The 57,671-nt window shown below is 66.0% G+C and carries 46 protein-coding genes, 3 tRNA genes and 1 pseudogene (2 of these 50 only partly in view); 17 read left to right on the top strand and 33 right to left on the bottom strand.

Translation table 11 applies throughout. The annotated features are described in order from the left end of the window. On the bottom strand, positions 1-1,951 hold the beginning of the coding sequence (locus ADBZ6K_RS09225) for a DNA-directed RNA polymerase subunit beta' (protein WP_526345714.1). 2,033 nt of this gene lie to the left of the window's left edge; the window shows 1,951 of its 3,984 coding nt (coding positions 1-1,951); its start codon is at positions 1,949-1,951; its stop codon lies off the left edge, out of view. Between the two features lie 76 nt (positions 1,952-2,027). Further along, positions 2,028-5,540, bottom strand: a complete 3,513-nt coding sequence (rpoB, locus tag ADBZ6K_RS09220; protein ID WP_526345712.1) for a DNA-directed RNA polymerase subunit beta — start codon at positions 5,538-5,540, stop codon at positions 2,028-2,030. 538 nt (positions 5,541-6,078) lie between these two features. Here rpoB and ADBZ6K_RS09215 point away from each other — a divergent pair. After that, positions 6,079-9,591 carry a protein kinase domain-containing protein gene (locus ADBZ6K_RS09215; protein WP_526345710.1) on the top strand — a complete coding sequence of 1,171 codons (3,513 nt, stop codon included), beginning with the start codon at positions 6,079-6,081 and terminating at the stop codon, positions 9,589-9,591. Here ADBZ6K_RS09215 and ADBZ6K_RS09210 read toward each other — a convergent pair. The 10 genes from ADBZ6K_RS09210 to ADBZ6K_RS09165 all read right to left on the bottom strand — a co-directional run bounded on the left by ADBZ6K_RS09210 (position 9,563) and on the right by ADBZ6K_RS09165 (position 22,414). Further along, positions 9,563-11,821 carry a molybdopterin-containing oxidoreductase family protein gene (locus ADBZ6K_RS09210; protein ID WP_526345708.1) on the bottom strand — a complete coding sequence of 753 codons (2,259 nt, stop codon included), beginning with the start codon at positions 11,819-11,821 and terminating at the stop codon, positions 9,563-9,565. The two genes, ADBZ6K_RS09215 and ADBZ6K_RS09210, sit on opposite strands and share 29 nt — an antisense overlap. A gap of 6 nt (positions 11,822-11,827) precedes the next feature. Then, complete coding sequence (locus ADBZ6K_RS09205; RefSeq protein ID WP_526345706.1) at positions 11,828-12,907, bottom strand: ABC transporter ATP-binding protein; 1,080 nt, start codon at positions 12,905-12,907, stop codon at positions 11,828-11,830. A gap of 251 nt (positions 12,908-13,158) precedes the next feature. Beyond that, on the bottom strand, positions 13,159-13,545 hold the full coding sequence (rplL, locus tag ADBZ6K_RS09200) for a 50S ribosomal protein L7/L12 (protein WP_526345704.1): 387 nt from the start codon (positions 13,543-13,545) through the stop codon (positions 13,159-13,161). Positions 13,546-13,598: 53 nt separating this feature from the next. After that, complete coding sequence (gene rplJ, locus ADBZ6K_RS09195; RefSeq protein ID WP_526345702.1) at positions 13,599-14,129, bottom strand: 50S ribosomal protein L10; 531 nt, start codon at positions 14,127-14,129, stop codon at positions 13,599-13,601. Between the two features lie 359 nt (positions 14,130-14,488). Next, positions 14,489-14,770 carry an SHOCT domain-containing protein gene (locus tag ADBZ6K_RS09190; RefSeq protein ID WP_526345700.1) on the bottom strand — a complete coding sequence of 94 codons (282 nt, stop codon included), beginning with the start codon at positions 14,768-14,770 and terminating at the stop codon, positions 14,489-14,491. Next, positions 14,767-15,189 (bottom strand): DUF6325 family protein, encoded by a 423-nt coding sequence (locus ADBZ6K_RS09185; RefSeq protein ID WP_526345698.1) that lies wholly within the window; start codon positions 15,187-15,189, stop codon positions 14,767-14,769. Before ADBZ6K_RS09185 ends, ADBZ6K_RS09190 begins: the two co-directional genes overlap by 4 nt. Positions 15,190-15,224: 35 nt before the next feature. Next, on the bottom strand, positions 15,225-16,136 hold the full coding sequence (locus ADBZ6K_RS09180; RefSeq protein WP_526345696.1) for an ROK family protein: 912 nt from the start codon (positions 16,134-16,136) through the stop codon (positions 15,225-15,227). A 6-nt stretch (positions 16,137-16,142) separates the two neighbouring features. Beyond that, positions 16,143-16,838, bottom strand: a complete 696-nt coding sequence (locus ADBZ6K_RS09175) for a DUF7158 domain-containing protein (protein ID WP_526345694.1) — start codon at positions 16,836-16,838, stop codon at positions 16,143-16,145. Then, on the bottom strand, positions 16,763-21,025 hold the full coding sequence (locus ADBZ6K_RS09170; RefSeq protein ID WP_526345692.1) for a glycoside hydrolase family 38 N-terminal domain-containing protein: 4,263 nt from the start codon (positions 21,023-21,025) through the stop codon (positions 16,763-16,765). Before ADBZ6K_RS09170 ends, ADBZ6K_RS09175 begins: the two co-directional genes overlap by 76 nt. Positions 21,026-21,442: 417 nt before the next feature. Next, positions 21,443-22,414 (bottom strand): helix-turn-helix transcriptional regulator, encoded by a 972-nt coding sequence (locus ADBZ6K_RS09165; protein WP_526345690.1) that lies wholly within the window; start codon positions 22,412-22,414, stop codon positions 21,443-21,445. Positions 22,415-22,475: 61 nt separating this feature from the next. On the opposite strand from ADBZ6K_RS09165, the gene ADBZ6K_RS09160 reads away from it, so the two are divergent. The 6 genes from ADBZ6K_RS09160 (at position 22,476) to ADBZ6K_RS09135 (ending at position 28,124) form a co-directional block, all read left to right on the top strand. Continuing rightward, positions 22,476-23,021, top strand: a complete 546-nt coding sequence (locus ADBZ6K_RS09160) for a DinB family protein (protein ID WP_526345688.1) — start codon at positions 22,476-22,478, stop codon at positions 23,019-23,021. A 2-nt stretch (positions 23,022-23,023) separates the two neighbouring features. Then, the gene (locus ADBZ6K_RS09155) at positions 23,024-23,626 is read left to right on the top strand and encodes a DinB family protein (RefSeq protein ID WP_526345686.1); all 603 of its coding nucleotides are present in this window, start codon (positions 23,024-23,026) and stop codon (positions 23,624-23,626) included. A 117-nt stretch (positions 23,627-23,743) separates the two neighbouring features. After that, entirely contained in the window at positions 23,744-25,105 is a 1,362-nt protein-coding gene (locus tag ADBZ6K_RS09150) for an ABC1 kinase family protein (RefSeq protein WP_526345684.1), read from the top strand. A gap of 7 nt (positions 25,106-25,112) precedes the next feature. After that, positions 25,113-26,015 (top strand): alpha/beta fold hydrolase, encoded by a 903-nt coding sequence (locus ADBZ6K_RS09145; RefSeq protein WP_526345682.1) that lies wholly within the window; start codon positions 25,113-25,115, stop codon positions 26,013-26,015. Positions 26,016-26,142: 127 nt separating this feature from the next. Then, on the top strand, positions 26,143-27,036 hold the full coding sequence (locus ADBZ6K_RS09140; protein ID WP_526345875.1) for a cyclopropane mycolic acid synthase family methyltransferase: 894 nt from the start codon (positions 26,143-26,145) through the stop codon (positions 27,034-27,036). A gap of 191 nt (positions 27,037-27,227) precedes the next feature. Next, positions 27,228-28,124, top strand: a complete 897-nt coding sequence (locus ADBZ6K_RS09135) for a cyclopropane mycolic acid synthase family methyltransferase (RefSeq protein ID WP_526345680.1) — start codon at positions 27,228-27,230, stop codon at positions 28,122-28,124. Positions 28,125-28,175: 51 nt separating this feature from the next. Here ADBZ6K_RS09135 and ADBZ6K_RS09130 read toward each other — a convergent pair whose 3' ends face one another. Then, positions 28,176-28,916 carry a glycoside hydrolase family 16 protein gene (locus ADBZ6K_RS09130; protein WP_526345678.1) on the bottom strand — a complete coding sequence of 247 codons (741 nt, stop codon included), beginning with the start codon at positions 28,914-28,916 and terminating at the stop codon, positions 28,176-28,178. A gap of 147 nt (positions 28,917-29,063) precedes the next feature. Here ADBZ6K_RS09130 and ADBZ6K_RS09125 point away from each other — a divergent pair, with 147 nt between their 5' ends. Further along, a complete protein-coding gene (locus ADBZ6K_RS09125) occupies positions 29,064-30,053 on the top strand; it encodes an endonuclease/exonuclease/phosphatase family protein (protein WP_526345676.1) in 990 nt (329 codons plus the stop codon). Here ADBZ6K_RS09125 and ADBZ6K_RS09120 read toward each other — a convergent pair. From ADBZ6K_RS09120 to ADBZ6K_RS09080, 9 genes and pseudogenes are all read right to left on the bottom strand, one after another. Then, positions 30,022-31,245 (bottom strand): glycosyltransferase, encoded by a 1,224-nt coding sequence (locus ADBZ6K_RS09120; RefSeq protein ID WP_526345674.1) that lies wholly within the window; start codon positions 31,243-31,245, stop codon positions 30,022-30,024. The two genes, ADBZ6K_RS09125 and ADBZ6K_RS09120, sit on opposite strands and share 32 nt — an antisense overlap. Continuing rightward, the gene (locus ADBZ6K_RS09115; RefSeq protein ID WP_526345672.1) at positions 31,218-31,940 is read right to left on the bottom strand and encodes an alpha/beta fold hydrolase; all 723 of its coding nucleotides are present in this window, start codon (positions 31,938-31,940) and stop codon (positions 31,218-31,220) included. Before ADBZ6K_RS09115 ends, ADBZ6K_RS09120 begins: the two co-directional genes overlap by 28 nt. Before the next feature lie 50 nt (positions 31,941-31,990). Next, entirely contained in the window at positions 31,991-32,167 is a 177-nt protein-coding gene (locus tag ADBZ6K_RS09110) for a glycosyltransferase (protein WP_526345883.1), read from the bottom strand. An 86-nt stretch (positions 32,168-32,253) separates the two neighbouring features. After that, positions 32,254-32,889, bottom strand: a pseudogene (locus ADBZ6K_RS09105) (glycosyltransferase family 4 protein); the annotation flags it as partial. Between the two features lie 632 nt (positions 32,890-33,521). Then, the gene (locus tag ADBZ6K_RS09100; RefSeq protein ID WP_526345670.1) at positions 33,522-34,082 is read right to left on the bottom strand and encodes a hypothetical protein; all 561 of its coding nucleotides are present in this window, start codon (positions 34,080-34,082) and stop codon (positions 33,522-33,524) included. Positions 34,083-34,430: 348 nt separating this feature from the next. Further along, positions 34,431-36,137 carry a hypothetical protein gene (locus ADBZ6K_RS09095; protein ID WP_526345668.1) on the bottom strand — a complete coding sequence of 569 codons (1,707 nt, stop codon included), beginning with the start codon at positions 36,135-36,137 and terminating at the stop codon, positions 34,431-34,433. Between the two features lie 41 nt (positions 36,138-36,178). After that, positions 36,179-37,873: a glycosyltransferase family 2 protein gene (locus ADBZ6K_RS09090; RefSeq protein ID WP_526345666.1), complete on the bottom strand. Its 1,695-nt coding sequence runs from the start codon at positions 37,871-37,873 to the stop codon at positions 36,179-36,181. Next, on the bottom strand, positions 37,860-39,170 hold the full coding sequence (locus ADBZ6K_RS09085; protein WP_526345664.1) for a lipopolysaccharide biosynthesis protein: 1,311 nt from the start codon (positions 39,168-39,170) through the stop codon (positions 37,860-37,862). The genes ADBZ6K_RS09090 and ADBZ6K_RS09085 overlap by 14 nt, the downstream gene beginning before the upstream one ends. Positions 39,171-39,240: 70 nt before the next feature. Next, the gene (locus tag ADBZ6K_RS09080) at positions 39,241-40,083 is read right to left on the bottom strand and encodes a glycosyltransferase family 2 protein (protein ID WP_526345873.1); all 843 of its coding nucleotides are present in this window, start codon (positions 40,081-40,083) and stop codon (positions 39,241-39,243) included. 2,086 nt (positions 40,084-42,169) lie between these two features. Between ADBZ6K_RS09080 and manB the strand changes: the two genes are divergently transcribed. Genes manB through manA form a run of 3 tightly spaced genes read left to right on the top strand, consistent with a single transcriptional unit; the run spans position 42,170 to position 45,441 of the window. Next, positions 42,170-43,270 carry a mannose-1-phosphate guanylyltransferase ManB gene (gene manB, locus ADBZ6K_RS09075; RefSeq protein ID WP_526345662.1) on the top strand — a complete coding sequence of 367 codons (1,101 nt, stop codon included), beginning with the start codon at positions 42,170-42,172 and terminating at the stop codon, positions 43,268-43,270. Positions 43,271-43,301: 31 nt separating this feature from the next. Next, complete coding sequence (locus tag ADBZ6K_RS09070) at positions 43,302-44,216, top strand: UTP--glucose-1-phosphate uridylyltransferase (protein WP_526345660.1); 915 nt, start codon at positions 43,302-43,304, stop codon at positions 44,214-44,216. 1 nt (position 44,217) lies between these two features. Next, positions 44,218-45,441 (top strand): mannose-6-phosphate isomerase, class I, encoded by a 1,224-nt coding sequence (gene manA, locus ADBZ6K_RS09065; RefSeq protein WP_526345871.1) that lies wholly within the window; start codon positions 44,218-44,220, stop codon positions 45,439-45,441. A 183-nt stretch (positions 45,442-45,624) separates the two neighbouring features. On the opposite strand, the gene rplA is transcribed toward manA, so the two are convergent. The 11 genes from rplA to ADBZ6K_RS09010 form a co-directional block, all read right to left on the bottom strand. Continuing rightward, positions 45,625-46,332 (bottom strand): 50S ribosomal protein L1, encoded by a 708-nt coding sequence (rplA, locus tag ADBZ6K_RS09060; protein ID WP_526345658.1) that lies wholly within the window; start codon positions 46,330-46,332, stop codon positions 45,625-45,627. Between the two features lie 198 nt (positions 46,333-46,530). Beyond that, positions 46,531-46,962: a 50S ribosomal protein L11 gene (gene rplK, locus ADBZ6K_RS09055; RefSeq protein ID WP_526345656.1), complete on the bottom strand. Its 432-nt coding sequence runs from the start codon at positions 46,960-46,962 to the stop codon at positions 46,531-46,533. A gap of 43 nt (positions 46,963-47,005) precedes the next feature. Further along, positions 47,006-47,698, bottom strand: coding sequence for a transcription termination/antitermination protein NusG (gene nusG / locus ADBZ6K_RS09050; protein ID WP_526345869.1), 693 nt, complete (start codon positions 47,696-47,698; stop codon positions 47,006-47,008). 149 nt (positions 47,699-47,847) lie between these two features. Continuing rightward, positions 47,848-48,291 (bottom strand): preprotein translocase subunit SecE, encoded by a 444-nt coding sequence (gene secE / locus ADBZ6K_RS09045; protein ID WP_526345654.1) that lies wholly within the window; start codon positions 48,289-48,291, stop codon positions 47,848-47,850. Positions 48,292-48,369: 78 nt separating this feature from the next. After that, positions 48,370-48,442 (bottom strand) — tRNA-Trp (locus ADBZ6K_RS09040). Positions 48,443-48,669: 227 nt separating this feature from the next. Further along, a complete protein-coding gene (gene hadC, locus ADBZ6K_RS09035; RefSeq protein WP_526345652.1) occupies positions 48,670-49,179 on the bottom strand; it encodes a (3R)-hydroxyacyl-ACP dehydratase subunit HadC in 510 nt (169 codons plus the stop codon). A 3-nt stretch (positions 49,180-49,182) separates the two neighbouring features. Then, positions 49,183-49,611 (bottom strand): (3R)-hydroxyacyl-ACP dehydratase subunit HadB, encoded by a 429-nt coding sequence (gene hadB / locus ADBZ6K_RS09030; RefSeq protein ID WP_526345650.1) that lies wholly within the window; start codon positions 49,609-49,611, stop codon positions 49,183-49,185. Beyond that, positions 49,598-50,074, bottom strand: a complete 477-nt coding sequence (gene hadA, locus ADBZ6K_RS09025; RefSeq protein ID WP_526345648.1) for a (3R)-hydroxyacyl-ACP dehydratase subunit HadA — start codon at positions 50,072-50,074, stop codon at positions 49,598-49,600. The genes hadB and hadA overlap by 14 nt, the downstream gene beginning before the upstream one ends. Before the next feature lie 52 nt (positions 50,075-50,126). Beyond that, positions 50,127-50,297 carry a 50S ribosomal protein L33 gene (gene rpmG / locus ADBZ6K_RS09020; protein WP_526345646.1) on the bottom strand — a complete coding sequence of 57 codons (171 nt, stop codon included), beginning with the start codon at positions 50,295-50,297 and terminating at the stop codon, positions 50,127-50,129. Between the two features lie 37 nt (positions 50,298-50,334). After that, positions 50,335-50,408 (bottom strand) — tRNA-Met (locus ADBZ6K_RS09015). A 62-nt stretch (positions 50,409-50,470) separates the two neighbouring features. Further along, positions 50,471-50,543, bottom strand: a tRNA-Thr gene (locus ADBZ6K_RS09010). A gap of 203 nt (positions 50,544-50,746) precedes the next feature. Between ADBZ6K_RS09010 and ADBZ6K_RS09005 the strand changes: the two genes are divergently transcribed. From ADBZ6K_RS09005 to ADBZ6K_RS08980, 6 genes are all read left to right on the top strand, one after another. Then, entirely contained in the window at positions 50,747-51,466 is a 720-nt protein-coding gene (locus tag ADBZ6K_RS09005; protein WP_526345644.1) for an MBL fold metallo-hydrolase, read from the top strand. 237 nt (positions 51,467-51,703) lie between these two features. Further along, the gene (locus ADBZ6K_RS09000; protein ID WP_526345642.1) at positions 51,704-52,762 is read left to right on the top strand and encodes a phospholipase effector Tle1 domain-containing protein; all 1,059 of its coding nucleotides are present in this window, start codon (positions 51,704-51,706) and stop codon (positions 52,760-52,762) included. 205 nt (positions 52,763-52,967) lie between these two features. Then, entirely contained in the window at positions 52,968-55,571 is a 2,604-nt protein-coding gene (locus ADBZ6K_RS08995) for a LuxR C-terminal-related transcriptional regulator (protein WP_526345640.1), read from the top strand. A gap of 76 nt (positions 55,572-55,647) precedes the next feature. Further along, complete coding sequence (locus ADBZ6K_RS08990; RefSeq protein WP_526345638.1) at positions 55,648-56,370, top strand: crotonase/enoyl-CoA hydratase family protein; 723 nt, start codon at positions 55,648-55,650, stop codon at positions 56,368-56,370. An 11-nt stretch (positions 56,371-56,381) separates the two neighbouring features. Then, positions 56,382-56,969, top strand: a complete 588-nt coding sequence (locus ADBZ6K_RS08985) for a TetR/AcrR family transcriptional regulator (RefSeq protein ID WP_526345636.1) — start codon at positions 56,382-56,384, stop codon at positions 56,967-56,969. A 189-nt stretch (positions 56,970-57,158) separates the two neighbouring features. Then, positions 57,159-57,671: the 5' portion of an MSMEG_0572/Sll0783 family nitrogen starvation response protein gene (locus ADBZ6K_RS08980; protein ID WP_526345634.1), read on the top strand. Its footprint extends 9 nt past the window's final position; the window shows 513 of its 522 coding nt (coding positions 1-513); the start codon lies at positions 57,159-57,161; the stop codon falls past the right edge of the window.

Raw genomic sequence — 57,671 nt, 5'->3', positions numbered from 1 at the left:
ACAGCTCGGCCTCGATCTCGGCCGGCGGGCGAAGGCCCGTCAGCCGCACCTTGATCTGCGACCGCACCGACAGCGCGCCGCGGTCCATCGCCATGATGGCCTCGGCCGGCGAGCTGTACACACCCGTCTCCGGGGTGTCATTGCCGGCGGGCGTGTACTCGCCGACATCCCCGGGAACCATCGTGGTCAGGAAGTACAGCCCGGTGACCATGTCCAGACGCGGCATGGCCAGCGGCTTACCCGACGCCGGCGACAGGATGTTGTTCGAGGACAGCATCAGGATGCGCGCCTCGGCCTGCGCCTCCGCCGACAGCGGAAGGTGCACGGCCATCTGGTCACCGTCGAAGTCCGCGTTGAACGCTTCGCAGACCAGCGGGTGCAGCTGGATCGCCTTGCCCTCCACCAGCTGCGGCTCGAAGGCCTGGATGCCGAGACGGTGCAGCGTGGGGGCACGGTTCAGCAGCACCGGGTGCTCGGCGATGACCTCTTCGAGGACGTCCCACACCTGGGGACGCTGGCGCTCCACCATGCGCTTGGCCGACTTGATGTTCTGCGCGTGGTTGAGGTCGACCAGCCGCTTCATCACGAAAGGCTTGAACAGCTCCAGCGCCATCAGCTTGGGCAGACCGCACTGGTGCAACTTGAGCTGCGGGCCGACCACGATGACGGAGCGGCCCGAGTAGTCGACACGCTTACCGAGCAGGTTCTGGCGGAACCGGCCCTGCTTACCCTTGAGCAGATCGGACAGCGACTTCAGCGGACGGTTACCCGGCCCGGTGACGGGGCGGCCGCGGCGGCCGTTGTCGAACAGCGCGTCGACGGACTCCTGCAGCATCCGCTTCTCGTTGTTGACGATGATCTCGGGCGCGCCGAGGTCGATCAGTCGCTTCAACCGGTTGTTGCGGTTGATCACGCGCCGGTACAGGTCGTTGAGGTCGGAGGTGGCGAACCGACCGCCGTCGAGCTGCACCATCGGGCGCAGTTCCGGCGGGATCACCGGAACGGCGTCGAGGACCATGCCCATCGGCGAGTTGCTGTTGGTCTGGAACGCCGCGACGACCTTGAGCCGCTTGAGGGCGCGCAGCTTCTTCTGCCCCTTGCCGCTGCGGATCGTCTCGCGCAGGTTCTCGGCCTCGGCGTCGATGTCGAAGTTCTCGATGAGCTTCTTGATCGACTCCGCGCCCATGGCACCGGTGAAGTACTCGCCGTAGCGGTCCTGCAGCTCGCGGTAGAGCACCTCGTCCACGATGAGCTGCTTGGGGGCCAGCTTGGTGAAGGTGTTCCAGATCTCCTCAAGCCGGTCCAGCTCACGCTGGGCCCGGTCGCGCAGCTGGCGCATCTCGCGCTCGCCGCCATCGCGCACCTTGCGGCGCACGTCGGACTTGGCACCCTCGGCCTCCAACTCCGCCATGTCTGCCTCGAGCTTCTGGGCCCGGGCCTCCAGATCGGAATCGCGCTGGTCCTCCACCGCCTTGCGCTCGACGGCCATCTCCGCCTCGAGCGTCGACAGCTCGTTGTGCCGCATCTCGTCGTCGACCGCGGTGATGACGTAGGCCGCGAAGTAGATGATCTTCTCGAGATCCTTCGGCGCCAGGTCGAGCAGGTAACCCAGACGCGACGGAACACCCTTGAAGTACCAGATGTGGGTGACCGGCGCGGCCAGTTCGATATGGCCCATCCGCTCGCGACGCACCTTGGCGCGGGTCACCTCGACACCGCAGCGTTCGCAGATGATGCCCTTGAACCGGACGCGCTTGTACTTGCCGCAATAGCACTCCCAGTCGCGAGTCGGTCCGAAGATCTTCTCGCAGAACAGGCCGTCCTTCTCCGGCTTCAGCGTGCGGTAGTTGATGGTCTCCGGCTTCTTGACCTCGCCGAAGGACCACTGACGGATGTCGTCGGCGGTGGCAAGGCCGATGCGGAGTTCATCGAAGAAGTTGACGTCGAGCACGTAACTCCCTTTCCCCTTTCGGGATTAGAAACACTGTGTTCAATAGCGGCTCGCGCAAGCGCTCGCCGCAAACCGATTAGGCCAAGTCCTCGACGGACGCGGATTCGTTGCGGGACAGGTTGATTCCGAGGTTCGCGGCTGCACGCTCCAGGTCCTCGTCGTCGCCGTCGCGCATCTCGATGGCGGCGCCGTCGGACGACAGCACCTCCACGTTGAGGCACAGCGACTGCAGTTCCTTGAGCAGCACCTTGAACGACTCCGGGATGCCCGGCTCGGGGATGTTCTCGCCCTTGACGATCGCCTCGTACACCTTGACCCGGCCGACGGTGTCGTCGGACTTGATGGTCAACAGCTCCTGCAGCGTGTATGCCGCGCCGTAGGCCTGCATGGCCCAGCACTCCATCTCGCCGAACCGCTGACCGCCGAACTGCGCCTTACCGCCCAGCGGCTGCTGGGTGATCATCGAGTACGGGCCGGTGGAACGGGCGTGGATCTTGTCGTCCACCAGGTGGTGCAGCTTGAGGATGTACATATAGCCGACCGTGACCGGGTACGGGAACGGTTCGCCGCTGCGGCCGTCGTAGAGCACCGCCTTGCCGTCGCCGTCGACCATGACCTCACCGTCGCGGTTGGGCAGCGTCGAGCTCAGCAAGCCCTGGAGCTCGGCCTCGCGGGCACCGTCGAACACCGGGGTGCTCACTATGCTGTTCGGCGGCGCATCGAGCAGATCCACGGGCAGGCTGGCCGCCCAGTCGGGCACTTCACCGGTTCCGTCCGCAACCTGGATGTTCCAGCCGGCCTTGGCCACCCACCCGAGGTGGGTCTCCAGGATCTGGCCGATGTTCATACGACGCGGCACACCGTGGGTGTTGAGGATGATGTCGACCGGCGTGCCGTCCGGCAGGAACGGCATGTCCTCGACGGGCAGGATCTTGCCGATGACGCCCTTGTTTCCGTGCCGTCCGGCGAGCTTGTCGCCGTCGGAGATCTTGCGCTTCTGGGCCACGTAGACGCGGACCAGTTCGTTGACGCCGGCGGGGAGCTCGTCGTCGTCCTCGCGGCTGAACACGCGGATGCCGATGACCTTGCCGGACTCACCGTGGGGCACCTTGAGCGACGTGTCGCGGACCTCGCGGGCCTTCTCGCCGAAGATGGCGCGCAGCAGGCGCTCCTCGGGGGTCAGCTCGGTCTCACCCTTCGGGGTGACCTTGCCGACCAGGACGTCGCCGTCGCGGACCTCGGCGCCGATGCGGATGATGCCGCGCTCGTCGAGGTCGGCCAGTACCTCATCGGAGACGTTCGGGATGTCCCGGGTGATCTCCTCGGCGCCCAGCTTGGTGTCGCGGGCGTCGATCTCGTGCTCCTCGATGTGGATCGAGGTGAGCACGTCCTCTTCCACCAGACGGTTGGAGAGAATGATCGCGTCTTCGTAGTTGTGCCCTTCCCACGGCATGATCGCCACGAGCAGGTTCTTGCCGAGCGCCATCTCACCGTTCTCGGTGCACGGCCCGTCGGCGAGCACCTGGCCGGCCTCCACCCGTTCGCCGGCATCGACGATCGGGCGCTGGTTGGCGCAGGTGCCGTGGTTGGACCGGGCGAACTTGCGCATCCGGTACGTGTGCCGGGTGCCGTCGTCGGCCATCACGGTGACGTAGTCCGCCGAGACCTCCTCGATGACGCCGGTCTTGTCGGCGACCACCACGTCACCCGCGTCGATCGCGGCGCGCAGTTCCATACCGGTGCCGACCAGCGGGGCCTCGCTGCGCACCAGCGGAACCGCCTGGCGCTGCATGTTGGCACCCATCAGGGCGCGGTTGGCGTCGTCGTGCTCCAGGAACGGGATCATCGCCGTCGCGACCGACACCATCTGGCGCGGCGAGACGTCCATGTAGTCGACCTCGGTCGCCGAGACGAACTCGACCTCGCCGCCCTTGCGGCGAACCAGGACGCGCTCCTCAGCGAACTTGTAGCCGGCCTCCGTTTCGACCGTCGGCGAGTTGGCCTGCGCCACGACGTGGCGGTCCTCCTCGTCGGCGGTCAGGTAGTCGATCTGGTCAGTAACGACACCCGCCGACACCTTCCGATAAGGCGTCTCGATGAAGCCGAACGGGTTGACCCGCGCGTACACCGAGAGCGATCCGATCAGGCCGATGTTCGGGCCTTCCGGGGTCTCGATCGGGCACATGCGGCCGTAGTGCGACGAGTGCACGTCGCGGACCTCGAGGCCGGCGCGCTCACGGGACAGGCCGCCTGGGCCAAGCGCCGACAGGCGGCGCTTGTGGGTCAGACCCGACAGCGGGTTGTTCTGGTCCATGAACTGCGACAGCTGCGACGTGCCGAAGAACTCCTTGATCGCCGCCACCACGGGGCGGATGTTGATCAGGGTCTGCGGCGTGATCGCCTCGACGTCCTGGGTGGTCATGCGCTCGCGTACGACGCGCTCCATGCGCGACAGGCCGACCCGGATCTGGTTCTGGATCAGCTCACCGACGGTGCGCAGGCGGCGGTTGCCGAAGTGGTCGATGTCATCAACTTCAACGGGAACCTCGACTCCTCCAGGAGCCGTCATAACCGTCTGCCCGTCGTGCAGGCGCACCAGATACTCGATGGTGGCGACGACGTCCTCTTCGGTCAGCGTCGAGCTGGTGATCGGCTGCCCGGCGTTGAGGCCGAGCTTCTTGTTGACCTTGTAGCGGCCCACCCGCGCCAGGTCGTAGCGCTTCTCCTTGAAGAACAGGTTCTCCAGCAGGGTTTGTGCGGACTCCTTGGTCGGCGGTTCGCCCGGGCGCAGCTTGCGGTAGATGTCCAGCAGCGCCTCGTCGGTTCCGGCGGTGTTGTCCTTCTCCAGCGTGCCCATCATGATCTCGGAGAAGCCGAACCGCTCGACGATCTGCTCGTTGGTCCAGCCCAGCGCCTTGAGTAGCACGGTCACCGGCTGGCGGCGCTTGCGGTCGATGCGCACCCCGACGGTGTCGCGCTTGTCGACGTCGAACTCCAGCCACGCACCGCGACCGGGGATGACCTTCACGCTGTGCAGGGTCTTCTCGGTGGACTTGTCGATGGTCTCGTCGAAGTACACACCCGGCGAGCGAACCAGCTGGGACACCACGACACGCTCGGTGCCGTTGATGATGAAGGTGCCCTTCTCGGTCATCATCGGGAAATCACCCATGAAGACCGTCTGGCTCTTGATCTCACCGGTGTTGTTGTTGATGAACTCGGCCGTGACGAACAGCGGGGCCGCGTACGTCATGTCCTTGTCTTTACACTCGTCGACCGGCGCCTTGACCTCGTCGAAACGCGGGTCGGAGAAGCTCAGCGACATCGAGCCCGAGAAATCCTCGATCGGCGAGAGCTCAGCCAGGACTTCTTCTAGGCCACCCACCGGGTTGACATCACCGCGGGCCACGGCGTTCTTACGCCAGCGGTCCGAACCGATCAGCCACTCGAACGAATCGGTCTGCACGTCGAGAAGCCCCGGGACCTCTAGGGGTTCGCGGAGCTTGGCAAATGAAACTCGGTTTGGCGCTCCGGGTACGGAGCTATTGGTGGTAGCGTCGGCTGACTTGCTCTGGCTAGAGACTGCCAAGATGCATCCTTCCAGCACCTCATGCGAACTCCTGGTGCCGGCCTGCACCGGACCCGAGCCGCGATATCTGCGTTAGGTTCGGCTGGCTTCATCGAGCTCGCCTGTCTCCCAGACGCACGGCACACGACTAGATCACTGAGCGAAGCGGCTCAGGCTAGGTCCACTGTGTCAGGTACGGGTGAGGGGTGGGCAGGATGCAGCCAGCGCAACGTCCAACAATAGCGCAGGACGGCGCATTCCTCAACCACCACAAATCCACAGCATGCCAGAGCTGGCGGGGCGCTGGCTGGCGTCCTGAACCCTTCCACACATGCTGCCCAACAGATTGACCCGTTTGCGCCCGTCAGTCAAGGGTTCACACGCTGTTCGGTGTGGAGAATTCCACCTCGGGCGGGGTTTGCGGCGATGCTGGATGCCACTGGATGCCACTGGATGCCACTGGATGCCACTGTGGGCCACCTGTCCATTCCGCCGGTGAGACCACCGGGTTGCGGATTATGCTCGAATTCAGCCGGCCTTCGGAGTTTCGAGGCGAACGATGGTCAACAGCGGTACCCAGGGTGACCCCCGCAGTGACCCGCTGCCCACCCAACGGTGGGAGGCGGCAGCCGGCGTCCCGGCAGATCTGGCGGCGGCCGGTTTCGAGGATCCCGTTCAGATCGGTCAGGGTGGCTTCGGTGTGGTGTATCGCTGCACACAGCGGGCGCTCGACCGCACCGTCGCGGTGAAGGTCCTCACCACCAATCTCGACCCCGACTCGAAACTCTCGAACGACGGCGTCGAGCGGTTCGTCCGCGAGCAGGTGGCGATGGGCAAGCTGTCCGGCCACCCCCACATCGTCACCATCTTCCAGGTCGGCACGACGGACTCCGGTCGGCCCTACATCGTGATGCAGTATCACCCGCACGGTTCGTTGGAGGCCGCGATCCACGACAGCGGGCCGCTGGACTGGCGTGACACGCTGCGCCTCGGGATCAAGCTGGCGGGCGCGCTCGAGACGGCGCACCGCCGTGGCACCCTGCATCGCGACGTGAAACCGGCCAACATCCTGCTCACCGAGTACGGCGAGCCGCAGCTGACCGATTTCGGGATCGCCAGGATCAGCGGTGGTTTCGAGACCTCCGACGGTCTGATCACGGGGTCACCGGCGTACACGGCCCCGGAGGTGTTGCACGGCGAAGCGCCCCGCGCTGCATCCGATGTCTACAGCCTGGCCTCAACCTTGTTTTGCGCGGGCACGGGCCATGCGGTGTTCGAGCGGCGAAAGGGTGAGCAGGTGCTGGCGCAGTTCCTGCGGATCACCAAACATCCGATGCCCGACCTGCGGGACTCCGGGCTGCCCGCAGAGGTCTGCGCGGTGATCGAACGGGCGATGGCCCGTGATCCGGCCGAACGGCCCGCCAGCGCAGCCGAGTTCGGCGAGCAGTTGCGCGAGGTGCAGCGCAGGCACGGCATCGCCGTCGACGACATGCCGATCCCCCTCGACGCACCCTCGAGCCCGCCGGATGCATCCGCGCTGGTCCCGACCTCGGGTGCGCTGCGCGGCGACTACCCGGCGCGGCTGATGACACCCCCGGTGCCCGCGACCCGCTTCCGCCTGCCCACGACCAATCGGGCGCTGGTCGACCGCTCCCGGCTGATCGAGATGCTGCGCGCGGGACGCAACAAGAAGCTCACGGTCATCCACGGCCCCACCGGCTTCGGCAAGAGCACGCTGGCCGCCCAGTGGGCCACGCAGCTGACCGCGGAGGGCGCGGTGGTCGCATGGCTGACGGTCGACCACGACGACAACAATCTGGTCTGGTTCCTGTCGCACATGATCGAGGCGATCCGGGCAGTCACCCCGGCGCTGGCCACCGAACTCGGCGAGGTGCTCGAAGAACACGGCGACGAGGCCGAACGCTACGTGCTCACCTCGCTGATCAACGAGATCCACCAGAGCGGCACCCGGATGACACTGGTGGTCGACGACTGGCACCGGGTTACCGACGAGGCCACGATCGGCGCGCTGCGCTACCTGCTGGACAACGCGGGCGCGGGCCTGACGGTGATGGTGACCGGGCGCCACCAGCGCGGATTACCGATGAGCCGCATGCGCATGCAGGACGAACTCGTTGAAATCGACGCGGCCGCACTGCGTTTCGACGCTGCCGAGTCTGCTGAGTTCCTGGTCGACCTCAGCGGGCTCGACCTGGACAGCGGCGAGGTCGAGGAACTCGCCGAGAAGACCGACGGCTGGGTGGCCGCGCTGCAGCTGGCGTCGCTGTCGCTGCGCGGATCGGACGATCCGGCGCGCCTGATCGGCACGATGACCGGCAGGCACCACGCGATCAGCGAGTTCCTTGCCGACAACGTGCTCGGCACCCTCGAACCCGCGATGCTGCGGTTCCTGATGGACACGTCGGTCACCGAACGGATCAGCGGTTCGCTCGCGTCAGCGCTGTCGGGAATCGAGGACGGCCAGGCCATGCTCGATCAGGTGGTGGAACGTGATCTGTTCCTGCAGCGGCTCGACGACCAGTGGTACCGCTACCACCAGCTGTTCCGCGACTTCCTGCTGCACCGCCTCGGCCGCGACCGGCCAGAGCGGATCACCGAGCTGCACGGCATCGCGTCACACTGGTTCGCAGAGCACCGCATGGTCAGTGAGGCCGTCGACCACGCCCTGGCCGCCGGCGACGAAAGCCTCGCGGTCACGATCGTCGAACGCGACGGCGTCTGCCTGGTGGCAAGTTCGCATGCCGCCACGCTGATCGGTCTCATCGACAAGTTGCCCGCGGGTGCGGTGTCGTCCCGGCCCCGCCTCCAGCTCGCGTCGGCCTGGGCCAACACCGTGCTGCAGCGCCTGCCGGCCGCTCAACAAGCGCTGGCGCGGGCGGAATCGACGCTGCAGACCTGCGAACTGTGCGTCGATGACGTCACCGACGTGCGCACCGAAATCGGTGTGGTCCGGGGGGTCATGGCGGTGCGGTCCGATCAGCTCGCGGGCATCGACGAGCACATCGCCCCGTGCCTGGCCGATCCCGGCCGGATGACACCGTTCGTCGTCGCCACCGCCGCCAACGTGGCGACCTTCGCCGCGGCATACCGTCACAACCTCGCCGAGGTTGACCGCATTCAGACGTGGGCTGCGCCGTACTACGAGCGCAGCGGCGACGCGTTCAGCCGCGTCAACGGGGTGTGCTTCACGGGTATCGCCCACCGGCTGCAGCTGGCCATGCCCGCGGCCGAAAGGTGTTTCCGCACCGCACTGAAGATCGCCAGGCGGGCCGGTGGCAGCCACTCCTACACCGCGCGATTGGCCAGCTCGCTGCTCGGCGAACTGCTCTACGAACAGGGTCACCTCGAGGAAGCCGACCGGCTGCTCGACGAGGGCTACAAGCTCGGCCCCGAGGGCGGCTCGGTCGACTTCAAGATCGCCCGTTACGTGACCGGTGCACGGCTCAAGGCAGTCCAGGGCGACCGACGGGCAGCTGTCCGCCGCCTCGACGAGGCGGCCCGGGTCGCCCGCGCGCTGGACCTGCCCCGGCTGGCCGCCCTGGTGGACAACGAACGCCTGCGGCTGGGGCTGCCACCGCATCCCGAGTTCGGCAGGCCGACCCTGACGTCCTACCAGGCGCGCAGGCAGGCGAGACATGAGATCGACGAGATCACGCTGCAGCACGAGGAGGCCTCGGCAATCCGCAAGCTAATCACCGACGGCCACGCCGACGACCGGGATCTGGCCTGCCGGTGGGCCGAGGAATGGGTGGATCGGCTGGCCGCGGAGAACCGGCCCCGGCTGCTGCTGCAGGCGCGCCGACTGCTGGTCGGTTGCCTTGCCGCCGCCGGGCACACCGACGAGGCAAAGGCGACCGCAGCAGCCGCAGCAGCGCAATGCGCGCAGCTGGGGATGATGCGCTACCTGCTCGACGGCGGTCCGCACGTGGTCGCGACCCTGTCGGAGCTACTGGCCGATCTACAGGCCGGATGGTGGCGCTCCGACTGGCCCGAGGTGCCTATCGAATTCCTCGAACGAGCGGTCAATGCTGAGGCGACGCAACGGATTTGACCGGTTCGATGCGTACCGGTACACCCGTCAGCCGGGCCATCCCGGCCAGCTTCTCGAGATCTTCCGGTTCGCTGGACATCAGCGTGTTGACACTCGCGCCGCCCGCGGCGTTGGCCACCGACCAGCCGCCGCTGCCCCGGTGCCCCCATCCGTGCGGTACCGCGACGACGGCGGGCATGATCTTGGTGGTGAGCGTGGCGGGCACCTCGATCGCGCCGTGCTTGGACACGATCCGCACCACGTCGCCGTCGGCAATGCCCGCGGCGGCGGCGGTGCCCGCGTGCACGAGCGCCCGCTGGCTGTGCGCACCTTGCATCAGCCGCGGCGCGTTGTGCAGCCATGAGTTCTCGGACCGCAGCTCCCGCATGCCGATCAGCCGCAACGGATAGCCGTCGGCTTCGGCGCGCCGGGCCAGGGCATCGACCTCGGCAGCGATCTCGTTGTGGCGCAACCTCATCCGACCGCCGCGATACACGACGGTGTCGGCAAGGACACCCTGCCGCAGCCGGAGCGCGAGCACCGCACCGTGCGGATGCCGCACCGTAAGCCGGGCGAAAGTCAGCCCTCGCGGGCGCAGCCCGAACCGGTCGCCACCCTCACCGAGCCGGATCACCGCGTCGACGATCAGCCGGGGCGTGACCCGTATTCTCAACAGCGACAATACTTTTCGTATCGCACCCAGTAACGCGAAGACGGGCGTCCTGCGCCACAGCCTGGCGGTGAGGTCGTCGATGACATCCCATTCCGTGCGGGACTGCCCGACGGGTGCGATGACGGCCTCGGTGGCTTGGCGAAACGGGATCGGCTGCACCGCCTGGAAAACGACCGGGAAGTCGTCACGCTCGTACATCGACGTCGCGGGCAGCACATAGTCGCAATGCGCGGTGGTCTCGTTCACGTAGAGGTCGATGCCGACCATGAGCTCGAGTCCGGCCAGCGCCGCTTCGAGTTCGTCGCCGTTGGGCACGGACAACACCGGATTGCCCGCGCTGACGAACAGCGCCCTGATCTGGCGAACGCCCTCGGTGGTGATCTCCTTGGCCATGATCGCCGCAGGCTCGGTCCCGAGCACCGAGGGGAATCCGCCGACCCGGGACCGGCGCCGATATGCTGCGCGCATCAAAGCACCGGCGGCCTTCATCGCCCAGCGTTCCGCCGGGAACCCGTAAGAACCGAACATGCTGCCGCCCGCCCGGTCCAGGCTGCCGGTGACCAGATTGACAGAATCGAGCAAATACGTTGTGAGCGTGCCGCTTTGGCCGACGCTTGTGCCGACGCGGCCGTACACCGCGGAACGCGGTGTGTCGGCCAGGTCGCGGGCCAGCGAACGCAGCGTGTCCGGCGCTATCCCGGTACGCGACTCGGTTTCCTCGGGGCTGAACGGCTCGGCCAGCTGCCGCAGCCACGGCACCCCGTCGGCCTGGCGGGCGAGCGCGGCCTCGTCGGCCAGACCCTCGGCGAACAGCACGTGAAGGATCGACAGCAGGAAGAAGGCGTCGCCGTCGGGGATGATGCCGAGCCATTCGAACTTCGCGGCGGTCTCGGTCCTGCGCGGGTCGATTACCACCACCCGGCCACCGCGTTCGACGATGTCGCGCAGGCGGTCCCTGATCCGTGGCAGGGTGATCACGCTGCCGTGGGACACCAGCGGGTTGGCACCGATCACCACCAGCAGATCCGTTCGCAGGACGTCGGGCACCGGCAGCGCAAACGGCGAGCCGTAGAGGAGCTGACTGGCCACGAACCGGCTGTTGATGTCCTGCGAGCCGGCGCTGAACACATGCGGACCGCGTTGGCCGCCAAGAGCTTTCGGGTCGAGGGCAAACCCAGCCACGAAAAGCGCCACGCCGAGTAGATGCGAATAGCTGAACACGCTGGGATTTCCCAAGTACCACCCGATCGCCCCGGCCCCATGCCTGCGGTGGATCGCGGCCAGCCTGTCGGCGATGTCGGACATCGCGTCGTCCCAGCTGACCGGCTCGAACTGGGCTGCGGCCCGGGGAGAACTGCCGGGTGGCACCGTCGCGCGCCTGCGCAACGGTACCGTCACGCGGTCAGGATCGTTGACGATCTCACTGAACGCGATGCCCTTCTGGCAGGCGAAACCGCTCGACAACGGATGGTCCCGGTCCGGGCGCAGCGCCACCAGTCGCCCACTTTCGACGGTCGCGATCATTCCGCACAGCGGCTCGCAGATCCGGCAAAAGGTCGCCTTGTGCTCGCGCTCCATCGGCTCCTAACGTTCGCGACTCACCGGGATCGACGCGGTCGGCGTCTCCTCATCCTCGTTGCGGTGCGCGACGTGCTCGTCGGCGAAATGGCGCAAGGCGAATTTGTTGGTGCCCTCGAGGTCGTCGCGGATCGCTTCCTGCGCCTTGGGCGGCAGTGTGTGCATGATCTCGCGCACCCGCGCCTGCCTGCGGGCGACAGCTTTGCGTTCTGGCATGCCGGGGGTCGCGCAGACCTGCGGGGGCACCCCTTCGATCTCCTCGACACCACCGTCGTGGTGGCCGGCGTCGATGAGGGCCTGTTCCTCGGCCATGGTCGACTCGTCCTTCTCCTCCGACATTCCGATCGGGCCGATCCGGCGCCCGTTGAGGAACTGTTTGACGACGGGTTCGTCGCTGGTCAGCAGCACTTCACGGGGGCCGAACATGACGAGGTGCTTGCGGAACAGCATGCCCATGTTGTCGGGCACGGTGCGGGCGATGTTGATGTTGTGCGTGACGATCAGGATGGTGCAGTCGATCTGCGCGTTGATGTCGATGAGCAGCTGCGACAGGTAGGCGGTGCGGACGGGATCCAGACCGGAGTCCGGCTCATCGCACAGAATGATCTGCGGGTCCAGTACCAGGGAGCGGGCCAGTCCGGCACGTTTGCGCATACCGCCGGAGATCTCGCCGGGAAACTTCGTCTCGTCGCCCGCCAGACCCACCATCTCGAGCTTCTCCATGACGATCTGGCGGACTTCGCTTTCCTTCTTCTTGGTGTGCTCGCGAAGGGGGAACGCGGTGTTGTCGTAGAGGTTCATCGAGCCGAACAGGGCGCCGTCCTGGAACATGACCCCGAACAGCGTGCGGATCTCGTAGAGCTCCTTGGCCGAGCACTCGATGATGTTGGTGCCGTCGACGATGATCTTGCCGCGCTCCGGGCGCAACAGGCCGATCAACGACTTCAGAAAGACGGACTTTCCCGTGCCGGACGGGCCGAGCAGAACGCTGACCTCGCCCGCGGGCAGATCGAACGTGACATCCTCCCAGATTCGCTGCGAGCCGAAGGACTTCGTCAGCCCCTCAATCTGAATGCCGATGCCCACGTGCGATCCTTCCGCCGGTGTCCCGTCAGTGCCCGTAGCCGCCACCCGTTGCCGCCTGTGGCTTTAGTCACTCTAACTTATGGGCGGAAGCTGCAACACGTGTCTGTGAGACAGGTGTCCGGAGGCTGTGCGCGCCGTCGGCGGTGAGGCCTGTTTGCCAGAACGGGCCCGAACGGCGCCAGAACGGCCCGGAACGCGGGCGTGGGGCCGGCCCCGACGGGCCGGCCCCACGATCTGACGTTCGGCGAAAACTACTTGACGCTGACGCTTGCGCCCGCGGCCTCGAGCTTGGCCTTGGCCTCGTCGGCGGCTTCCTTGTTGACCTTCTCCAGAAGCGGCTTGGGGGCGCTGTCGACGAGATCCTTGGCTTCCTTGAGGCCCAGGCCGGACACGATCTCGCGGACGACCTTGATGACGCCGATCTTCTTTTCACCGGCGGCCTCGAGGATCACGTCGAACTCGGTCTGCTCCTCGACGGCCTCGGCGGCCGGAGCGGCGGCACCCGCGGCGGCAACGGCGACCGGCGCGGCAGCGGTGACCTCGAAGGTCTCCTCGAACTGCTTGACGAACTCCGAGAGCTCCAGCAGCGTCATTTCCTTGAAAGCGTCGAGCAGTTCCTCGGTGCTGAGCTTGGCCATGGTTGTGGTCCTTCCTGAATTTGTTCTGGGCTAGTGGGGGGTGGTCGGGACGGTCAGGCGGCCGGAGCCTCGCCGGCTTTCTTTTCCTGCAGCGCCGCGGCGAGCCGGGCGACCTGGGATGCGGGCGCATTGAACAGGCCGGCGGCCTTGCTCAGGTTGCCCTTCATGGCGCCGGCCAGCTTGGCCAGCAGCACCTCACGCGACTCCAGGTCGGCGATGCGCTCGACCTCGGCCACGGTCAGTGGACGGCCATCCATGTAGCCGCCCTTGATGATCAGCGCCTTGTGGTCCTTGGCGAACTTCTTGATCGCCTTGGCGGCGTCGACGGGCTCGCCCGTGACGAACGCGATGGCGGTGGGACCGGCGAACAACTCGTCGAGGCCGTCGACGCCTGCCTCCGACGCGGCCCGTTTGACAAGCGTGTTCTTGGCGACGGTGTAGGTCGCCGAGTCGCCAAGGGAGCGGCGCAGGTCGGCCAGATTGGCGACGGTCAGCCCGCGGTATTCGGTGACGACGGTGGCCGTCGCATCCCGAAACGCCTCGGCGATGTCGGCAACGGCGGTGGCCTTGTCAGCCTTGGCCATGCATGCCTCCTTGTGGTGGTTTAACGGGTGTCCCGTGTCAACCGCGGAGGCCGAGAAATAACGAACGCCCCGGGCACAGACGGGCCGGGGCGCAAAGATCGCCAACCATGGGTCAGCGTGTTGCCTCGTCCTCCTGCGCGGGCCGCCGGGAAATCCCGGACCTTCAACCGATTTCTCGGTGACCGACGGTCTTCGGTGGAACGCCGTCAAGGATAGCGCGGCGGCGGCCATCAGCCAAAACGCCTGCCCCCTTCCCGCCCATGCCTGCCGCCCTTTCCGGCGAACGTGCATGCCTGTACGCGACGCGCCGCGCAATGGCGTACAAATGCGCACGCCCGCAGCGAGATGGAGGATCCGCCCTAACCGAGCAGGCGGGCCTTCTGCGCGGCGAACTCCTCCTCGGTGAGCACACCGCTGGCACGCAGGTTCCCCAACCGTTCGAGCTGGCGAAGCAACTCGTCAGTGCTGGGTGCAGTCGGCGCAGGGGCCGGCGGTGGCGGCGGCGCGAACTGCGGATGGGAAGGCGGGGCCGCGCTGAGGGCCTGGTCGGCCGCGGCCCAGCGCTCCTGCTGGCGGCGCTGAATGCGGCCGTGCACAGAGCTGGCCACGGCAGTCCGGGCGGCGGTCCTGAGCAGGCTCATCGAGCCATCTCCTCTTCGGTGACGGCGGCTGCCAGATCCGCGAGATCGACGGGACCTTCGGCGGCGATGGACGCACCGCCGCTCTCCCATGCCTCCACGACGCTGAGCATCGGCAGGTCCTCGTACACCAGGACGGCGGCCGTCGTCCCATGCGGCATGTCCGCGGCGATACGGTCGAGGTCTTCCCGATCGAGCAGACCCGATGCCGCGCCCTCGAACTGCGCCAGCTCCGGGGCCACCCTGGCCGCGGGCACGGTGCTGGCCACACCGTCGATCGAGTGAACGAACTCCAGATCGAGCACGCGGATCGCGTGTTCGTCGACAAGCTGAAGCAGCCTGGCGAAACCAGCTGTCACCGTTGCCGGATCGGTGAATTCGACGACGACATAGTCCACCGGGCCGAAGCGTTCCTCTTCCACGTTCCGTTCATACCACTCCCGACCCGGTAGCAGCTTCAGTCGAGGTCGCTGAGCAACGCGCCCGCCCCGACGATGCCCGCGTCGCCGCCCAGTTCCGCGGGCACCACACGGAGGTCGGCCAGGAAGTCGAGCCCGGCGTAGCCGGCCAGCGCCGCGCGCAACGGCCCGAACAGCAGGTCGCCGGATTTCGCGACACCGCCGCCGACCACCACGAGGTCCAGGTCGCAGACAGCCGCCACCGACGCGACCATGGCCGCCACCGCGGTGGCACCGCGCCGGAACGCCTCCAGGGCGACAGGGTGCCCCGCGTCTGCGGCGTCGGCAAGTTCTCTGCCGTCGGCACCGTCGGGCGCCTCCCAGCCGTGCTCCCTCGCCCATCGCGCCATCCGTGGTCCGGCGGCGACCGTCTCGACACATCCGTGCCCACCGCACGAACAGGGGGCCCCGTCCGGGTCGACGACGACGTGCCCGACGTGGCCCGCGTTGCCGGTGCGCCCGCCGTACGGTGCACCGTCGAGCACCAGCCCGCCGCCGACCCCGGTGGACACGACCATCCCGAGCATGAACCGCGCGCCGCGGCCCGCGCCGCACCACCGCTCGCCCAGCGCCATGCAGAGGCCGTCGCCCGCGAGCCGCACCGGCAGCCCGGTCAGTTCGGCGACCCGCTCGACCACTGGAAACCGATGCCAGCCGGCGATGTTGATGGGGCTGACGGTCCCGGACGGCGCGTCGACAGGACCCGGGGCCGCGATGCCAACACCCCGCACCCGGCCACCGGCCGCGTCAAGTTCCGCCGCGACAATGCCGGCCACCACCGACCAAAGCTCCTCGGCGCCCGCCGCGGGGGTGGGAAGGGTGCTGCGGTGCACGATCGCGCCATCGGCGTCGATCAATCCGGCGGCCACTTTGGTCCCGCCGATGTCGAGGGCAAGCGTGGGATCGGTCATCTGTTCCTATGGGTGCCGATGGGCGTTGTCGGGCTGGCGCGGATCACCGGGGTGTTCGTAACCAGGTGCCAGTTCGACGAGCTCCGCGCACCTGACATCCAGCCACAGCCGAAACGCTCGACGCCGGGCCGCGCCGAGCAGATGTCTGACGATGTCGGCGCGCACCGCATCCAGCGGCGGCGGTTCCGCGGCACCGTCGCGCCATCCACCGCCTCCGCGTGTCCGGGTGGCGAAGCGCCACGGATTGCGCAGGTGGTAGGACGCGACGTCGTCATCGGAGACGCTGACCCCGGCGGTCACGCTGGCGAACACCGCCCGCACCAGCGGGTCGGTCAACACCGCGGCGGCAACGCTGCCCATCTCCATGCGCGCCGCGACGTCGGGCAGCAGGTCGACCTCGGCGGGCGCGGTGTCGGCCGACACCAGAAGCGCGGCGGCTTCGGCCGCGATCACCCGCTCGGTCACCACCAGCTGGGTCAGCCACCGGCGCAACTGCCTGCCTTCGCTCGTGTCGGGTCTCGGCAGCGCCGACACGTGGCGGGAGCCGCGCAGCCTCGCCTCGCGCGCATCGACGTCGGTGACGGGCACCGGCGCTCCGGCGACAGTCGCGACCACGAGTCCGCGGCTCACCGCACACTCACCTCGACCGCGGACGAGTAGACCAGCCTGCCTGCGCAACCGACCCGAATCAGAGCCCACCATCGCCCTGGTTGCACCCAGGGTGGCGGCGCCAGGTCGAACGCCAGCTCGAGGGTGCCGCGAGCAGTCAGAACCCCACCGACAACCGGAGGGCCCGCCCACTCCCATGTGCCCCACGGGCTGATCAGATGTGCCTCAACGGCGAGGTCCGCCCGCGCGTCAGTGCCCACGGTGATCGAAAGCCTTTCCCTCGCACCGGCATCGATCGCTACCGGTGTCGGCTCCGCAACGATCCGCAGGAGCTCCTCGGCCGGTGGCGCGTGCACCGACACGATGCAAACGTCCTCCACCACCTGGCGCCACGACGGTGGCATCGATATGGAATCGCCTCCGGTGACCGACATCTCGGCGCGCACGGGGTACAGTCCGGTCGGAGCGTCTGCAGGCACCTCCAACTCGATGTCGGCGTCCAGGTACTCGCCCGGCGGCAGTACGAACGGCAACGCGGCCGGCTCACACGCCCACCCCGGCGGGCACACCAACCGGACATTGCCGTGCAACGCCGCGTCGGTGCAGTCGCTGGCGGCCGTAAGACGCAGTACCACACGAGAATCCCGGTCAGCCGATAACGACGTCGGTCGTAGATATGCGACGGCGGGCAGCCCACCCAGCGGGGCCGGCCCCCTGTTGTGCAGCCAGTACCGCGCGTAGAGCGGCTGGGCCGTCTCGGCCTCGGGAGCGAGCAACGCACCGTCGGCATCGAGCACCTTCGGCATGTTGAGTCGGGTCAGCACGGTCGCGATCTCGTACCCGTGCAGCTGCAGTCCGTCATCTCCCTCGTCCGCTGGCGCCGGGTTGCCCTCCAGGAGGTCGGCCCTGACCGCGGCGGTGACCCGTTGCAGCCCGGAACGCAGCACGACATCTGTTGTGGCTCCAAGGGTCTCGACAAGTCGCACCGCTACGCCTGCGGCCGGGTCAACGGTATCGCAGCGGCCGCTCACCAACGGGTTACCCGCCGCCTTCAGCGCGCCGAGTTGCACACCGCGCGCGGGTTCGACCTCGAGTAGCGACCCCGAGGCCGGCAGGCCGCCCGGCGGTGCCCCGTCCGGCACGACGGGGATCAGCGGCCTTCCGAACTCGGCACCGCGGGAGGGAATCTCGGCTGTTCGCCAGTCACCCCGCCCGGATGCCAACGCGTAGTCGAAGGTGTGCGTCCAGTGCATCAGCTGGAAGTTCGAACCGTCGGGCGCGGTGCGCCGCGGCGGATCGATCCACGTCCCCGACGGCCAGCCCGTACACGAACGCATCAGCGAGCTGTGCAGGGTGCCGTTCGGGTCGATCGCGAACCCAGGTACACCACGGTTGAGCAGTGCCACCGTGTGTGAGTCGAACGGTTCCAGCCCCGCAGGTGCCTGCTGGTCGACGGTGATCTCGGCGTCGGCCAGGTCGTCGGCCAGATCCCTCACCGCATCCGGACCGGCAACCACCAGGACGGGAAGCGACCGTTCGCCGCGCAGGTCGGCGCCCGGTGTCCAGCGCTCGACGAGCGGGACCGCGGCGGGCACCCAGATCCGGCCGGCGCCGGTCTCGTACAGCTGACGTTTGAGCTCCTCGGTATAGGACGGGTCGGCAGCGGCCAGAACGGCTGCGGTGAACGGGTTTTCGTCGGGATTGCCGATCGCGATCCGCGCGTCGGGCAGATTCGAGTCGACGGCAAGGTCGCCGTAGCGGGGTTTACCCGCGGCGCTGCAGGTGGCGGTCACGCCCGCACGTACCAGGGCCACCATGAGGTCGCGGATGGCCGCACCGGCCGCCGCCTCTGTTGGCGTCACCACTTCGGCCACCGACACCGCCCGCGCACCCGCACCGACGCGAACGCGCACCGCGGATGAAAGGCCAAACCATCCGTAGGCCGGATTATCCAGCGTCCATGGGTGTTTCGCGGTGTCCACCGCCTCGGGACCGCCGTCGGCATGCATCATTCCGAACCCGCGGCCGACGACGGCGTCGCCGACCTCGCTCACCGGGAGCGCGCCCGGCACCGGGCACGGCCAGCGCAGGCGGACCAGCCGATCGGCGCCGGTGAACTCGTCGATGGTCGTCCGGCAGTCCACCCGCGCGATGCCGAACCACAACGTGATGGTCTGCTGATAGCGCAGCAGGTCGCCGATACGGCCGCGGACGTGCACCCGCTGCCCCAACGGCCCGGCATAGTGCCGAACCGACTCGGCCGCAAACGCCGACGAACTCACCACCGGTCCCCGCGGCAGCAGGTGCCATGGACCTTCGCCCGCCTGCGGATGCGCCGGGTATTCGTCGTAGACCGCGAGCTCGTTGCCGACCCGGCCGGGTGCGATCAGTTCGCGCCCCGACTCCGCCTCGATGAGCGACACCACGCCACCACCGCGGGCCGCGTCGATTCGCAGGCGGTAGCTCTCGTTGGCGATCTCGTTGCCGGGCAACGGGTCCCACCCATCGCTCGCGCGGTCCGTTGGGATCAGCCGGAACGCCCGCCAGCCCAGCGACGGGACGTCACGCGCCAGCCAGCTCACCGAGTGACCCGCGTGCTCGACGAGTGCGGGCACCTCGGTCCCGTCGGTGCCACAGCGGCGGGCCGCCAATCCAACATCGATGACACGTACACCAGCGATCGGCTCGGCGAGTCGCACCGTCACGACATCGCTACGGTTGTGGGCCAGCGAATTCCACACCACCACGGGGATGGCATCGGCCTCTTCCTGCTGTTCGGCGGCGGCGCGGGACAGCAGTGCCAGCGCGTTGTCACGTGCCGTCGTGCCGAGTTGCCACGCATCGCGCCAGCCGGTCAGTAGATCGAGGTAGACCTGATCCGATTCCGAGCCGGTGATGGCGTCGTGGTGCGCACCGTAGGCCAATTGCACCCATGCCTTGGCCAGCGCCGCCTGCGGATAGGCGGTCCCACCGAGGAGGCCGGCGAACACCGCGAAACGCTCGGCGTCGAGCACGGCGTTCTCGGCGGCGCGGTTGGCCTGCTTGGTGTCGATGTACGAAACGTCCTTGCCGGTGTAGATGGGGTTCATGTCGCGGGTCTGCGGCGACGGCGCCACCCCGCGGGCGCGCGCCTGCGCGCGCACGGCGGCGAAGAACTCCCGCGGCAGCGCGCACACGAACCGCGGCCAGGTGTAGCGCGCGTTCCAGTCCCGGTGAATCGCCGTGACCCACTTGTTCGGCGGCGTGTAATCGGTGCCGACGGGTAACAGCACGTTTCGGGTCAGCGCGACCGTCTTCAGCTTCAGGAACAGTTCGAAGGTGGCCCGTTCGGCCTGCTCCAGGGACGCCGCCGAATCCATCCACCAACCCGCCGCATAGTGAGCGGGCATGTAGTGCGTCAGCAGCCCGCGCCCAGACGGGGAGATCCACTCGAATTCGCTGCAGAACTGCATGCGCTGCGGGTCGCCGGGCTGGTCGTGCTGGGTGGACATCGGGCCCCATTGGTGATGGGGGCCGCGCGCCCACGAGCTTGAGGTCAGCCCGGCGTCGGCGGCCATGCCCGGGAACTGCGGATCGTGCCCGAACACGTCCAGCTGCCAGGCGGTGGCAGGCTCGGCACCGAGCACGCCACGCTGGAAACCGATGCCGTGCACGATATTCCGGATGGTGGTTTCCGGACTGGTGAGGTTGGTGTTCGGTTCGTTGTAGGTTCCGCCCATCACCTCGACGCGCCCGTCGGCGACGAACCGGCGCAGGTCGGCGCGATCCTCGGGGTGGGTGTCCCAATAGGGTTTGAGGTAGTCGACTTCGGCGAGCACGAACTTGTACTCCGGTTCGCGCCTTGCCATCTCGAGGTGCGCTCGGACCAGCTCGAAGCCGTTGGCTTGTCTGCACGCACCGGGGGGATCCTCGGTCCAGAGGCTGGTGTAGCCGGCCTGCGTGTTCCACCAGACCGGGTCGTAGTGGAAGTGGCTGACCAGGTACATCGTCCAGCCCGGTTCGGCGACGGTGAACGTGAATCCGTGCACGGCCCCACCGACGGTGGCGACGGCGTCGCGACGCTCCCCCGGCGAACCACCCGCGACGCGCACCGCGACCTCGACCGTGCCGTCGCCGGGTCCGATCAGAGCCTCGTCCGGCGTGGTAAGCCCGGCCCCGTCGATACGCGCCGCCAGCTGTCCCGCGACGCCGCGATACGTGACGCGCACCAGCTGAAGCGGCGCTTCGGCGGGGCCGATGAACAGCTCCGTCGAGTCAGCCGCGATCACCTCGACCGGCATGACCGCACTCTACGTTCGCGCCGGGTTCGAGGACCACAACCCGCCCCGACGTCGCACCTGCGCAGAAATGGCGCCAGGGCCAGAAAAGGCGATCTGTGCGCGGAATCAACACGGGCGGGGCACTGAACCTCGCCATGTCGGGCTGCCCCGATCGCGATCCCGTGCCACAGTGGAACCATTGTGAAGGAATCGTCCCGACGGCCCTGGAGACGGCCCAGGAGACGGCCAAGGAGTTGGCCCGACCCACTTTCACTGGGGTTCGAGGCGCATCGTGGCCTGATGCTACTGCGGCTGCGTTGGCATGCCGGACCGCCCCGATTGACCCGCCCCACGCGTAGCGCCAGACCGGTGCGGCGGGTGCGTCACACGCGTGGTGAGCGGACCGACGAATCCTGACCGCGCGGCCGGCCGGCCCAGTCATTCCCGCTCCCCGGCGCGGCGCACGGCCCGCTCCAATCGCCCCGCCACCAGGCGCGCTCCCGCGATCACCTCTATGGGCTCCAGAATCTCGAAGTCGCAGCCGACACCCGCGAAGTACAGCGCCATCCGTTGCGGGTCGTCCGCGCCTGCCGTGACGATGCAGGCCTGCGGCCCGTCGGGCTCGACGGTCGCCGCCGTCGGTGAAAAATGCTGCGCGACGACATCGGCCGCCGCCGCGTAGCGAATCCTCGCGACATACCGGTACGGCGACGCGCTGATCGAGCGCCGGACATAGTCGGCGGCATCCGGAGCCGGCCGCGGCGCGAACGTGCTGCCGAGGGCGCGGACGTCGCTCATCCGATCCAGCCGCAGGCTGCGCCAATCCTGCCGGTCACGGTCGTAAGCCAGCAGGTACCACCGGCGGCCGGTGGTGACCAGTTGATACGGTTCGACCCGCCGGCCCGTTTCCCTTCCCGCCCGGTCGACGTAGCCCGCCGCCACGTGTTCGTGGTCGCGGCAGGCCCGCGCCAATGTCATCAACACGTCGGGCGCCACCGCGGAATCGGCGGACGCGGGACTGAGCGTGACCGTCGCCTCGTGCACCGCCGACACCTGTGAGCGCAACCGGGCCGGCAGCACCTGGTCGAGCTTGCTCAGCGCCCGCAATGCCGACTCGCCGATACCGGCGACGCTGCCGCCCGCGGCAAGACGCAGGCACACCGCCATCGCCACCGCCTCATCCGGGTCGAGCAGCAGTGGCGGCAGCGCCGCACCCGCGCCCAGCTGGTAGCCGCCGCCGTGGCCCCTGCTGGCCTGGACCGGATAGCCGAGATCCCGCAGCCGCTCGATGTCACGGCGCACACAGCGGGTAGTGACGCCGAGCCGGTCGGCGAGCTCATCGCCCCGCCACACCCTCCGAGCCTGCAGCAGACCGAGCAGTTGCAGCACCCGGCTCGTCGTTTCCGGCATGGTGCCATCATTCCGCAGTTTCAGGAACGAACCTGTCCTCAATGGATGCCACGATGGTCCCATGACCAGAATCGCCTCGACAGACGGCCTGACGACGCTGTTGGCCGACCAGCTCGACTTCCATTGGCGCCACCAGCTGCGTCCGCGCCTGGACGGCCTCACCGACGACGAGTACTTCTGGGAGCCGGTCCCCGGATGCTGGACGGTCCACCGCGACGGCACCGTCGACTTCAGCTATCCCCCGCCCCAGCCCGAGCCGTTCACGACCATCGCGTGGCGGCTGGCACACGTGATCGTCGGGTGCCTTGCGGTTCGAGCGCATGCGCATTTCGACGGCCCGCCTGCCGACTACATGACCTGGAGCTACGCCACCGACGCCGCGACGGCGTTGCGCCAACTCGATGACGCCTACGGATCGTGGTTGACCGGGGTCCGCAGGCTGTCCCCGTCCGACCTGGATCGCCCGATCGGGCCGGCCGAGGGGCAGTGGGCCGAACACTCGATCTCGGAACTGGTGCTGCACATCAACCGGGAAGTCATCCACCACGGCGCCGAGATCGCTTGTATCCGAGACCTTTACGCTCACACTCAAACGAAGGGACGTTAGCCATGCCGGGAATGCCTCCGCCCGCCGCGGACGAACGCAGCTCGCTGATCGAGTTCCTGCGGTTCAACCAGAACGCGTTCATCGCGGTCGCCTATGGGCTCTCCGACGAACAGGCGCGGTCGACGCCATCGGTGAGCGCACTGTCGATCGGGGGCCTGATCAAACACGCGACCGGGGTGCAGAAGGGCTGGATGGACCGGGTGCAGCACGCACCGGATTTCCCGCCCGCCGACCCACGGCCCCTCGCCGAACAGATGGCCGCCTACCAGGACCAATACAAGATGGCTGAGGACGAAACCCTCGACCTGCTACTCGACGGCCTGCGGGCGCAGAACGCGGCGACACTGGAGCTGTTCGCCGGGAAGGACCTTGACACCCCGGTGCCGGTGCCGCACGAGGTCCCGTGGTTCCCCCACGACATCGACCACTGGACGGTGCGGTGGGTGGCGCTGCACCTGCTGGAGGAACTGACTCGCCATGCGGGCCACGCCGACATCATCCGCGAATCCATCGACGGGGCGACGATGTACGAGTTGATGGCGGGCCTGGAGGGCTGGCCGGAGACCGATTGGATCAAGCCATGGCGACCGGCCGTGGTGCGCTGAGCCCCGCGGGGCGCGCTGCCTGACCGGGGATCGGCGGGGTCCATATCGCCGCAGGACACTCGGCTGCGATTGAGTCTCAGATTTCTGGCCTGACCGCGGCTTTGAGACACTGCAGAGATGAGCACACGGCCGACCCAGAAGCACCGCGAGGTGGCCAGGCTGGACCGGGTCCCCATACCGGTGGAGGCAGCGCGCGTCGGCGCGACCGGCTGGCAGATCACCCGGACCAGCGCCAGGGTGGTCACGAAGATGCGCGGGCGTGGCTCCCTGCAGCACAAGATCCTGCGGGAGATCCCCCAGACCTTTGCCGATCTGGGACCCACCTACGTCAAGTTCGGCCAGATCATCGCGTCGAGCCCCGGAGCGTTCGGCGAACCGCTGTCGCGACAGTTCCGCGGCCTGCTCGACCGGGTGCCCCCGGCCGACAAGCGCCAGGTCCACAAGCTGTTTCGGCAGGAGCTCGGCGACGACCCGGCCAATCTGTTCGCGACGTTCGACGACGAGCCGTTCGCCTCGGCGTCAATCGCGCAGGTGCATTACGCGACGCTGCACAGCGGCGAGGAAGTCGTCGTCAAGATCCAGCGCCCAGGCATCCGTCGCCGGGTCGCCGCCGATCTGCAGATCCTCAAGCGGGGCGCCCAGGTCGTCGAGCTGGCGAAGCTGGGCAGGCGGCTGTCCGCGCAGGACGTCGTCGCCGATTTCGCCGACAACCTGGCCGAGGAGCTCGACTTCCGACTCGAGGCGCAGTCGATGGATGCGTGGGTGTCCCATCTGCATGCCTCCCCGCTGGGCCAGAACATCCGGGTGCCCCAGGTGTACTGGGATCACACCAGCGAACGGGTGCTGACCATGGAGCGGGTGCACGGCATCCGCATCGACGACGTGGAGGAGATCCGCAAGGCCGGCTTCGACGGTGTCGAGCTGGTCAAGGCGCTGTTGTTCAGCGTGTTCGAGGGCGGGCTGCGCCACGGGCTCTTTCACGGGGACCTGCACGCGGGCAACCTCTACGTCGACGCGGACGGCAAGATCGTGTTCTTCGACTTCGGGATCATGGGCCGGATCGACCCCAGAACCCGGTGGCTGCTGCGTGAACTCATCTACGCGCTACTTGTCAAGAAGGATCACGCGGCGGCCGGCAAGATCGTCGTGCTGCTCGGCGCGGTCGGCAAGGTCAAGCCGGAGGGTCAGGCGGCCAAGGATCTCGAGGCGTTCGCCACCCCGTTGACCGTGAAGACCCTCGGTGACATGTCCTACGCCGAGATCGGCAAGCAACTGTCTGCGCTGGCCGATGCCTATGACGTCAAGTTGCCACGGGAGCTGGTGCTGATCGGCAAACAGTTCCTCTATGTTGAGCGGTACATGAAACTGCTCGCGCCGCGATGGCAGATGATGTCCGACCCGCAGCTCACCGGATATTTCGCGAACTTCATGGTGGAGGTGAGCCGGGAACACACCGGTACCGACGAGGTGGAGGCCTGAGCACTCGATGGAAATCCGCACTGGAACGGCCCGGTCGGGCGACCTGGACATCCACTACGAGGACATGGGCGATCCGAACCATCCCGCCGTGCTTCTCGTGATGGGTCTGGGCGCGCAGTTGCTGCTGTGGCGTGAGGGTTTCTGCGCGAAGCTCGTCAATCAGGGCCTTCGGGTGATCCGCTTCGACAACCGTGACGTGGGTTTGTCGTCAAAGCTGAACGGGGCGCACACCGGCGCCGCCCTGACGCCGCGGCTGATCCGGTCGTTCCTGGGGCTGCGCAGCACGGCGGTCTACACGTTGGAGGACATGGCCGACGACGCCGCCACGCTGCTCGACCATCTGAAGATCCAGACGGCCCACGTCGTCGGAGCGTCGATGGGCGGCATGATCGCGCAGGTCTTCGCTGCCAGGCACGCCAGGCGCACCGACTCGCTCGCAGTGATCTTCTCCAGCAACAATCAGCCCCTGCTGCCGCCACCCGGCCCGAAACAGCTGATGGCCATCCTGCAACGGCCGAAGGAGGCGACGCGCGAAGCGATCATCGACAACGCGGTGCGCGTCAACCGGATCATCGGCAGCCCCGGTTACCCGGCACCCGAACAGAGCGTGCGCACCGATGCCGCCGAGTCATTCGAACGCTCCTACTATCCGGCGGGGGTCGGCCGGCACTTCGCGGCCATCCTGGGCAGCGGCAGCTTGAGGCGATACGACCGCAGGATCACCGCGCCGACGGTGGTCATCCACGGAAGCGCCGACAAGCTGATGCGTCCGTACGGCGGCCGCGCCATCGCCCGCGCGGTCCCTGGGGCCCGGTTGGTGTTGTTCGACGGTATGGGACACGAGCTGCCGGAGCAGCTGTGGGATGACATCATCGGAGAGTTGAAGACGAACTTCGCGGCGCGGGGCTGACCGACAGTCCTTTGACCGATGCCGGGGGTTACGCTCGGATCGGTGAGCATGCGCAATCACGCGCATGCCACCCGCACACCATCTGGCCGACGGCGGAGATGCCCGGCGAGCCAGGAAAGGCACCAATATGGCCCAATCCGAGGGCAAGCTCGAGCCGCATTTCGACGATGTCCAGGCACACTACGACCTGTCGGACGACTTCTTCCGGCTGTTCCTGGATCCGTCGCAGACGTACAGCTGCGCCTACTTCGAGCGTGACGACATGACACTGCACGAGGCGCAGCTGGCCAAGATCGACCTTGCGCTGGGCAAGCTGGGGCTGCAGCCCGGGATGACGCTGCTGGATGTCGGTTGCGGCTGGGGTTCGACGATGCTGCGTGCGATCGAGCGCTACGACGTCAATGTGATCGGCCTGACGCTCAGTGAGAATCAGAAGGCCCACGTGGAGCGGCTCTTCGCCGATCTCGATGCCAACGGCGGACCCGACGAGCAGAAGCGGTCCAAGCGGGTCCTGCTGCAGGGTTGGGAACAGTTCCACGAGCCGGTCGACCGCGTCGTGTCGATCGGCGCGTTCGAACACTTCGGCTTCGACCGGTATGACGACTTCTTCACCATGGCGTCCGAAGTGCTGCCGGACGACGGCGTGATGCTCCTGCACACCATCACCGCGCTGACCCTGCCCCAGATGGCCGAGCGCGGTATCCCGCTCACCTTCGAGGTGGCCCGCTTCGTGAAGTTCATCCTCACCGAGATCTTCCCCGGTGGGCGGCTGCCGTCGGTCGAGAAGGTCGAGGAGCACTCGGACAAGGCCGGCTTCACGCTGGCCCGCCGCCAGTCGCTTCAGCTGCATTACGCGCGCACACTGGACACCTGGGCGGAGGCGCTCGAGGCGCGCCGCGACGAGGCGATCGCGATTCAATCCGAGGAGGTCTACGACCGTTACATGCGGTACCTGACCGGCTGCGCGAAGGGTTTCCGTGTCGGCTACATCGACGTCAACCAGTTCACATTGACCAAGTGACTCATCGCGGGAGTCAGGCTCCCGCCATAACTGCACAGGGGCGGCCCGGGGATCCGGACCGCGAAGGATCGATTGACACGCTGTATGTTCGCCGATCGGCTCGCCTCCATCACAGGTAGGGTGCCGGTCACAGCAAGATAAGCGCGTGATGGACTGCAGTACGCATCGCGAGGAAGGCCACGCAGGAGACCATGTCTGACAATTCAACCGGCACTAAGGAGATGCGCCCGCACTTCGAGGACATCCAGGCCCACTACGACCTGTCGGACGACTTCTTCGGTCTGTTCCAGGACGCCACCCGCAAGTACAGCTGCGCGTACTTCACCGGCCCTGACGTGACCCTCGAGCAGGCGCAGGTCGCCAACGTCGACCTGAACCTGGACAAGCTCGACCTGAAGCCCGGGATGACGCTGCTGGAGATCGGATGCGGCTGGGGTCTGACGCTGAAGCGCGCGATGGAGAAGTACGACGTCAACGTCATCGGCCTGACGCTGTCGAAGAACCAGCAGGCGTTCTGCACCCAGTTGCTCGACCAGGTCGACAGCTCCCGCACACATCAGGTGCTTCTGCGCGGTTGGGAGCAATTCCACCAGCCGGTCGACCGCATCGTGTCGATCGAGGCCTTCGAGCATTTCGGATTCGAGCGCTACGACGACTTCTTCAAAAACTGCTTCGAGATGCTGCCCGACGACGGGCGGATGACGATTCAGAGCAGCGTCAGCTACCACCCGTACGACCTGCATGCCCGCGGCAAGAAGCTGACCTTCGAGTTGGCCCGCTTCATCAAGTTCATGATCACCGAGATCTTTCCCGGCGGCCGGATCCCCACCACACAGATGATGATCGAACACGGCGAGAAGGCCGGGTTCGCGGTGCCCGAGGCGATTTCGCTGCGCAACCACTACATCAAGACACTGGGCATGTGGGCCGACGCGCTGGAACACAACAAGGAGAAGGCGATCGAGTTCACCGATGAAGTCAACTACAACCGCTACATGCGCTACCTGCGCGGTTGCCAGTACTACTTCATCGACGAGAGCATCGACGTCAGTCTCGTGACGTATCTCAAGCCCGGCGCGGCGGCCTAGCCCGTCGGCAGTCCGCGGGTCGCCCGTCGAGTCATGTCGGGCGATCCGCGCTCATCGCTGTGGCGGCGGGTACTGCCTGGCCCAGTCGACGAGGAGTTCTCCGCCCGGGCCGGTGTCCCCGCCGAAGTTGTCCAACTGGAGGCACAGGTGCATCGGGCGGGGAGGGAACCGGGAGACGTCGGTGGTCTCCCCCCACTCGACTCCGTCGAGGAACACGGCGATCCGGGACGGTGTCCACTCCACCGCCCAGCTGTGCCACTGGGTGGCGTCCACCGTGACGTGATGGCTTTCGCGCTTGTCGTCAGCCCCGTAGTGCAGGTTGTAGTCGACCCGCTGTCGACCGGGGACCACGATCTCCATGAAGTCGATTTCTCCGCCGACGGGCCAGTCGTTGGCGTCGGGCCAGAGCAGAGCCACCGAATGGTAGGTCTCGGCGCCAACCGGCGTTCTGGCACAGACCTCCCAGCGGCCGTACATCTGCCCGCCTCCGCGCCAGGCCATCCCGCCTGAGTTTCCTTGCGCGTCGCCGGTGATCGTCAGGGCGCCATCGGTGACCGTGACCGCATCGGGAGTCCGTCGGCCATTGCCGTCGTGGCCCGGCGAGTCGTAGACCCACCAGTTTGCCAGGGACGACGATCCGTCGAAGCTTTCGACTCGATTCGGGGTCCCCCAGCCCTGTGATTCGGCAGCCGTCGCGGTGCATCTGGCAGCGCTCGGTTCTGCATTGGCCACTTCGGAATCACATCCCAACAACAGCTGAGAACTCACGATACCGGCGAGGGCGCCGGCCACGGCACGGATTCTTGAAGTCGGGCAAGATTCGCTAACCACTCTTTTTTATAGCACACTTTGATGGTCTTCCGCCGAGCCGCGCGAGTCCGGATAGCGAACAGAGAAGCGAAAGGGAACACGGGATTTACTCACAACATGAGACCCACTATGCGAGAACGCCTGACGTCACCGTGCATTCACAGTGCAGTAACGACGGCCGGAGTTCTTTTCACTTTGATTGCATCGTTCGCGCTCATCGCACGTTACATACCGATCCAAAATCATTTGATGGTATTCGCGACGGCATTGTTTCCCTTTATTTCACTGACCGGCCTCGTGTCAATTGTGTTCTTCGCCGCAGCGAAACGCTGGATTCTCGCGGCGATCTCCTGCGTGGTGCTCACGGTGTCGCTCGCGGGGACGGTCCCGCTTTACGTTCCCGCGGCACCGCCAGGCGCCAGCGTCCCGGTTCGCGTGATCACGGCGAATATCTATCTGGGGCAAGCGGATACGGACACGCTCGTAGCGGCGGCGCTGCAGGATGCCGATCTGTTGGCTGTGCAGGAGCTCACACCGCAGTCCGCCGACAGGATCTCCGCGGGACTGTCGGACGCATTTCCGCACCGGGTCACCGACGCCAGAGACCAGGCCGGCGGCGTGGGCTTGTGGAGTCGGTATCCGCTTGTCGACCCGCAGCGCATCGCCGGCTATGAGATGGCGATGGTCGCTTCCCGACTCCGGATAGCCGGCGTTGCAGACGATCCCACGGTGATCGTCGCGCACATCTCCGGTCCGTGGCCCCAGGCGATCGACGACTGGCAGCGTGACATGAAACAACTGGTGCAAACGATGCGGGACGCTGACCGGCATTCACCGGCAGGCACCGTGATCGTCATGGGTGACTTCAACAGCACGCTGGATATGTGGCAGTTCAGAAACCTGCTGCGCGATGGCTACCGCGACGCCGCCCAGCAGGCGGGATCAGGAAGCGCCCCAACCTATCCGGGCGATCGCGCGGTCCCCCCGATCATCGCCATCGATCATGTGATCACCAAACGGGCCACCGCGGCCGACGTGTCGGCGATCGTCCTGCCAGGTTCAGACCATCGCGGGCTGCGGGCCACGGTCAACGTCCCGCGGTCACCCGGTCAGCCGTAGAGGCCTTCGGGTCAAGTTGCGCGAAGAGCCGCTCGTAACAGCCGACCGAGTCCTCCCAGGATGCCGGATCGTCATAGCGAGTGCCAGCCATCTCAGACACGGTCAGAAGGCAATCCCGAAGCGCCGCAATGTCAGCGGGTGGGAAGAACACGCATCCTTGGTATCCGTCGGCTGAATCGACCAGCGCGGGAATGTCCGTCACTGCCACCGGCAGACCCAACGACATGCCGACGTGGAGCGGACCGCTCGCCGACGACCGCCGGTAGGGCAGCACTAGCGCGTCAGCGCCGGCCAGCCAACGGGCGGCTTCCTCGTCGCTGACATAGCTGTTGACGAACGTTATTCGGTCAGAATGCGGACTGCTGGCGATGAGTTCGGCCGGCTCGGTCCAGCCCTCCCAGGTCTCCCCGACAACGGTCAGCCAGTATTTCTCCGGCTCGGGCAGCGAGTCGAACGCACGGATCAGATCCTCCAGCCCCTTGTACGGCCGGATCGTGCCGAAGAACATCAGATTGGTGCAATCGGCGGGCGCCGCGCGCAGCACGTCGTCCGGCGGCGCCGAGTATTGGGCGTACGGCCCATGCCGGATCACTTCGACGGGTTTCGATCCCACCCCGTGGGCAGACTCCAGCGGCGCACGGTCGGCCTCGGAATGGATGACGAACCCGTCGACCAGCGGTGTGAGCATTTTCATCATGAACCGCGTGTAGGTCGCGACGAACGGGACCTGCGCCTCGCCGGTGTCCTGCATCTCGTGCATCTCGAAGACGATCCTGGCGCCAAGCAGCCGCGCCATCAGCACCAGGAGCAGGTAGGTGTGGGCAACAGCGCCGGTCCACCATTGCAGGGCAACGACGTTCGGGCGTTCGTGCCACATCAGCCGCCAGGCGCCGATCAGCGACGGAAAGAGAAACCAGTCGACGCCGTCGTAGACGGGAACGTCACTCGGATACCGGTGATCGGCGATCGGTGCGCCGACGCGGGACGCTCCGGGATACAGCCGCCGCGGCAGCAGTCCCCTGATCAGTACGACGGACGTGCGGTGCCGGGTGCTCAGCGCACATGCCAGGGCGTGGGTGTAGTGGCTGATCCCGCTCACGAAACGGGTCCCCGAGCCGACCACCATGACGCGCTGAACGGCCGGGTCGGCGTCGGGGGTCGGCTTCACTGAGTACTGATACTGCTGAACCACTCGACAATGTCCTTCCCCTGAATGCAGGACGGATCCATATGTTCGCCGCTGCACTTCACAACAGAAATATTGGCGACGCTGCCAAACTTCCTTTCGAATGCGACGGAGTTATCCGCCGTTGACACCAATTGATCGGCCGGTGTCACATAGAATCGCAGATTCTTCCCCCTCATCGTTTCGAGCGGGAGATCCAACGGGTTGGAAGCGCGCATCTCAGGATTTGCGTCCTCCGCTATCCTCTGATATTCCGGTCCGAGGCTATACACATTCAGCAACGGGTTTATCGCGGCCATCCCCTGAACCTGCAGTCCGGTGTTTCCCGTTCCCGCCATGAGATTAATCGCCGCGACTGTACCCATCGATTCGGCGATGAAGAAGACGTTTGACGTGCCGTAGTGTCTCGCCGAGTCGAACGCCAACGCCACGTAGTTCCGCTGCGATGCGGGACTTCCGAAAGCGTTTCCCCCAGCGTTGCTGGAGACCACGGCGTAGCCGGCGTTCGCCAACGTCGTGGTGAGCTCCTTGTGCGCGTTGTCGAGTTCGAGAATCGACTCACTGCGATCCAAGCCGTGGAAGTACACCACCAGTCCCCTGATGGGCACGCCCTTGCGGACGACGCCCAGCGCGCTCTGGCCGTCGATCGTGTTGCGGAGATATCTGGTTGACGCACGCCGTGCGATGAGAACGATGGCCAACGCGAGGAGCGTCGAAGCACGCCGGACGACTGAGCGGAGCATTCGACCTGCTAGGCCGCGAGTTCGCGGTAGAGCGAAGCGAAGCGGTCCGCCCGGATCTGCGCGGTGTAGTTGCTGCGCACCATAGACTGGCCCGCACCGGCGAGCTGATCCCGCAGTGCGGGATCGCCGACGAGTTGCTCCAACGCGTGGGCGAGGGCAGGCACGTCCTCGGGCGCGAAGAGCATTCCCGTCTCCCCGTGGGTGATGAACCCGGCGGGCCGCCTGCGGCGCTCGCAACCACAGGCACTCGGCTGGCCTGTGCCTCCAGCAGAATCAGCCCGAACGGCTCCGCGATCGACGGGCACGCCAGGACGTCCACGGCCTTCAGCACCGCGGGGACATCGCTGACCTGCGGCACGATCCGCATGGCATCACCGAGCAGACGATCGCCGAGTTCCTGCAGCTCCGCGAGATAGGCGCCGCTGTCCTTGCTCGGCGAGCCCACCAGCGCGAGCTGCAGATCGACACCCGATTCGCGCAGTATCGCGACGGCTCTGACAAGAGTGTGCAGGCCCTTCTCGGGGTCGATACGGCCGACGGCCGCGACCAGCGGGGCCTCCGGAGTGCCGGAGAGGCGACTTCGCCACTCCCCCGGTGCCCGGGTGCCGTCGAACCGATCGATGTCGACGCTCTGCGGAATCACCACGACGTGCTTCCGCGCCCACCGTGGCAACTGATCGCGCACCGCACTGCTGATGGCAATGGCCTTGCCCGACAGCAGAACTGCGAGCCCAAGGAACAGGCGATCGATTCCGGGAGCGATCAGCTCGTGCAACTCGAGAACCGATCTGGTCCTGGTGATGCGGCCGACGACCGCGCAGTCGAGGTGAGTGATCAGAGAATTCGAATGGATGACATCGGCGTCGCTCGTCCTGACGATCCGTGCGATGCGGGCGATCGCCAGCATCGACCGAAACGGCAACCGCGCAAGCTCAGACAGACTGTGGTAACCCTGGCCGGTGTTGGGCCGAAACCCGTTCCGCTCTGGAAGCTCCAACTCGTAGAACTTCAACCCCATTCCGCGCCAGCGCGCCTGGTCCCCCGCCGGGGCCGCGCGACCCATCATGTCGACACCGCGGGACGACAAGGGCGATGCCACATTCAACGAACCAGTTCGGTGCCCATTACATCTCTGGCGTGCGACACCGCGAGAACCTGGTCACTGACCGGCGCTCCGCTCGGTGATGAGTTCGGCCGGTGCCGACGTGACGATCTGCAGTGCGCTCCATCCGGGTGGGGTCGATGACGTTGTCGTGGAAGGACGCAGACACCGTCGTCGAGTACGCGGTGTGGGCGAAGGCCAACGTGACGCCGTGGGGTCCGGCGGGAATGCCGACACCCACGTAGTCCACGATTTCGTCGGTGTAGGGCAGTCGATCAGTTGGGGTAGATTCCCGAGGTCTGTCACCGTGACTCGCGCGGGCTCGGTCGGATCGATGCGATCGACGGATGACACGGGCTCGGCGTGGCGACCGCCCGAACGCAGCGACGACAGCATCGCATTGGCGAGGGGCCTGCCGGACTTCATCGTGGTCCTGATCATCGCCGAGAAGTCCTGCGGCAGGGTATCGTGCCGATCCGCATCGGCACGGCTGCAACGAGGTTGCCGTCGATCCAGCCGGCACCGAGATACCTGCGGAGGTCCACCATCATGTTGACGTCCGGCGACACCGCGATGCCCGCTTCGTCGAGGGCGCGCAACATCGCACAGGTCAGCAATGCGAACGGGCTGACCTTCGGCTTCGAACCCGCAACCGTTGAGATCATTTCGTCCCGTAGTGCCCGCGGGAAGGACGCCGCCATCGCGCGCCTGGACGGAGCCCACGGCTGAAGTGAGCCCGACCCAGCGGTCTCCGCAAGCGGGTGGCGGTCGTCGACGGCCGTACGGATCATCGATGGATGCCGACCGAAGGTACGCATCCCCGCGGTGAGCAGAGGAAACCGTCCGGACCGGTGCGGCCACTCGGCGAGTTCTCCGCTGATCGCACCGTGGAGCACCGCCGGCATGACCGCGGTCGCGTAGGCGCCGTCACCGATGGCGTGGGAGAGAACCAGACACAGGTGATTCTCGCACCGAACCAGCGCGAGGGGTCCGGGCACCGTCGGATCGAGCGGATCGCCTCGGCGTTGTCGGCCGCCGACCAATCCGGAGCGCCATATGCCCTCTGTGACAATGGCTTCGGGAGACCTGTCCGCCCACCACCGGCGCCTGGACTCATCCAGGCGCCAGTTGAGCCGGCCGGCCGGGTACGCCTCGCAGAGTCGACGGACCGCCTCACGGAGACGATCGACGGGCGGCACGTCCAGCGGACCGATCAGATACGCGACACGCGAGTCCAGCCATGGGCGATCTCGACGTTCAACGAGGTATGACACCAACGCAAGACACATTTCCAGCCTCGGCGATCTCGACGTTCAACGGGGTATGACACAGACATTTCGCTTTCCTCAGCTCGCCGGGACTCGGTACAGGTAGATCCCGACGTCGGGACCGTTTTCGATGATGTGCCAACGTGGATCGTTGTTCATGTGCTCACGCAGGTTGGCGACCGCGTCATAGGGAAAGAGCCCGAAGAAGGGTCCGTACATGGTCATCGTGTTGGACAGGACGATGTACGTCGACGCATCGGTGCGGCTCTGCACCAGAATCATCAGCTTTTCGTAATCCGCTTGGCTCTTGAAGTCCAGGCCCAGCAACGGCTCTTGGAACATCAGCGAATGATCAAATTTATCAGTGTAGTTCGCGTACTTCACGTAGTTGCCGGTGCTGCGCTCCGGCCAGACCGGGACCAGTGCGGTGATATACGCGGGGTAGTCAGCGCCAGCGAGCAACGCGTTGGCGCTGTCGACCTGCGTCTTGGTGATCAGATTGGTGTACCAGTTGCCGAGGTTGGCCTGCGCCGACAGCCCGGTTGCGATGACCAACGCACCCGCTGCAGCGACCAGCCTGATACCGCGGCTGCGCAGTCCCGCCAGCAGGTAAGGAGCGAGAACAATTGCGCAACCGGGCAGTGAGTAGAGGAACACCCGGAACACCGCCTCGCCGCCGTAGCTCTGGCCACCCAGGATCAGGATCGGGCTGAGCGCCAGTACACCGAGCGCCCACACCGGACGTCGCGTGACCGCCCGCCGCAGGAGTATCACCGCAGTGGCGAACCACGTTCCCACAGAAAGGATCCGCATCGATGTGCTGGTGAAGATCTGGCCAAGTACGCCGACGCGATGGTTGTTGGTCGTGGCATTGTCGACGACGTCGGCGGAGAACAACCGGTAGTTGTGCGTGATGTCGAAGTTGCAGAAGAAGAAGCCGATCAGGACGACGGCCATCGGGATGAGGATCCACCACGGCATCAGCCGCCGTCCAACGACCAGCAATCCCGCAGCCAGGAAGATCCAGTACGGGGTCAGTTGGTGGGTGATCGTGACGGCTGTGAAGGCAATGAGCAGCAGCACCATACCCGTCCGCCGGTCGCGCGAGAGACCGATGAGGATCACGATGGCGGCAGTGAGGATCATCGCCATCGCCTGCGGCGCGAAGTAGTCCTGCTCGACCCAGTTGAGCGTCACGACGAGGAACGCGGCGGTCAGCGCCTGATCAGGCGTGAGCTGCCAGGCACGCGCAGCGGCATAGATCAGACCGGCGAACCCCAGATGGAACATCGGCGTGAACCAGTGGGCGATGTCGATTGGCTGCACACCGGTGAGATCGGAGAACCACGCTGTCGCGGCGAATAGGCCGGGCCACCCGTTGTAGATGTCTGTGCCCCGGGCCAACTCGCCATGGGTCTGGATGTAGTCGACGACGCCCAGGTGCTTGTAGGTCCACGAATACATCGGCGCCTCAGTCGAAATGGCACGCGGCAGACGCGAACAGGCGACCATCACGATGATCGCCGCAATCGCGGCGTTGCGGTTGCGCAGGCGCATCGCGACGCCGAAGCCGACCGCGGCCAGTAGTAGCGACAGCCCGTACAACGGCGACGCACCAGCGAGCAACCCGAACTGACTGGCTTTCGAAGGCGCGATCGAATGCACACTGAAGCCGAAGGCGGCGAGGCTGAGCGCTAGCACCAACCAGGGCAGGCCCGCTGGATTCCACAACGGGATCGCTCGATCTGAAGCCCTGCGCGGGACCGCCGCAGACTTCCGGTCCATCGACCGGACCGTGGATGAACGCCTTCCGGCTACGGCCGTAGTCACACCCTCGACCTCTGCAGGCTCGCCAGCTGCGCGCAGCGCGCCAACCCGGCCGTCACCGTCGTGAGCGTCAGCCCGAGCAGAACGGTGACCGGGCTGTAGAAGCCGATCATGAGCAGGCCCGTCACCGCCAAGATCACGGTCGCCACACCGATGACGGGAATGAGTGCCACGATCGCGTACCGCGGCAGGTCGGGATAGAACGAGAGCGCAACCGATCCCGGGCCACCGAGAATGAACGTCCCGATCAGGGCGACGCTGAACGCCGACGGCAACGCACCGATGGCTCCGGCGGATCCGATCGCACCCAACGCCACCCCCGTCGCAGCGAGCCGGCCTGGAAGAATGGAATTACCTGGCTCCCCCCACATTTGGCCACGCCGGAAGTCGAAGGCGCGACGCAGCCGGTAGGGGCTGGCCGCGAGCGGCCGGGCCGCTCGCCCCGCCAACCGACCACGCAACAGGGCCCAGGGCCCACGGCAGATTCCAGCACGTTCGCGCCGTTCGATGCCCTTCAGGCTGGGCTCGGCTGCCAATGCCTGCTGGTGGTCCACGACGGTGACGTTCCGAAAATGGCGGGCGCCGACAACCAGGCGGCTCACCACCATCGGAAAGGTTCGTGGATGCAGCATCAACTTCAGCAAGCCGGCGCTGAGGCCGACGCCGTAGTTGAACATCTGGCCTTCGAGTTCCCCCGGCGTCTTGCGATGGCTGTGCCACACGATTGCCGACGGCTCCCTCGCGAGGTCGTGCCCTGCGACAAGCATCCGGACGAACATGTCGGAGTCTTCACCAGCACCGGTAGGCGCTCCCGCGCCGAGCGCCTCGTCGAAACCGCCCAAGGCGATGGCGATGTCACGGTCGACGGCGAAGTTGGCGCCCGTGCCGAACTCCGAAACCCGAAGCGGGAACAAGCTGTCCGGTGGCTCACCGGCAAGGCTGTACACGGCCGGAACCCAGCGTTTTGCCCAACCCACCCGCTGGTCGAAGTAGGCCTGGGCCGGCGTCAGCAACTCCGAAGTGGGCACCATGCCGCATACGCATGCCACATTGCTGTCTCTGCCGAACCCCTCGGCGATGTTCGTGAGCCAGCGGCGGTCCAGTACCACGTCGTCGTCGGTGAATGCGACGATGTCGTACCGCGCGTTGCGCAGCCCGACATTTCTCGCGATCGACAGTCCCTGTCCTACGGCATCGATGAGGCGGATCGGGAGGTCGGCGTAACCCGCGAGCACCGGCGGCGTCAAACCGCTGGCCGGATTGTTGTCGACGACGAGGATTTCGTAGACCGGATACTCCAGGCCGTAGAAGCTGCCGAGGACATTCGGCAGGTGATCGGGACGATCCCGCGTACAGATCACCACCGAGATTGGCGGGCAATCCTCCTTCATGGTCCTGGGCGGCAAGTACGGCAGATCTGTCGCAAGCCGCCGCACATCGGCGAGGTCGATGGCGCCGTCGGTGACGTGGACCTCGACCGACCCACACGGTTGATCGTTCTTCCACACCAGCAGCCGGGCGCGGTGAAAGCCCTTGCCGCCAACCAGCTCAACTGAGACGTCAACGAGATCGTCGTAGTCGACCTGACCGATCCATGTTCCGCCGTCCCAGGTCGCTGACTCTCGGCTGGTCGGCGTGATGGGCTGCAGTGCTCCAGCCGATTCACGTTGTCCAAGTGCACTATGTCGCGACATCGTGCGCTGTCCTTTCCGTCCGGCGGGTGATCGCGAAGTGGACGCCTGCCGCAGCAGTCAGTGCCGCCTGGTGGATGAGCACCGCCAGGGCGCCGCCAATCGCGCCGTATGCGTTGCAGAGTCCCGGTATGACTGCCAGCATCAGCACCGCGGTCGCCAGGTTGAACACCAGTGGCATCCGAAGGCTGCGGCGGGCCTGTTGCAGTGCAGCCCAGACCAGGTAGGCGACGCGCAGGATCGTCGCGGCGCACAGGACCGAGATGACGCCGAGCGCGCCCATCTGACCGTAAGCGGGATTCAGCAGGCCAAGCAGTGTCGGGACCACCGCGATGAGTCCAACCGTACCGACCACCGTGAGAGCCGCTGCGCGAAGCAAGATGGTCCGCGCCATGGCGTTGGCCTGCTCGGGCGCGCTCGACGCGTGGACGACCAGCGACACGGCCATGGAGGCGCCGATGAAGTCGAATGTAGAGACGATGGAGAACGAAAGGGCGAACAACGCACCCTGACTGGGCCCGGCGAACATGGTGACCAGGAACGGCGCCAGGGTGAGAACGCCAAGGCCGAGAGCGGATAACGCGACGGTACGGATGACCAGACGGTTGAACTCTGTCACCGCTCGCGGTTCGCCGATGGTCGCCGTCATCGGCAGTTCTCGTCCCGTCCGGATTATTCGGGCCAGCACGGGCCGGAGCACAAGGACGACAGACACCGTGGCGATGACGACCGCGAGCTCAACGCTGTGCCAACCGATCGTGAACGCCAGCGCAGGCAGCAAGACGATCTTGGCCAGCCCCAACGTGAGATTGACGCTCGGGACCCAGCGAGCGCGTCCGATGGCGATCATGGTTGAGTTCTGAAGATTGGCCGCCGCGAAACCGACGATGCCGACGAACACCAACAGTGCGACGGCCGCCGAACCCGCTACCTCGCGCAGGAACGTCGTTGTCGCGATCGCCGCGGTCACACCCGTCGTCGTCGCCAGAATGAGGAACAGTCGCTGACCACGTCGAAAAACACGCGGGCGGGCAGCGCCGACGGCGGGCAGCAGCGCTGTGTACGCATCGCCTATGCCGGAAGCGACAACGGTGCCGACGGCGACGATCACAGCGAGGACCGCGGTCATGACACCGAGTTCATGCGGTGGGATGAACTTGGCGGCGAATGCCCAGAAGGCCGCTCCCAGTACGGCATTGAGCGCGGAGGAGATGGCCACCGCGCCCGCGTCGCGATGCACGCGACGGGCGCCGAACCTCGATCTCGTACCGTCGGCGACGGTGTCGGGCTGGGCTGTCATCGCCGGACCGCGCTCTCGCGCAATCCCCGGGAGCACGGGCGAACTGTCAGGGACTCAATCGACATGTCGGCTACGAGGCTTGTCCGGACTCGGATGCAAGTTGAAAGTCGTTACCCGACTTAACCATTTGCAGGTTGCGAACAGGTGCCGGCTGGGCCCGGCGCTTCCGGCTGCTGGCGAACTCGCGCCGAATCGTCCGCAGCACTCGCATCCCGTCACGGACCGCATTGAGGTTGCTGTCCCCGTGGATTCGCGATGCTTCGAAGCTGCATACCTCGGCGACCTTGACCCCGCTGGCCGCGATTCGCACGTTCATCAGCGTCTCGACCTCGAAGCCATCGCCCCACTGCGCCTCGCGCATGTCAGTCGCAGGCAGATCGATGACATCGAGGCAGTGACGCCAGAATGCGTTGTACCCGTAGCACAGATCGGTATAGCGGCAGTCGAACAATGTGTTCACGATGGCGTTCAGTCCCCAGTTTCCGATACGGCGAAACCGGGTGATGTCGGCGCTTCCGCCACCCTGGATGAAGCGCGAGCCCTTCGCGAAGTCGGCTCCCGAGACGAGGGCTGCGACGTACCGGGGAATCTCGACAGGATCGGTACTTCCGTCCGCGTCGATCATCACGATGATGTCGCCGGACGCCGCTGCGAACCCACATGCCAGCGCGTTGCCCTTCCCCGACCGCGTTTGCGTGACCTGGACTGCATCGGGCCAAAGCCTTCGGCTGACTTCGACGGTGTCGTCCACTGACCTGCCGTCGACGAAAACGATCTCGTCGATGTCAGCGGGCATACGAGCGGCAACATGCGGGAGATTGCGCGCCTCGTTGAGCGCAGGGATGACAACTGAAACCCTCGGCCGGTTCACACCCGACGTCACGCTGTCCCAAATCCTGGTTATTTTGGCCATTCTGGCTTTCTTTTCTTCGATGATCTGCTGACTGTTTGCTCGACATCCTGCGGTTCGCAGCGGCACGCCGGTCCGGGAACCGGCGACCTCGGCAGTGGAAGCAACGGGTGCCCTTCCCCCGCCGATGGATACGCCCTTGCCGCCCAGACCTCACCCGCTTGCGCGAGTCGATCGCCGCCTCGGTAAAGATCGCAGACACGTAGCTGAAATGCAAGTTCTACGACAAGTTCTTGATGTGCAGACACAGTGGACAACCGATAGATCGCTGGCGGGGGCGCACAAGATCCTCCCCCAGCCGATAGCGACCAGAGGCCGAATCCACAGCGTCGATGATTTGCTGAATATTGCCGCGCCGTTACCGAATCATCACGATGCAGCGACTCGAGGGTCTCCGAAGGGCAGGTCACAGCAACTATCCGGCGACAACGACTCGATATCCTAAATCGGCTCAGATCTGCTTGCCATGCTGTTCTGGGGCGGATCCAGGATAGCGATAAGAAGCGTGAACCCTGAACCTCCAGCGCCTCACACTACGATGCGCTCGATGCAAATATGCAGGTTGATGACGTATTCTTGTCGAGGTAAGGAGTGTCTCCTACAGCAGGAGTACTCAGTCGCGACGAAACATCAGCCGATTGCAGCGGACCCGAAGCGGCCAATCAGCGTTGCCAGCTCAGCAACATAGGCGCAGAAGATGTCCTAGACGTCCAACGACAGCAATGCCCTCTGCTACAACCGCAGCAACAATATCGCCAGGAATATCGCCACCAGATCCAGTTGCCAGATTTCACGAGGCTTGCAATTCGTTGATGTGATGTGCGCAACTATCGGCGTGGCATCTCGATCCGGGCGTCTCGCGAACGTCCATCGCATCGGATCGTGGCAATGAACCCATTGGATGTTGCTGAAAGTCGATTTGTAAGAGCACTTCTTAGAAAGAGAGGCTGCTGCGGAATGCTCCAGGCGGCCGCCGGACCACGCGCCCGGACTCACCGGCGTGCGTCTGCGAGATTTCGTTGCCCGGGATCCGTCGGGCACGTTCGCAGCGGATCACTGGGTCGGATGGCGGATTGCCGGATGGCGGATTGCCGAATGGCGTAATGCCGAATGGCGTAATGCCGAATGGCGGATTACGGCGCCAGTTGGCCGTTCGACCAGGCCTGGGAGGTCGACCGCTCACGCGAGTCGATTGGAACCACAGGCGACCGCCCTATGCGGCGTAGCACCGATAGGTGGGCTGCCATCACCGTCCGAAACACCGGGCAAGGAACCGTCGTACAGTGTGAACCGCGGAATCGGCACGGAACTTTCCGCACAGCTCGGGACCACAGACGGCGCACTCCGTGCCCGCCCTGTAGTGCAGATGCTCGTCACGGCGGTGACCGCAGACACACACATCAAGTGCCACGCCCGGATACTGTACGTGGTCCGCCTTCGCGTCGATCGATATTGCTCTGCACGCCTGGGGCGTGGCGCACGCCGGCAACGCCACACGACAATGTTGGGCAACTTGTTGCGTATACGACAGGACCCGGCAACCGAAGGGTGGCGGCATCCATGCGAAGCAAGGCCGTTCGACCGGGTTCACAGCGGGTGATGTCGCCCACACCGATGAGCATGCCGAGCATCCCGACTTTGGTACCGATCCGTCGCCATCGCACGACGCCCACTGCCAGTCCCATCGGAGCTAGCAATGCGGAATCGACTTCTACAACGCCCGGAGGGGCCCTACTTTGTGATTTGCTACATCAGATAGATAGTTCCATTGACCGATGATATACATCTACTATCGCTATAGCCCCGATCGCACACGAGATGAACAGCAGAGGCATCGGGAGCGTTGAAGGCGTCAATAGCAAAGGAAAGATGGATGCGGAGGGGGTTCGGCTCGACGACCTCCGATCGCCTCGACCCAGTGCACGGGCAATTCTCTTGTAACGAAGGAGTTTCTGCTTCAGGTCGTGCTCGGGGCCGATGCACTGGACGATGGAACGGTCACGGTCGAAGCGGGTTCGAGTGCACTGCCGCAGTTGCGCGCCCAATCGCGTGTATCAATCCGACGGTCGTAGGGTGAAGGGATTTCGACATGAGCAACGCAGTGAGCTCATCGCCTGCGAAGGTGCAAGCCGACGCCGTCGTGCTTGTCGGGGGGATGGGAACCCGGCTGCGACCGCTCACGATGTCGCTGCCCAAGCCGATGTTGCCGACGGCCGGGCTGCCCTTTCTGACCCATCTGTTGTCGAAGATCGCCGCAGCCGGCATCGAACACGTGGTGTTGGGCACGTCCTACCGCGCGGCTGTTTTCGAGGCCGAGTTCGGAGACGGGTCCAAACTGGGCCTGCAGATCGACTACGTCTTTGAAGAGCAGGCGCTCGGCACCGGCGGCGGCATTGCCAACGTCGCCGACAAGCTGCGGCACGACACGGCCATCATCTTCAACGGCGATGTGCTCTCCGGTGTCGACCTGCGCGAGTTGACGGCCGCCCATCTTCGGACGGAAGCCGACGTGACACTGCATCTGGTGCGGGTCGGGGATCCGCGGGCCTTCGGCTGCGTGCCTACCGATGAATCGGGGGTCGTCCAGGCCTTCCTCGAGAAGACGCAGGATCCGCCGACCGATCAGATCAATGCCGGCTGCTACGTCTTCAAGCGATCTGTCATCGACCGGATCCCCCGGGGTCGCGAGGTGTCGGTCGAACGGGAGGTCTTCCCAGGGCTACTGGCCGACGGGCTGAAGGTGTGCGGATACGTCGACGCCACGTACTGGCGTGATATGGGCACCCCTGATGATTTCGTGCGCGGATCCGCCGATCTGGTGCGCGGGCTGGTCAGCTCTCCTGCACTTGACGGGCATCGCGGTGAATCCCTGGTTCAGGAAGGCGCTTCCGTTGCGCCGGGAGCCGTCCTCATCGGTGGCACAGTCGTTGGCCGCGGCGCCGAGATTGGCCCTGGTGTCCGCCTCGACGGTGCCGTCGTGTTCGACGGCGCACGGATCGATGCCGGTTCGACGATCGAGCGGTCGATCGTCGGGTTCGGAGCCCACATTGGCCCTCGGGCGTTGATTCGCGACGGCGTGATTGGCGATGGGGCGCACGTCGGGGCCAGGTGCGAACTCTTGCGCGGCGCGCGGGTCTGGCCAGGAGTCCAATTGCCCGACCACGGCATTCGTTATTCCAGCGACATTTGATACTGATTGCGCCGATCCAGGAGGTACACACATGCGCACTATCCGTAAGGCCGTAATCCCAGCGGCCGGCATCGGCTCCCGCCTGCTGCCGCTGACCAAAGCCATCCCCAAGGAGATGCTGCCGGTTGGCGACAAGCCCGTCATCGAGCACACCGTCCGCGAACTGGTGATGTCAGGAATCACTGACATCACCATCGTGGTGTCCGGCGGAAAATCGTTGATCCAAGAACACTTCCGGCCCAACCCGGCTCTGGTCGAGCAGCTGCGCGCCGCAGGCAAGACCGCTTACGCCGACGCGGTGGAGGAGGTCGGCGAACTCTCCCACCTCGGCCACATCACCTATCTCGATCAGCACGGCCCCTACGGCAACGGGACGCCGGTGCTGAACGCCGCCCGATCCTTCGGTGACGAGCCGGTGCTGGTGCTCTGGCCCGACGACGTGTTCGTCGCGGAAGTCCCGCGGGCGCAACAGCTCATCCGCGCATACGAAAAGACATCGTGCCCGGTCCTCGCCTTGATGCCGATGGCGCCGGAGCACTCGCAGCGCTATGGCGTCCCGATCGTCAAGGAGGATCTGGATGACGGTCTGCTGCGTATCACCGGGCTCGTCGAGAAGCCCAAGACCGAAGACGCGCCTTCGGCATACGCCGCCATCGGTGGATACGTGGTGACGCCAGGCGTCGTCGACGAACTGCGCGAGCAGACCGCACGCTGGAACGAGCACAAGACGGGCGAGATCTATCTGACCGATGCGATCAACGCCTATGCCAAGGAGCGTGCGGTGTACGGCCAGGTGATTCAAGGCAATTGGTATGACACCGGGAATCCCGCCGACTATCTCGTCGCTCAGTTCGCCTTCGCACTGTCGCATCCCAAGTACGGGCCTGTCCTGCGCAAGCTCGCGCAGGATATCGACGCTGCTGGGGCCGGGCAGACACGGGCCTGACATGGATCTGCTACGCGGCGCGGTCCGCCAGTACGCATGGGGATCGCGCACGGCGATCGCAGGCCTTATGAACCGGCCGGCACCCAGCGAGCAGCCGGAGGCTGAGCTGTGGCTGGGTGCCCATCCAGGCGATCCTGCGTTTCTGGTGTCGCCTACCGGGAGTCATTCACTGCTGGAGCTCTTGCAGGACGATCCACAAACCCATCTCGGCACCCGAGTCGTGGGACAATTCGGGCCTGAGCTGCCATTCCTGATGAAGGTCATCGCGGCGGATCAGCCACTGTCGCTCCAGGCGCACCCGAACTCCGCGCAGGCCGCCGAGGGATTTGAGCGCGAGGAACGCGACAACCTGCCCGTCTCGGCTCCCCACCGGAACTATCGCGATGCCCGGCACAAACCCGAGATCGTCGTCGCACTCGAAGCGTTCGATGCGCTCGCCGGCTTCCGCCCCATGCCGGACACTCGCAGGCTCCTCCAGGCCTTCGGGGTCAGGAGCCTTGCGGACGCCGAAGAGCTGAATGCGCCGAACGAATCCGACGGCGTACGTGCGCTTTTCACCAGGTGGATGAATCAACCGCAGCATGTTGTCGACCGCATGATCTCGGCGCTCACCACCGGCGCGAAGCGCTATCTCGAATTGAGGGGCGTCATGTTCGCCCCAGAGGCGAAGACGATCCTGGAACTCGCTGAGCTCTATCCCGGCGATCCGGGTGTCCTTGCCGCCCTGTTGCTCAACCGCATCACGCTGCAACCAGGCGAAGCACTGTTCCTCCCCGCCGGAAACCTTCACGCCTACCTGCGCGGCGTGGCTGTCGAGGTGATGGCCAATTCGGACAACGTCCTACGCGGCGGGCTCACATCCAAGCATGTCGACCTGACCGAACTTCTCCGCGTTCTGGACTTCGCGCCGATCACAGAGGAGCGGTTGCGGCCGGCCATCGATCGCGACGGTCCATGTGTTGTGTACACCCCGCCGGTGGAGGAGTTCCGGGTCTCGGTGTGGTCTCTTGGCCCCGATTATGTCGGCCGCGAGGTAACGGCTTTGGAGCATGAGGACGGGCCGCACATCTTCCTGTGCACCAACGGGTCAGTGACCATTCGCGACAGCCATCGCAAATTCACGCTCTCCCGCGGGGAAGCGGCGTGGATCTCCGCACAGGACAGGCCGATTCGGCTTCTCGCCGACTGCTCGTCACGAGTGTTCTGCGCCGGGGTCAGGCCGTAGCGGACGGCGGCGACTGAATCTCGTCACCGCGACGCCAAAACACAAAAGGCACCCGTTATCCGGGTGCTTTTGTGCTTATGCGCTACGGTCGGTCGGCTCCGTCGCTACGGTCGGTCGGATCCGGCCTCCGGCCTTCTCCTCCGCGCCTACGCCTCCGTGCCCATGGTCGGCTCCGGCTGGCGCCTACGCCTCCGTGAAGTTGCGGGTCACTGCCGGGTCGACCGGGATCCCCGGGCCCGTCGTCGTGGAGACGGTTACCTTCTTCAGGTAGCGGCCCTTCGACGCCGACGGCTTGGCCCGCAGGATCTCATCCAGCGCAGCACCGTAGTTCTCGGCCAGCTTGGTCTCGTCGAACGACGCCTTGCCGATCACGAAGTGCAGGTTGGCCTGCTTGTCGACACGGAAATTGATCTTGCCGCCCTTGATGTCCTGGACCGCCTTGGTGACGTCCGGGGTGACGGTGCCCGTCTTCGGGTTGGGCATCAAACCGCGCGGTCCGAGGATGCGGGCGATGCGCCCCACCTTGGCCATCTGGTCCGGTGTCGCGATCGCCGCATCGAAATCCAGGAAACCGCCCTGGATCTTCTCGATCAGGTCGTCGCTTCCGACGACGTCGGCACCCGCCGCGACGGCCTCCTCGGCCTTGTCGCCGACAGCGAACACGGCCACCCGCGCGGTCTTGCCGGTTCCGTGCGGCAGGTTCACGGTGCCGCGCACCATCTGGTCAGCCTTGCGAGGATCGACCCCGAGGCGAATCGCGACCTCCACCGTCGCGTCCTGCTTCTTCGAGGACGTCTCCTTGGCGAGTTTGGCCGCCTCGAGCGGGCTGTACAGGCGGGTCTTGTCGACCTTCTCGGCCGCTTCGCGGTACGCCTTGCTGTCCTTGCTCATCTGTATCTCCTGTTCAGAGTTGTGGTTCAGTCCGGGCCGCAGCTGGCCCTCCCACGGAATTTCGTGTGTTGCTACTACTCGACTGTTGTCTGGTCGATCCGCAAGCTACTCGACTGTCGTCTGGTCGATCCGCAAGCTACTCGACTGTCGTCTGGTCGATCCGCAAGCTACTCGACTGTCGTCTGGTCGATCCGCAAGCTACTCGACTGTGATCCCCATGGACCTGGCCGTGCCCGCGATGATCTTCGCCGCGGCGTCGATGTCGTTGGCGTTGAGGTCTTCCTTCTTGGTCTCGGCGATCTCGCGCACCTGGTCCCAGCTGACCTTGGCGACCTTGGTCTTGTGGGGCTCGCCGGAACCCTTCTGGATGCCGGCCGCCTTGAGCAGCAGCCGGGCGGCAGGCGGGGTCTTCAGCTGGAAGGTGAAGCTGCGATCCTCGTAGACGGTGATCTCCACAGGGATAACGTTGCCGCGCTGGCTCTCCGTCGCGGCGTTGTACGCCTTGCAGAATTCCATGATATTGACGCCGTGCTGGCCGAGCGCCGGACCGACCGGCGGGGCGGGGTTGGCCTGCCCAGCCTGGATCTGCAGCTTGATCAGCCCGGTGACCTTTTTCTTCTTCGGGGCCATGGGGGTGTGGTGTTCCTTTCTTGAGGGCAGGTGCCCGGGTGATCTAGATCTTGGAGACCTGGGTGAAGGTCAGTTCAACAGGTGTTTCGCGGCCGAAGATGGACACCAGCACCTTGAGCTTCTGCTGCTCGGCGTTGACCTCGCTGATCGAGGCCGGCAACGTCGCGAACGGGCCATCCATGACGGTGACGGACTCGCCCACCTCGAAATCGACCTCGATCGGTGTCCGCTCGATGCCACCGGTCTCCGACGCCGCGGCGGCGGTCGCAGCGGCCTTGCCGGGCTTCTTCGGCTGGCCCTGGGGCAGTAGGAACTTCACCACGTCGTCGAGCGACAGCGGCGACGGCTTGGACGTCGCACCGACGAACCCGGTGACACCGGGAGTGTTGCGGACGGCGGACCATGACTCGTCGGTGAGGTCCATCCGGACCAGGATGTAGCCCGGCAACACCTTGCGGTTGACCTGCTTACGCTGGCCGTTCTTGATCTCGGTGACCTCTTCGGTGGGCACCTCCACCTGGAAGATGTAGTCCCCGACATCGAGGTTCTGCACACGGGTTTCGAGGTTGGCCTTCACCTTGTTCTCGTAGCCTGCGTACGAGTGGATGACGTACCAGTCACCCGGCCGGGAGCGCAGATCGTTCTTGAGGGCGACGGCGGGGTCGACATCATCGTCTTCGGCGACGGCATCGGCGTCTGCAGCGACGACGTCAGCCGTATCGGTATCCACAGTCATATCGCCGGTGAAGGTCTCGTCGACGCTGACCGATGTCGCCGACTCGGCGGCTTCGGTGTCGACGTCGACAACGTCAGCCGAAGGCGATTCGCCTTCGAAGCTAGTCACGGTAGTCGTCCTCTCTCACAATCCTGCTCGTCGTCCCCGGATCACCCGAACACCAGCATGACGAGCTTGGCCAGGCCAAGGTCGACGAGGCCGATCAAAGTCACCATGAAGGCCAGGAAGACCAGCACCACCACGGTGTAGTTGACCATCTGCTTGCGGTTCGGCCAGATGACCTTGCGCAGTTCGGCAATGACCTGCTGGATGTAGGTCCAGATGAACGCGAACGGGTTGGGCACCCGCTTCTTCGGTCCCTTGCCGTCCTTGGCGGTCTTTGGCGTGGTCCCCGCACCGTCCTTGGGGGGTTTGGCGTCGGTTACCTCATCGGAGTCCGGCTCCACGGCGTCGCTGACCACACCGCGCCGCGACCGCTTACCGGTCGGCCGCACCGGCCGGGTCACCACCGCCGTCTGACCGCGGGTTTCGCCGTCGGCGTCGGTGTCGACGGCGTCGGCTGCGGAGCCGGCACCTTCGCGCTCGTCGCTCACCGCATGCTCCCTACGTCTGGTCGTCTGGTGTGTGGGTTCACCTTCCAGTGTCCACACTTGTCGAGTATTCAGTTGGAGCAGGGGCGACAGGACTTGAACCTGCAACCTGCGGTTTTGGAGACCGCTGCTCTGCCAGTTGAGCTACGCCCCTTCGGGGTTGGCCAGCCAACCCGCCTGCGTACCGGGGCTCACACAATTCGCGCGCTCCCCGTTCGGTCGATCAGAGCCGACGGACAGCGCGCTGTAGTGGGAAAACCCCGAGGACCGAGTGTACATCGGCCTATGAGTCAGTTACTAATCCTCAGTCGGTTACCAATCCGCCTCCGACGAGATACCCGCGCGATACCCGTGACATACACCGCACGGGTGATCGATGGACTACTCGCCTGCCGCCTTACGCATGACCTGGCCGGTCTCCGGATCCCACTTGACCGAGACCGAATTGTCGCCCTCGTGGCCCATCATCGTGGTGAACGCTTCCAGCACGACCTCGCCGTCCTGGTTGGTGCACACGTTGCGGGTGACGACGATGTCGGCGCCGAACCGCTCGTCCACCGAGTGGACGTGCATGGCGCCATGCAGCGTATCGCCGGCCTTGATGGGTTTGTGGTACACGAATTTCTGGTCCACCTGGATGATCTGCATGGTTTCCATGCCGACGTCCACGTTCTGGAAGAAGTGTTGCTGGATCAGCAACGCGAAGATCGCGACGAACGTCGGGGGCGCGATGATCGCGTCGTAGCCGAGCTCGGCCGCCGCGTCCTCGTCAAAGCTGGCGGCGTCCTCGGCCTTGACGGCCCTGGCATAGGCGCGCAGCTGCTCACGACCCACCACGAACGAATCGGGGTACTTCCAGACCATCCCTCGGATGTCAGTCTTGAGCGCCATCGGTCACGCCAGCTTCGCGGTCGCCACCGCGCGACCGAAGATCTTCTTGCCGCCGGTGGTCGCCGACAGCGCGATCGTCACCAACTTGGTCTCGGGTTCTACCGACTTGACGCGGCCGTTGAACACGATCTCGGCGCCCTTACCGTCGTTGGGTACCGGCACCACCGCGGTGAACCGAACGTTGTACTCGGTGACCGCGGCCGGGTCACCGACCCAGGAGGTGACGTAGCCGCCACCCAGCCCCATCGTCAACATGCCGTGCGCGATCGCGGTGTCCAGTCCAACCTGCTGGGCGATCTCATCGTCCCAGTGGATCGGGTTGAGATCGCCGGACACCCCCGCGTAGTTCACCAGGTCCTGCCGCGTCAGCGGAATCACCTTCTCGGGGAGCTCGTCGCCCACCCTGACCGAACTGAAGTCACGCAGCGCCATCAGAAAATCCCTCTTCCCCATCGCCGGAACGGCCCGCCAGGGTCGTGTACGACTCCTGGACGACGTCACCGGCGTCGTTCGTGATGATGTTCTTGGTCACGATGATGTCCGTGCCGTGCGCCTGACGCACCGAATCGACGATGACGTCACAGTGCAGCGTGTCCCCGGCCTTGATAGGTGCCATGAACTTCAGCACCTGGTCGACCTGGACGATCTGAGAGTCGGTGATGCCGATGTTGGCGTCGGCGAAGAAGGCCGACTGCGCCTGATAGCCGAACACCGAAATGAAGGTCAGCGGCGCGACCAGTGCGTCATGGCCCAGCTCGGCGGCGGCCTGCTCGTCGAAGAACGCCAGGTCGTCGTTCTTGACCGCGGTCGCGTATTCGCGAATCTTCTCGCGCCCGACGGTGTAGTGCTCGGGGTGGCGGTAGTGCATCCCGACGATATTGGAACTCAGCGACACGAACCCAGAACCTACCTAGTCAGTCTCAGCAACCCGCGACGGGTCCGCTGATCTACCGCGATTCCTTGTGCGCACGGTGGGTGCCGCAGTTGGGGCAGAACTTCTTCAGCTCCAGCCGGTCAGGATCGTTGCGGCGGTTCTTCTTGGTGATGTAGTTGCGGTGCTTGCACACCTCACAGGCCAAAGTGATCTTCGGCCGGACATCGGTACTCTTGGCGGCCACGTCGGTCGTCCTCTTTCCATCTGAGTGTTTCGATCTGTAGCGGTGGGGGGGCTCGATCCCCCGACCTCACGATTATGAGTCGTGCGCTCTAACCAGCTGAGCTACACCGCCATGCCCGGCGCCTTGCCCGGGCTGAGCATCGCCCGTCGCTCGGCTCGGCCCGGTGTACACCGAGCCCCCTAACGGAATCGAACCGTTGACCTTTTCCTTACCATGGAAACGCTCTACCGACTGAGCTAAGGGGGCCTCGCCGTCCCACTGCACGAACACGCGCGCAGGCGAACCGTGCGGTGGGCCTTAAAGAGGGTACAGCCTGCCCCGCGAGGTCACCAAACCGCAGGTCACCGTGGATCGATGGGCATGTCGATCCACGGCACAGATCCCGCCGCTGGATGTCGCCTCGACCCTGATCGCGACACCTGTCCCGATGCACTCAATACTCTGGACGCATGGCCAGCACCGACGACCGCCTCTATTTCCGCCAGTTGCTGTCCGGCCGCGACTTTGCCGCCGGCGACCCGATCGCCGTCCAGATGCGCAATTTCGCGTACCTGATCGGCGATCGCCAGACCGGCGACTGCCTCGTCGTCGATCCCGCCTACGCCGCGGGCGATCTCGTCGACGCTCTGGAAGCCGACGGGCTGCACCTGGCGGGCGTGCTGGTGACCCACCACCACCCCGACCACGTGGGCGGCTCGATGTTGGGTTTCGAGTTGAAGGGTCTCGCCGAACTGCTCGACCGGGTGAGTGTTCCCGTGCACGTCAATGCCCTTGAAGCCGATTGGGTTTCACGCGTCACCGGCATCGCGCCCAGCGAGCTCACCCCGCACGGGAACGGCGACAGGATCAGTGCGGGAGCCGTCGACGTCGAACTCCTGCATACACCCGGCCACACCCCGGGCAGCCAGTGCTTCCTTCTCGACGGCCGCCTCGTCGCTGGTGACACGCTGTTCCTCGAAGGGTGCGGCAGGACCGACTTCCCCGGCGGCAACGTCGACGACATGTTCCGCAGCCTTCAGGCGTTGGCGAAACTACCCAGCAACCCCACCGTATTCCCTGGCCACTGGTACTCCACCGCCCCGAGTGCCCCGCTTTCCGACGTTCGGCGCACGAATTACGTCTACCGCGCCGCCAACCTCGACCAATGGCGCATGCTGATGGGTGGCTGAGGTTTCGGCGTCTTCCGCCCCACCTTCGCTCAGAAAACCGCTGTTAAATGACCTAATCAACGACCGGATGCGATCGCTGGACGATTCGGGGCTGCGGGTGTCCGAGTAGCTTGCGTTGGCAAGCACCCAGCAAGTTCCTAATTCGAGTAGTGCAGTACTCATGACACGACGCGATTCGCCGGGCAAACTCGGGAGGTACTAGCCAACTTCGTCAAATTTGTCAGCCGGGGGCCAGTTGTGAAGAACATCGTGCTGTGTTTCGACTCGACGCTCAGTCAGCCTGGGTCGTCTGAGACCAGCCCTGAGACCACCAACGCCGTGACGCTGACGCGTCTGCTCGGCGAGACGGACCGGCAGATCGTCTGGCACGGTCCCTGCGGCGCGGCATCGTCGGCGCCCTCGGCGTCGGACCGCACGGCGCTGCGCGGGCGGGCGGTCAACGACGCGCGCGCCGCGATCGCCGAGGCCTATCGGTTCCTGGTCGATCACTGGCGGCGCGGCGACGCGATCTACATCTTCGGCACGGGCGCCGCCGCGTCCTGCGGGCTGGAGCTGTCCCGGCTACTCGGCACCGTCGGCGTGATGGCCGACCGGTCGGGGTACCTGCTCGACTATGCACTCGCGACGTACGTGTTGCCGCGCACCCACCGCACCCGTCGGGACTGGGACCGGGTGCAGCACCTCGCGGCGCGTCTGGCGGGTCACCGGGAGACCGCGGTCAGTGTGCGCTATCTCGGCCTGTGGGACGCCACGAGGATGGCAGGCCAGCTCCGGACGCGGGCGGCGACGGAGTCGCTCACCAACGTCCGCGCCGGAAGGCATGCCATCGGGATCGACGGTGGCCCGCTACCCGACCGCCTGATCACCCAGGCGGGTGACGGGATCGCCGCAGCGTGGTTTCGCGGCACTCACCGCGATGTCACCGGGGCGCGGGGGGCGTGCAGGCCGCTCGCCGACATCGCGCTGGACTGGGTGCTGGACGGTGCCCTGCAGGCCGGTGCAGCGCTGCGCGACGGCGGTTGCTGGCCCGCACCCGTTCCGACCGACCGCGATGCGCTGGCAGGCAGCGTTCCCGCGATTTCGCTTCGCAGACCGCCCGAGGACGCGGCGGTACACGCCAGCGTCGAGATGTATCTGCGCGCGCACCCGCACTATTGGCGCCGGCTGCCGGCGCGCGTGGTGTGGGCCGACCCCGACTGGCTGGCGCGGGGCGAACGGCTGGTACCCACAGCTCGGCGTGATGGTCCGATGCGGAATCGGGGCTCGCGTGAGGTGCTTACGGCGGCGGCATCCTAGCGATACCGAGCCGGCGACCTGCTCGTAAAGCCGCAATTATGGTGCCCGACAGGATGATTGGCGTAGTGCAACGGTCGGCTGCCCCGGCGGGAACTGCCCCGCCCGAAACCGAAACAGCCATGGCGTCATAGGAACTCGCGCACCTCGACCAGCGACGTTGATGCGGGTTATGCGCTTTCCGGCAAAGGGGGTAAAGTCCCAGGTCATGGCCCAGAATTGGCCGGTGGTTCGTCGCGACAACGAGTACACGACCATCCACAGCGCGCTGGTAGATCAGACCGGGGTATGCGGCATCGTATTGATCGGGGATGCGGGGGTTGGCAAAACAACGCTCGCTCGCCTGGTCACGCAATCGCTTCCTTCGAAAGTGCGGTGGGTGGCCGGCACGGAGTCGGCGCGCAGCATCCCACTAGGGGTGTTTGCTCACCTCGTCGGCAGCGCGACGTCGCGCGACCCTGTGGCTTTCCTGTCAGCGGCAAGGGAAACCATTCTTACCGAAGGCCATTCGGTCATCGGTGTCGATGATGCGCATTTGCTGGACCAACTCTCGGCTACGCTTCTGCATCAGCTCGCCATCGACGGTTCGGTACGCATCGTCGCCACGGTGCGCGCCGGCGAAATGGTGCCAGACGCGATCACTTCGCTGTGGAAGGACGGCTACCTGCAGCGGCTGCACCTGACCCCGTTCACCAAGTCACAGTGTGTCTCGCTGATCGAAGAGGCACTGGGCGGGCGGGTCGAGGGTCTGAGCGCCGACCTGATGTGGGAGGCCTCCGGCGGTAACGCGTTGTTCGTGCGGCACCTGGTGGAAGGCGCGATCGAAGCAGGCACCCTTCGACAGGTTCGCGGGGTCTGGCAGCTGCGGGGCCGCACCGCCGTCACCTCCGAGTTGGCCTCCCTACTGGATTCCAGGGTCGATCAACTGCCCGACGACGTGCTGCACACATTGCGGCTGCTGACGTTCTGCGAACCGCTGGACCTCGACACCCTCTCCGACGTCGTCGGTACGGACGCTGTTGAGGAGGCCGAGAACCGTGGCCTGGTGCGGGTCGTCGAGGAGCAGAACGGCATCGAGGTGCGGTTCAACCATCCCCTGTTCGGCGAGGTGATCCGGAGGCGGCTGGGAATGGCAGCGGCGCGACGGCTGCGCGGTGAGGTCGTGCGCGCCCTGCACGGCAGGCCACTGCGCGGTCCCGGCGCCCAGATCCGGCTGGCGGAGTTGACCCTGGACAGCGACCAGTCGCCCGAGCTCGAGCTGCTGGTCACCGCCGCACGCGACGCCATCGCGCTGACGAACGTCACGCTCGGCGAACGGCTGGCCCGTGCCGCGGTGAACCGCGGTGGCGGGCTGGTGGCCAGCGAACTCCTGGCCCGTTCGCTGTTGTGGCAGGGGAAGGCCGCCGAGGCCGAGGAGACGTTGAGCTCGTTCGATCCCGACGATATGGACGAAGTCGACTTGGCGCGTTGGGGTTTGGCGCGGATTGCCAACCTGCATTGGTCGATGGGCGATGCCGAGAGCGCCGACGAGGTATTGGAACTGCTGCGCAAGCGGGTCACTTACGAGCCCATCAAGCAGCTGCTCGACGGGGTCGCCTCGGCTTCGCGGACCTTCGAGAATCAGCTCGACGAGGCCGTGGCACTGTCCGAACCCGTACTGGCGAGCGCCGATGCACAACCGGTAGCGGCGGTATGGGCGGCGTTCGGCGGCGGACTGGCACTGGCGATGATGGGCAGGACCGACGAGGCCATCGCGGTGGCAGAACGCAGCCGCCGGGTCGAGCAGAAGGTGGACGGCCTGCTGCGCTACCTCGCCGCGTTCGGTGAGATCAAGGCGCTGACGATCGTCGGTGAATTCGACGCAGCGACAAGACGATCCACTGACATGATCAGTATCACCTCGGCCGGCCAGTACCTGGCGTGGGGCATGGCGAACGTGCTTGCGGGAACGGTCGGCCTGGCGCGCGGCAACTTCGCCGACACGGTGTCGCGGATGGAGCAGACGGTCGCCGCCCTCACGTCCGAGTCGGCAGCGTCCTGGAGCTTCCCTGCGCGGCTGCTGCTCGCGCAGGCGTACTGCGCGCTCGGCCGCGCCGAACCCGGCGCGAAGATGATGGCCGAGGTCAGGACCCGCTATGGCCGTCACGTCGCCGTATTCGGACCGCAGCTCAAGATCGCCGAGTCATGGCTCGCTGCGGCGGAAGGAAACGTCAGCGCCGCGATCGATCTCGCACTGAAGGCCGCGGACCAGGCCAAGGACGGCGGCCAGCGGTCGGTCGAGATGGTGGCACTGCACGACGCCGTACGGTTCGGCGACCAGACGGCCCTGGACCGGCTGGTGGAGGTGGCCACCGCTACCGGTGGCCGGCTGGCCGCGGCCCATGCCGCTCACGCACAGGCCGTACGGGACCGGGACGCCGAGGCGATCCTGGCCGCCGCACAACGCTATGAGGACATGGGCGCGCTGCTGTCCGCGGCCGACGCGGCCGCACAGGCCGCGGTGGCCTTCGAGGCCGCAGACGACCGGCGCCACAGCGTGGAGGCCGCCGCGACGGCCAACCGGTTGGCCGCCCAGTGCGGTGGAATCCGAACGCCCGCACTGGATCTCGCGTCTCATCCGCTGCCGTTGACGGTGCGTGAGCGCGAGATCGCCAACCTGGTCGCAGCCGGGCTGAGCAACCGCGAGATCGCCGACCGCCTGACCGTTTCGGTTCGGACGGTGGAGGGCCACCTATACCGCGCATGCATCAAGCTCGACATCTCCGACCGGGAGGAACTCGCCGCGCTGATCCGGACCGGCGGAGCGGGCTGACCTGGATTTCGGCTTTCGTAACGTCGTTACGTAACATCGGTCTGGAATCCGTCTTCACCGGCCGCGAGGAGATTCGATGACCAGCACCGCCAGCAATGTGGACTACCGGTTCGACGGCTCCGTCGCCACCATCACCCTCGACGACGGCAAGGTGAACGTGCTGGGCCCCGCGATGCAGCAGACGATCAACGACGCGCTCGACCGTGCCGAACAGGACGTCCTTGAGGGTCGGGCCAAGGCGGTCGTCATCGCGGGCAACGGTCGCGTCTTCAGCGCAGGCTTCGACCTGGCGGTCTTTCAGTCGGGAGGCGCCGAGGCCGCGCTGGCGATGCTGGCGGGCGGTTTCCGGCTGGCGGTGCGGACGCTGACGTTTCCCGGCCCCGTCGTCATGGCCGCCACCGGACCCGCCATCGCCATGGGTTCATTCCTGCTGCTGACCGGCGACCATCGGGTGGGCCAGCCGAAGACGCGCTGCCAGGCCAACGAGGTCGCGATCGGAATGACGATCCCGATCTCGGCCATCGAGATCATGCGGATGCGCCTGACGCCAGCGGCGTTTCAGCGTGCCGTGTCGATGGCCGCCACGTTCTCCGGCCAGGATGCGCTCAGTGCAGGCTGGCTGGACGAGATCGTCGACGCACCCGACGTCGTGACCCGCGCCCAGCAGGTGGCCGCCGAAGCGGCATCCACGCTCAACGCGGGCGCGCACCTGGCCAGCAAGCTCAAAGCGCGCGAAGGCGCCCTCGCGGCGATCCGGGCCGGCATCGACGGGCTGGCCACCGAGTTCACGCTCGGCTGAGCGGGTCACCGGTGCCGAGGGCGAAGCAACGCACGCCCGAGCTGCGCGACCGGCTGCTTCACGTCGCGATCACCACCCTGTCCGAGGAGGGCTTCGCGCGCTTCACCACCCGGCGCGTGGCCGAGCGTGCAGGCACATCGGTCCCCGCCGTATACGAGTTGTTCGACGACAAGGCCGGGCTGCTCCGGGCCGTCTTCTTCCAGGGATTCCGGATGCTCGGCGACGACCTGGCCAACGTTTCGCCCACCGGCGATCCGCTGGTCGACCTGGAACGTCTCGTTCCGGTGTTCCGCCGGTTCTGCCTCTCGTCCCCGAAACTGGCCCAGGTGATGTTCTCCCGCCCCTTCGCCGACTTCGAGCCCGGGCCGGACGAGCTCGCCGCTGGGGCGGCCGTGCGTGAGGTGTTCATCGGCCGGATCCAACACTGCATCGATCGCGGCCAACTGACCGGCGATCCCACCGACATCGCGCACGTATTGCTCGCGCTGGTACAGGGTTTGGCGGTACAGGAAGCGGGCCGCTTCCTGGGAACCTGCGCGGACGTCGTCGATCAGCGCTGGCAAGTGGGTGTGCGCGCGCTGCTCGCCGGACTGCGCTGAGCGCCGCCCGCTTCAATCTCCCCTATTACGGTTCCGTTTCGCGCGTGAGCGACGGGTAACTCATTTGTATTCCAGCGCTAACCACTGGGCAACACGCGCGGCCTGTAATCGAAGCAGCCGAAAATCCAACTCGGCCCGCGGGCACCATCGCCACGCGAACCGCATGAGCCATGAAATAGGGAGAGCCCCATGACTTTTGACGACTCGATCGCCGAGAACATCAAGACCTCGCTCGCCGAGATCCCGCATCCCTCGTTGCCAAAGGGATCGAACATTTACGGCGGCACCAAGATCTTCCCCGACTACCAGGCCGAGAACGGCGAGAGCTACTTCACGCTCGTTCACGGCATCGCCCACGAATCCTCGGTGGCCTTCGTCGCCGTGCTGCAGGCCACCCGGGCACTGCGCAAGGGCTTCGAATCCGCGATCTATTTCTACGGGCCCGGCGCCATCAACTGCCTTGCCACCCGCGGTTTCCCGAAGACCGGCGACTCCGGTTTCCCCGGTGAGCAGAACATCAACGACGCGCTGGCGACCTTCATCTCCGAAGGCGGAACGGTGTTCTGCTGCCGGTTCGGCCTGGCCCTGCACGGGGCCAGGGAAGAGGACCTGATCGAGGGAGTGATCCCCGCCCATCCGCTCGACGTCCAGGATGCCCTTATCCACTATGCGCGCAAGGGCGCGATCATCAACTCCACCTAC

Source organism: Mycobacterium sp., from assembly GCF_044223235.1.
Lineage (GTDB): Bacteria > Actinomycetota > Actinomycetes > Mycobacteriales > Mycobacteriaceae > Mycobacterium.
The sequence above is the reverse complement of the archived record's forward strand: the minus strand, read 5'-3'. Positions and strand labels throughout refer to the sequence as shown.

Excerpts from the sequence above, each read along its gene's own strand:
- ADBZ6K_RS09215 (WP_526345710.1), top strand. The coding sequence starts at position 6,079 with ATGGTCAACAGCGGTACCCAGGGTGACCCCCGCAGTGACCCGCTGCCC.
- ADBZ6K_RS09210 (WP_526345708.1), bottom strand. The coding sequence starts at position 11,821 with ATGGAGCGCGAGCACAAGGCGACCTTTTGCCGGATCTGCGAGCCGCTG.
- rplL (WP_526345704.1), bottom strand. The coding sequence starts at position 13,545 with ATGGCCAAGCTCAGCACCGAGGAACTGCTCGACGCTTTCAAGGAAATG.
- rplJ (WP_526345702.1), bottom strand. The coding sequence starts at position 14,129 with ATGGCCAAGGCTGACAAGGCCACCGCCGTTGCCGACATCGCCGAGGCG.
- ADBZ6K_RS09190 (WP_526345700.1), bottom strand. The coding sequence starts at position 14,770 with ATGAGCCTGCTCAGGACCGCCGCCCGGACTGCCGTGGCCAGCTCTGTG.
- ADBZ6K_RS09180 (WP_526345696.1), bottom strand. The coding sequence starts at position 16,136 with ATGACCGATCCCACGCTTGCCCTCGACATCGGCGGGACCAAAGTGGCC.
- ADBZ6K_RS09175 (WP_526345694.1), bottom strand. The coding sequence starts at position 16,838 with ATGGTGGGCTCTGATTCGGGTCGGTTGCGCAGGCAGGCTGGTCTACTC.
- ADBZ6K_RS09170 (WP_526345692.1), bottom strand. The coding sequence starts at position 21,025 with ATGCCGGTCGAGGTGATCGCGGCTGACTCGACGGAGCTGTTCATCGGC.
- ADBZ6K_RS09165 (WP_526345690.1), bottom strand. The coding sequence starts at position 22,414 with ATGCCGGAAACGACGAGCCGGGTGCTGCAACTGCTCGGTCTGCTGCAG.
- ADBZ6K_RS09160 (WP_526345688.1), top strand. The coding sequence starts at position 22,476 with ATGACCAGAATCGCCTCGACAGACGGCCTGACGACGCTGTTGGCCGAC.
- ADBZ6K_RS09155 (WP_526345686.1), top strand. The coding sequence starts at position 23,024 with ATGCCGGGAATGCCTCCGCCCGCCGCGGACGAACGCAGCTCGCTGATC.
- ADBZ6K_RS09150 (WP_526345684.1), top strand. The coding sequence starts at position 23,744 with ATGAGCACACGGCCGACCCAGAAGCACCGCGAGGTGGCCAGGCTGGAC.
- ADBZ6K_RS09145 (WP_526345682.1), top strand. The coding sequence starts at position 25,113 with ATGGAAATCCGCACTGGAACGGCCCGGTCGGGCGACCTGGACATCCAC.
- ADBZ6K_RS09140 (WP_526345875.1), top strand. The coding sequence starts at position 26,143 with ATGGCCCAATCCGAGGGCAAGCTCGAGCCGCATTTCGACGATGTCCAG.
- ADBZ6K_RS09135 (WP_526345680.1), top strand. The coding sequence starts at position 27,228 with ATGTCTGACAATTCAACCGGCACTAAGGAGATGCGCCCGCACTTCGAG.
- ADBZ6K_RS09125 (WP_526345676.1), top strand. The coding sequence starts at position 29,064 with ATGCGAGAACGCCTGACGTCACCGTGCATTCACAGTGCAGTAACGACG.
- ADBZ6K_RS09110 (WP_526345883.1), bottom strand. The coding sequence starts at position 32,167 with ATGCTCTTCGCGCCCGAGGACGTGCCTGCCCTCGCCCACGCGTTGGAG.
- ADBZ6K_RS09095 (WP_526345668.1), bottom strand. The coding sequence starts at position 36,137 with ATGGACCGGAAGTCTGCGGCGGTCCCGCGCAGGGCTTCAGATCGAGCG.
- ADBZ6K_RS09090 (WP_526345666.1), bottom strand. The coding sequence starts at position 37,873 with ATGTCGCGACATAGTGCACTTGGACAACGTGAATCGGCTGGAGCACTG.
- ADBZ6K_RS09085 (WP_526345664.1), bottom strand. The coding sequence starts at position 39,170 with ATGACAGCCCAGCCCGACACCGTCGCCGACGGTACGAGATCGAGGTTC.
- ADBZ6K_RS09080 (WP_526345873.1), bottom strand. The coding sequence starts at position 40,083 with ATGGCCAAAATAACCAGGATTTGGGACAGCGTGACGTCGGGTGTGAAC.
- manB (WP_526345662.1), top strand. The coding sequence starts at position 42,170 with ATGAGCAACGCAGTGAGCTCATCGCCTGCGAAGGTGCAAGCCGACGCC.
- ADBZ6K_RS09070 (WP_526345660.1), top strand. The coding sequence starts at position 43,302 with ATGCGCACTATCCGTAAGGCCGTAATCCCAGCGGCCGGCATCGGCTCC.
- manA (WP_526345871.1), top strand. The coding sequence starts at position 44,218 with ATGGATCTGCTACGCGGCGCGGTCCGCCAGTACGCATGGGGATCGCGC.
- rplA (WP_526345658.1), bottom strand. The coding sequence starts at position 46,332 with ATGAGCAAGGACAGCAAGGCGTACCGCGAAGCGGCCGAGAAGGTCGAC.
- rplK (WP_526345656.1), bottom strand. The coding sequence starts at position 46,962 with ATGGCCCCGAAGAAGAAAAAGGTCACCGGGCTGATCAAGCTGCAGATC.
- nusG (WP_526345869.1), bottom strand. The coding sequence starts at position 47,698 with ATGACTGTGGATACCGATACGGCTGACGTCGTCGCTGCAGACGCCGAT.
- hadC (WP_526345652.1), bottom strand. The coding sequence starts at position 49,179 with ATGGCGCTCAAGACTGACATCCGAGGGATGGTCTGGAAGTACCCCGAT.
- hadB (WP_526345650.1), bottom strand. The coding sequence starts at position 49,611 with ATGGCGCTGCGTGACTTCAGTTCGGTCAGGGTGGGCGACGAGCTCCCC.
- ADBZ6K_RS09005 (WP_526345644.1), top strand. The coding sequence starts at position 50,747 with ATGGCCAGCACCGACGACCGCCTCTATTTCCGCCAGTTGCTGTCCGGC.
- ADBZ6K_RS08995 (WP_526345640.1), top strand. The coding sequence starts at position 52,968 with ATGGCCCAGAATTGGCCGGTGGTTCGTCGCGACAACGAGTACACGACC.
- ADBZ6K_RS08990 (WP_526345638.1), top strand. The coding sequence starts at position 55,648 with ATGACCAGCACCGCCAGCAATGTGGACTACCGGTTCGACGGCTCCGTC.